Below are 55837 nucleotides of genomic sequence, written 5' to 3'. Positions count from 1 at the left end.
AAAGGGGCTGGACAAAAGTTCCCCCTTGTCCTGGGCGAAAATCAATGAGGGGATATTGAAAGCCACCGGGAGCAGATACTGTTTGCCGTCGATGTTTCCCAGATCAAGGAGCTGCCGGTAAAAGGAGTCTCCGGACACCCCGTCCTTCTTAAAAAGATTGTCCATGGGCCGGAAAAAGGTCCGGGTGGTGGCGCTTTTAAGCCAGCTTCCTGCCACAATATCAGGAAAATCCCCATCGTTATCGGTGAGTTTCCGGGACGGAGACTCGAAATAGCGGGTTTCGATTTTATAATCCCCCTGGCTGGCGTTAAAATATTCAGCATACAGGGCAAATTCCGGTCTATCGGTCCATAAAACAGCGGTATTGGATCTTTGGAAGGAGCAGGAGCCAAGGAACAGTACGGGAAACAGGGCTATAAATGCCCGCCAACGCTTGTCAATAATCATCATTGAAAGTATAATTATATATACGATGCAAATTCAAGATCCCCAGATAATCAGACTCATTGAACGCCTAGGTGAGCATTACCGTTCGAACATCGCCAACCGTTTTATACGGCCCGCATTGTTGCAGCTCGCCATAGATAACCAGACCTGGAGCCTGATTGAGGTTTTTATGGAAAGGGGGGATCAATTCCGCTACCAGGGCTATGAACTGGACGACCTCTACCGCCAGCTTGCCGCCGCTGCGGATCTGGTATTCGAGGCCCGCACAAACCTGATCCCGGGCATACGCAGCCGCCAGAGCATAGGCGCCATGACCGGCCCCGACAAGGTTCTGCGGGATATGGCGGTGAACAACTTCGCCTCCAACCTCCGTTTACTGGCGGATCTCCTAAACGAGCTTTTTGTACTGCTGGTGGAAGCGGATAAAGCCCAAGCCAGGGGCCACAAACCCCTCTACGCCCAGATGCCGGAAGTGACGGACCTGGGAAAGCGGCTTATTGAATAGATTAAGGTCAAGAGCTAAATCCCTTCAATCTCTTCCAGCGTAAGCCCGGTGGCAGTAGTGATTTGTGCGCTCGTCATCCCCATGGCTTTCATGTTCCGGGCTATTTCAACTTTACCTTCCCGTTTGCCTTCTGCCTTACCTTCCCGCTTTGCCTTGTTGATACCGCTGGTCCAGTCTGACATCGCCATTGCCCGCATCTGGTAGGCCCGTAACGCTTCCTTGTCTTGTGACACAAAGTCCATCTTATTTTCCGCTTTCTGTATCACCGTATCCATTTGTACTATCTCCTCTACCAGTTCAGGCGGACTATCTTGGTTAAAATAGGTCATCCACCGCTGTAAGGTATCGTTCCTAATGTCCTTTTCCCGGAGCCGCTTGAATTTCACCATGTCTATGAAGTGGATTTCCAGCGCCCCGGTTAAAATATAGTCCCGTTCGGTGTCTTCCCGCAAGTGGAAGCTGTAGGATTTGATAAATTGTGTGCCATATATATGGCATAACAACCAAACATACCCCACATATAGCGCATATTGATAAGTTATGACGCAAACCTCTTCCTGTTACCTTGGAAAAGGGGGCGCTGCATGTTATACTTACGGATATAGATGACACTCCATATCGATATTGATAAAAAGTTGTGTTTAGGGCGGATCGCGGATGAATAAGCTCCGGGTGATGGTGGGGATACTCATTTTCTGCGCCGGTGTTGCCTGGGGAGATACGTATACATGGAGTGGGTCCGCCGGCGATGCTTGGGATATTCCGGGGAATTGGACTCATGAGGTTGGTAGTGGGCCTGTGGTTAATGGGTTTCCTGGTTATAATTTAGGTAATCCTATAGGTACTTCTCCCGCGCGCAATGATGATATTGCTATATTCACAAGCTCTTCGATAGTAGCCTTACCTAGTTTTATTATTGCTACTGATATAGGTACTGTAACAATTCAATTTAATGGTACTGACACAGTTACGCTAAAAAATTCAGCATCAGGTCCAACTACATTAGATTTATCAATGTTGCAAGTAGGAAACGATAGTACAAACCCTTGGTTAACGGTAGTGGGGGAGTTAATATTTAGTAGTACATTTAGTGCTGTATTAAATAATGATTCAAAGAGCTTATTAATTACTTCTACTACCGGTACCGGGAATATGGTGATAAACGGGTCGATAGAAAGCGCCGGGACAATAGAGTTAGAAGCTGTCGGGGATATAACGATAAACGGATCGATAGAAAGCGATGGGACAATAGAGTTAGAAGCTGTCGGGGATATAACGATAAACGGATCGATAGAAAGCGATGGGACAATAGGGTTAGAAGCTACCGGGGATATGGCGATAAACGGGCCGATAGAAAGTACCGGGGATATCAGTTTAGCGACGACGGGGACCGGGGATATTACTGTAGCTGATGCCATTGAATCAAATGGCGGATCAATAGCTATAACTTCCGGTAGAGATTTTGAGCTTGGAATCGGAATAACAATTACAGGTAGCGGGCCAATAGAGGTAACAGTTGCCGGGGATATGGCGATAAACGGGCCGATAGAAAGTACCGGGGATATCAGTTTAACGACGACGGGGACCGGGGATATTACTGTAGCTGACGCCATTGAATCAAATGGCGGATCAATAGCTATAATTTCCGGTGGAGATTTTGAGCTTGGAAGCGTAGCAACGATTACGGGTAGCGGGCCAATAGGGGTAACAGCTGTCGGGGATATGGCGATAAACGGGCCGATAGAAAGCACGGGGACCGGAACTGCCGGGAATATCAGTTTAACGGCGGCGGGGATCGGGGGTATTACTGTAACTGACCAAATAAAGTCAGACGATGGGAATATTACCCTGATTGTAGATGATATTGCTATTACATCTTCAGGATTAATTGATGCTGGGGCCACCGGCACGGTAAAGATAGAGAACTTTTCGACTGGTGGTACTATTACTTTAGGTGGATCAGGCACGGGAATGAGTTTTACAAATTTCGAGTATCCCCTTATAAAGGCTTCGGTCGTGGAGTTGGGAAGTTTCGCAAAAACTAGTAGTATAGATATTAATAGTGCTATAACCCTGGATACAACGGTGACTAACTTGATTTTGCGGGCAAATAATGGAAGCAACGACAGTATTACTGGTCTTAATACTTATACAGTTCCTGTTCCCGGATTGGCAATCCAGGCGACGGGCGATGTTACCATCGGTTCTTTAGACTCCGCAAGCTTAGCGGTAGATACCACGGGAGATATAACGGTAACCAGCATCGCCGGGTTTACTATTGCGGAGATAGGCGGGATAGCGGGACTTAAAACGAATCCAAGTTCCGGCATAATAGATCTCACGACCAGCGGATGGATAAGCCAGACAACGGACGGAAAAATTACAGGACAGACCTTGACCATAGATTCCGTCGGCGAAGTGGATTTAGACAATGCTGCGAATGGCGTAAGCATATTGGAAGTGACAGACAGCGATGGATTTCAATTTAAGAACAGCGGAGCATTAGGGATCATCGGAATAAGCAGTACCAAGGCAATAGTGGTAGAAGCCGGAGGGGCGCTCGCCATAAGCGGGGCCGTAAGCGCCACCGGCACGGGCACAGATGGAAATATACGCCTGACTACGACCAGCGGTGGGAATATAAGCCAAACAACGGGTGTAATAATTACAGGACAGTTATTAACCATAGCTTCAGCAGGTGCAGTGGATTTAGGCGATGCTGCGCATGTCGTAAGTACACTAAGCGTGACTGGCAGCGCCGGGCTTCAATTCAAGAATGGCGGAGCATTAGGGATCACCGGAATAAGCAGTACCAAGGCAATAGCGGTAGAAGCCGGAGGGGCTATCGCCATAAGCGGGACCATAAGCACTACCGGCACGGGCACAGATGGGAATATAAGCCTGACCACGACCTTTGACGGAATAAGCCAAACAGCTGGAAATATACAGGGGCGGACCTTGACCATAGATTCCGATGGTGCAGTGGATTTAAGTGTTACAGCGAATGTCGTAAGCGCATTAAACGTGACAGACAGCGATGGATTTCAATTCAAGAACAGCGGAGCATTAGGGATCATCGGAATAAACAGTACCAAGGCAATAGCGGTAGAAGCCGGAGGGGCGCTCGCCATAAGCGGGGCCGTAAGCGCCACCAGCAGTACGGGCACAGATGGGGACATAAGCCTAATCACGACCAGCGGCGGGATAAGTCAGACTGGTACAGGGACCATCACCGGAGTAAATGTAACGGTACAGTCCGCCTTGGCGGTTGGACTTGGCCTGACAAACATGGTGGATACGCTGACAATAAGCGGGACAGGGTCTGTTGATTTTAAAAACGGTCAAGCACTTTCGATTGGAATCGGAACCGCTGGCATTACATCCAACGGTTTCCCGGTAACCGTAGAAACCGCCGCCGGGAATATCACGGTAAACAACGCCGTAAATTCAAGCGGCGGGGCTGTAACAATAACAGCCGCCGGGGATATAACCACAACGGCAAGCACAGGAACCATTACCAGTATTAATGGTACGATTACCTTAGTGAGCGATGCTTTCAACCTGGGTGCGGCTATTGACGCCGGTATTCCCACCGGTACAGGTACGGTGAAGATATGGACTAAAACGGATAATGCTCCTATGTCCATTGACGGATCGCCGGGTTCCGGGACAAGGTTGAGCCATATTTCAGCTTCGATTTTGGATATCGGAAACCATACTACTGCCCCTATTACGGGTAATATTACAATCAGCAATATTACTACCCCTTTATCGGTAGGTAATGTGATTTTTGAGTCCGGCGGAAATATTACAGTTGATACATCAGTATCACTATCAAAGATCGCAGCCGGTAATATTAGTTTTGAAGCCAATGGGGTAGTTACCATAAACGGATCGGTATCAAATACCGTATCCGGGTATGTGTCGGTGTCCGGCAGCGCTATTACGGTTGCAGGTGGTGGAATTAGCGCTGCATCCGGTGATGTAACACTGACAACGGCTTCCGGAGATATATTGGTAAACGGGCCAATTTCGGGGGATGACATAACCCTGGTTACGGCCGGAACGGTAACTCAGACTGGTATGGGTAGTATCATCACTGCTGCGACATTAACGGTAACGGCGGGTGGTGTAGTAACCCTGAATGGCGCAACAAACAGCGTGGGAACCCTAACGGTAAGCGCCGCCGGTGGGGATGTAGATTTCTTGAACGGGCCAAATCTGACCGTAGCCGGTATTTCCGCAAGTAACCACGCCGTTACGGTAACAACCACAACGGGACATCTCACCGTAAGCGGGGCAGTAAATTCAGGCGGCGGAGCCGTAACGGTAACAACGGCCACAACGGGAAATATTACGGTGAACGGGGCGGTAAATTCAGGCGGCGGAGCCGTAACGGTAACAACGGCCACAACGGGAAATATTACGGTAAGCGGGCCGATAAATTCAGGCGGCGGAGTCATAGCCATAACAGCCGCCGGGACCATTGCGGTGAATGGAGTTCTAACTGCGGGTACAGGATTGGTCAGCCTTAATTCGGCCGGGGCTATAGCCCAAAGTACAAGCGGGGCAATAACCGGGAATACGCTGGTGCTTACAGCGGGCGGCGGGGCAGCCCTGGACAGCGCAGCAAACAGTGTTGGAACCCTGACCGTAAACGGCGCCGGCGGGAATGTAGTTTTCAAGAACGGACAAGCCCTGATCATAGGCATAGGCGGTATTTCCGCAGCCGGCCACGCCGTAACGGTAACAACGACAGCCGGGGCCATTACGGTAAACGGGGCGGTTTTAGGGGCCGGTATAAGCCTTGGTGCGGCGGGACCGGTTATCATTAATAGCGGAATAACAAGCGGCACTTCTGCGCCGGATATCAGTATTACTGCCGGTGGATCAATCACCGTAAATGGGCCGGTCACCAGCGGCGATGCTTCGGTTCCGTCATCAGGCCCTGTGCTTTTAACAGCCTCCGGGGCTGTAATTCAAACCGCAGCGGGTGTAATAACGGGGATGGCGCTAACGGTTACAGCGGCAGACGCGGTAACCCTGAATAGCGTACCAAACGGTGTTGGAACCCTGGCGGTAACGGTAAGCGGGGCCGGCGGGGATGTAAGCTTCCTGAACGGATCAGCCCTGGCCATAGGCGGTATTTCCGCAGCCGGCCATGTCGTAACGGTAACTACGGCCACCGGCGCTTTAACGGTAGATGGGGCGGTTTCGGGGACCGCCATAACCCTGGAAACCCAGGACCCGACAGCAGGGGCCGGGACCATAGGTCAGAACCCAAGCGTGGCAATAACCGGGGATACCCTGGCGCTAACGGCAACAGCTGCGGTAACCTTGGACAGCGCAACAAACAGTGTTGGAACCCTGATCGTAACGGTAAACGGAACAGGCGAGAGTGTAAGTTTCGTGAACGGACCGGACCTGATCGTAGGCGGTATTTCCGCAGCCGGTAATGCCATAACGGTAACGGCGCTTGCCGGTGTTATAACGGAAGACGGACCGGTTTTGGTGGCCGCCCTTACCCTGGATGCGGCGGGAGATGTTGTCATTAATGGCGGTATAATAAGCAGCGATACTACGACTCTAAAAACTGCGGGAACCCTAAGCCAAACCGAGGCGGGGATCATCAACGCTGCGGTGTTGAAGGTAGAATCCGTAGGCGCCGTAAGTCTCAACGGCGCAGAGAATGTGATACACGCCTTGGTGGTAACCGGCCTTAGCGGGGTGGGGCCTAACGGACCGGTACAGCTTATAAATGCTCATGGTATACCCTTGCAAATCGGCGAAGCTCCGGCGCCGTCGCCGGGCATAGAAGCTCCGGACCAGGCTATTTTGTTGATAGCCGATGATATAGAAATAATTGCGGATATTAATGCAGGCCCTACCGGTACGGTTCAGATATGGAACAAGCCACCGGGGATACCCATATTTCTGGGGAATAGGCCGGTGACAACGCCGCCAACGCCAGGTATTGAACTAAGACCTGAGGAATTGGTTTGTATCACCGCTTCCATTTTGGAAATTGGGAACAGGATTGATACGCCCCTGGTTGAAGTTAACGCCAATACTACCCTTGCTCCGGCTCGCGTAAAAACCGTATTTCTGCGGGCTCTTACCATAAACATAAGTACCGAAAGCGACGGCAGCGTGTATACCCTTGGGGTGGAAGATTTAGCGCTTGATACTCAAGGCGATATAGCGGGCGTGCTGGCGGGCGGCGCGGACGGTGTAAAAAACATAGCCATAATAAGCCCCGGAGATATTTCCATTAGGCAAATCGAAGGTGACCTTACTATTGCCAGCATACCAGGAATAGGAGGAACGGAAATTACCGGGCTTACCGCGGGGGTTGGGAAAACGATAAGTATAGCCATTGATGGCGGATCGGCGGGTGGGAAACTAAAGGAATATTTGACCCCAGCCCCGGCTCCAGTTCCAGTCCCGGATCCAGTTCCGGTCCCCGCAGCAAAACTTTCGGCGGCTGTGCTGAAAGTATATGGAACGAACAATGTCCAAATAACGCTGGATCACCCGGAAAATGATGTTGGAACGGTGGCTGCCCTTTTAGAAGGGACCGGCGCCTTTGCGCTGGTTAATAATCATAACGGGGTAACCCTGGGGGCAGGCGAGGGGTGGAGTATTAAAAACAGTGACGAGCTGGTAACCATTACCCAGCTCCAAGGGGATATACTTATTGCAGAACCAATAGTTCCCGGAACCGGAAAGATGACAATAAAGGGGATTGGCAATGTAACGGTAGGCGCCGGTTTTTCCGGGGCTGCCTGGAATTCTACTATTGAAATGACCGGTGGGCCTTCCTATGATACGGCGACCCATTTAACGGTGAATGGCAGCATCGGCAGTCTCACCATCGATGCCCATGTTGCGCTGGATTCGGATGAACTCAGGCTTGCGGGAAGTATGGAGATTATCGGCAGCGGTTCAAGCCCCGGTAGGTTTTATGTGGGCAGGAAAGCAAATGGCGATCCCCGTGTAATGTATGTTGGAATTGACTGGACCACGAACCCCGGCGGCGCCTTTGAATACGAAAATAGTAATGTTGTATTTACCGGGGAGAATTCGTGGAACCTGCGGGGTGAGGATACAATAAAAATAAGCGGAAATACCACATGGTACGATTTTACCTGTGAAGCTCCGGGAAAAACCATAGAATTTTCAAACTATTCCGCCGGTTCCCCTGACGGCCATTACGTTTTGCATAGATTCTTTATAAGGGGAGGGGAAGGAAATCATGTTACCATGACCAGAATAACTGATAACGGCTTACCCCCTAATGATAAACCGGATTTGTTCGATCCTGCTTTTGCGGCGGAACGGGATAAGTTCTGGTATTTTTCGACGGAGCTTGATACTAACGTAGATATAGATTTTGTTACCATCAGGTACAGCTGGTCAAAACACCGGATGCCCATACCTTCACCAAAAAGCGGCAGATCCATCTTAGCCACCCCGTATTATGATACAGCGGATCCAAGCAACTCCTATTACAATATCAACTGGGTTGAGATTTTCAAGTTCTTCTACGCCTTTACCGAAGATTCGGATGGGAACGGCAGGGTTGACCGTCTCCGCGCCCAGACCGCCTTTGAGCTGAACGGAGATTTTAGTAACTTCCAAGTTGAGGTTGAAGGATTTGAACTCGATCCCCGGGGTCCCAATAACATACCCTACGCGTTAGTTACGGATAGCCTGGATCCTGATGCCGGAGACTCTATTTATATTTATCTGAAAGAGCATGATTATGCCGATGGGGATGCGGCGCCGATTCTAAAGGTTTTGACAGATGGTCCGGAAAATACCCTGAGGGACCTGGCTACGGGTTTGAACCCCATCACCGAAGGAGCGCCGGTCACCACCGATACGGTGTTCCCCCGGATTACCTATACGCTCATGCTGCCGAACAGCAATAAGGTGTTCGTACAATTTTCGGAACAGATCAATGACAGCCTTTTGCAATTCTCCTTTACCGGGCTGCCGGTCCAGGCTGCGGTGATAAGCCCCGGATTTGAATACGAGCTTACCCTTCCTTCCGAAGTGGGCGTCGCAGATTTAGCAGCCGGAGATAGGATGTTTATTGTCGAAGGCCTCAGGGATCTTGCGGTTCCTGCGGATGACGCCAGTTTGGCGGATCCCGATTGTCCCTTCCCCAAATACCCATTGGACTGGAAATATACCAATTATCGGACTTCGAGGACCAGCGCTTTGATTCCCCCCAACGGCCCCCCCGTGGATTCCACAGACGACGCCATGCCCCACCGCCTTACGGATATCCTGATATCCCTGCCGCCCACCGGCGCCCAGCCCCCTGAAAATGAGTCCTTCTTTGTTTGGCCGGTTTGGGCGATAAATCCCCAGGAATATATACAAAGCGAACAGGCGGATATCCATGCGGTCCGTAATTTTTCCGGGATGGAATACCTGGAGGAAAAGGATATTACCCTCCAGGTAAACATGAACGCCGCCTTTGTTCCGGGGGGCTATAAACCGGAACTGTTTTTCAGCGCCGCGGTCCCCGACAATGTCCGGATACCCCACGGGAATACCGGGCTGTGGCTCCCGAACTTTGACTCCCTTGGGTACAATAACGACAGAAACCCGGCGGTAAATATCTACACCTTTTCCAACATTGTTCCCATTCCCTATGCGGATGCAGGAAGAAACAGTTCTCCTGCTGCTATTAGTAATAATGTTTTTAATTTTAATCTTTCAAAAAGTAATTATACCAGTGTTTCTATGCTGGAATTTTTCTTCCGCCTTTCAGGCGGCGCCGATTCCGAGTCACCCCAGCGGAGGGACCTCTACATCGGGCGGCTGGCCAATAATTCGAAACCCTGGTACCACCGGGTGGAGCCCTTCAAACTTGAGATCCACAATATCACCCGCCAGCGGAGCGGAGCGACCGTCCTTAACAACGTCATTAAACCTTCCACCGGGGAAAAGGTCTACCTGGATTATAAGCTTACCCGGAACGGACCGGTCACTATCCAGGTCTTTACCCTGGACGGAACTTTAGTAAAAGTGCTGGTGCGGGAAAATAAAATTTCCGGGGAGTACCGTACAAGCTGGGACGGAAAGAATAACGGCGGCCGGGAAGTGGCCCGGGGTATGTACTTTATCCGGGTCGTTGCCCCGGACATCGATGAAATTCGTAAGGTAATGGTAGTAAAATAATGGAAAACAAATCGGCATTTGTGGCGGTGGTAGGCCGCCCTTCGGTGGGGAAGTCCACCCTGGTCAATCTGCTCTGCGGGCAGAAGGTAGCCATCGTCAGTGCGGTCCCCCAGACCACCCGGAACGCCATCCGGGGCATAGTCAACCGGCCCCAGGGTCAGCTTATCTTTGTGGATACCCCGGGCCGTCACGCTTCGGAAAAAAAACTCAACAAAAAACTCATGGAAGTATCGGATCGTGCGGTACAGGAAGCTGAACTGGTTCTCTACCTGCTGGACGCATCCCGCGCCCCCGGCGCCGAAGAAGAAGCCATCGCCCGCAGCCTGGCCCCCCTGGCAGGAGAAAAACTGATAGCAGCGGTAAACAAAATGGACGCCAAGGACGCCGATTTTGAAGCGGCCCGCAGTTTTCTTACGCTAAAGCTTCCGTCCCTTCCCGATTCCCGGATCTTCAAAATCTCCGCCCTAAAAAATGAAGGCGCCGAAGAACTGCTCCATTGCCTTTTCGACATGGCCGGTGAAGGGGAGCGCCTGTACCCCGGGGAATACTACACCGACCAGGACCTGGGTTTCCGCATTGCCGAAATCATCCGGGAAAAGGCCATAAACCGCCTGCGGGAGGAACTGCCCCATTCGCTCTACGTGGAGGTAGCGGACACGGAGCTGCGTAACGATGGTGAAGACCCGGCAAAAACCCGGCTCTGGATACGGGCCTTCATCATCACCGAGCGGGAATCACAAAAAGGTATGGTGGTAGGTAAGTCCGGTGAAATGATCAAGGCCATACGTCAGGCCGCCCAAAAAGATCTGAACCGCATCCTGGACTGGAAAGTAGACCTGGACCTCCGGGTCAAAAGTTCCCACGACTGGCGCCACAATGACAAAGTCCTGCGCCGCCTCATTTCACGGGAATAGAAACGTATCAATCTGTGCGAGAAGTTCCGCGTAGGTATCCACGCAGCTAATGTCGCTATGGCTTGTGCGTATGGATTCCGGCGCCCGGAAAAGGCAGCCCGCATCGGCTTCGCGGATCATAGCCAGGTCGTTAAAGGAATCCCCGGCGGCAAAGATTTCCAGGTTTATCGACTTAAAAGCAAGAACCGCATTTTTCTTGCCGTCCTTCTGGCGGAGTTTGTAGCCCGTGATAGAACCGTCCGCCCCAGTCACCAGGCTGTTACAGAACAGGGTAGGGTAGCCCAGTTTTGCCATCAGGGGCTTGGCGAACTGCTCGAAGGTATCGGAAAGGATGATCAGCTGGGTCCGTTCTTTCAGGGCAGCGGTAAATTCCGCCGCCCCCTCCAGGGGCTCCATGGTTCCGATAACCCGCTGGATGTCGGCCAGCTTGAGATGATGTTTAGCCAGAAGTTCCAGCCGGAACGCCATAAGTTTATCGTAGTCCGGTTCATCCCGGGTGGTACGCCGCAGCTCGGGAATCCCCGCCGCTTCAGAGAAGGCTATCCAGATTTCGGGGATTAATACCCCCTCAAGGTCAAGACACACAATACGCATAAGACAAATAGTATACCAAGAGAAAACGCCCGGGACAAGGGGCGCCATTTTACCGTCCCGAATTTGGAATTGCTACTATTCTCGCTTTATTATAAAATACTCTATAAAATAGTAATTAAATTATACAAATCCGGCGTTAACCGGTGTAGTCTTATGAAAAAAAGCTAAATTTTATTTACGAATGAAGGAAGGATTTTACAAAAAATTGTATTTAATGAAGAAAATCTCCGTGGATAATCCATTTTCCGCCCCGGTTTTTTATCTGGAAACCACGGCCAGTACCATGCTGGACGCCCGGACCCTTGCCTCCCAAAACGAACCCCATGGCACGGTAGTAGTGGCCGATGTCCAGGAAGCGGGCCGGGGCCGCATCGCAAACCGTCCCTGGAAAGCCGAAAAGGGACAAAATCTCCTCTTTACCATACTTCTTCGCTATTCCGGAATAGCGTCTATTCCCCCGGCCCTCACCCTCAGGACCGGGCTGGCCCTGTCGCTGGCCATTGAGGATTTCGCCCCCGCCCTCAAGGACCGCCTCCGGGTAAAGTGGCCCAATGATGTGATGATCCCCCCTTTGGGCAAGACCGCGGGGATACTCACCGAAGGGGACGGCAAAACTGTGTATATCGGTATTGGGGTAAATGTAGGCCAAAGGGAATTTCCCGAGGATATCCGGAACAAGGCGGCCAGTATTGCCCTGGCATTGGGCCGGACTGCCTCTCTTGAACCGGACAGCCGCTTCCGTCTGCTGGAAGCCTTCCTGAACCGCCTCCACGCTGAACTGGAAGAACCGTCTCAACAGAGCGGCAATTGGCGGGAACGGCTTGGGGAGCGGCTCTACATGAAAGGCCAACCGGTCCGGTTCATCCCCGGCGCCGCCGAATCAGGCCGGGTAGTGGAGGGCCTGCTCTGGGGCATAGGCCCCGGGGGAGAGCTGCTCCTCAAGGGCCAAGACGGGACTGAACCGGAATCCTTTATAACCGGGGAACTGGAAGTATACTGAGCTGCTAATTCGCTTCCCTATTGTTGCCCCGCGGCGGTTCTAAAGGCGGTCCAGATCCGTGAATGTTCTTCCTCCGCTTCCTCGCCGATGTTTTGGATCATCTCCATGTTCACGTTGAACCCCGCAGGCAGGGTAAGGAAGGATTTGTATTCATCGCTGATAAGGGGATCCGACGCAGTATAGGTGCTGTAGTACCCCAGGTATTCAAAGCACTCCGCTCCCCGCCGGGCATCCAGGATATAGTTAAGGAAGGCGTAGGCCGCTTCGGCGTTGGGAGCCTTGCTGGGGATAAAGCTCCCCATAATTCCAAAACCGATTCCCTCGGTGGGAAACACCACCTCCAGCTCGGGGTTTTCCAGCTTTGCCGCAGTTGCCTGGGATGTGTACATCACCGCCGCGGCAATTTCCCCGGAAAGAAGTTCTTCCTCCAGGAAATCGTCCCGGATCAGCCGGATATTCGGCGCCAGACCCAGGAGCCTTTCCCCCGCCTGCCGGATAACAGCGGTATCATTGGTGTTGTAACTCTGTTTCAGTACCTTGAGCGCCATGCCGTTGATAACCCGGTAGTTGCCAAGCAGTCCGACCTGACCTTTCAGGGAAGGATCCCAAAGATCGGCGTATCCCCGGATATTTACAGAAACCCTGCTGGGATCGTAGACCAGGGTCACCACCCCGGCGCCGTAGGGGACCGTATACTCATCCCGGGGATCGTAGAAGGGCCCCTGATAGAGGGGGTTTATATTCCTGTAGTTGGAAAGCTTGGACTTATCCAGTTTTTGAACCAAGCCCTCCGCAATGGCGGTTTCGATGATATAGTCATCGGCAATGATCAGATCGTAATCTCCCCCCTTGGCGGTTTGCAGTTTTGTTAACATGGTTTCATCTTCCTCAAAGTTAACATAATTGATGGCGATACCCGTATCCTTCTCAAACCCGTCGAGGATCTCCTGGGGGAACATTTCCGCCCAGGTATAGAGGGTAAGTTGTTTTTTTACCGTATCCTTTTTTGAACACCCGCTTATTACCATAAACGGAATAAGGAATATTGCTGCGGTCAATAGGACAACACTGTTTTTTTTCACGTTAGATCTCCTTTTGTTTCTTTCTTGCCAATTTATATACCACGGTTATTACTCCGCGATTTACCTAGTGCAGCCGATGCAAGACACAGTATTACTGTGGCGGCAAAGAGCAGGGTACAGAGGGCGTTCGTTTTTGGCGTTACCCCGGTTTTAATCTGGGAAAAAATTCTGATGGGCAGTGTGTTGGTATCGGGGCCCGTAACAAAGACGCTGACAATCACATCGTCAAAGCTCATGGCAAAGGCGATGAGCATTCCCGAAACAATAGCCGGCAGGATCAGGGGGAGGGTGATGTCGTAAAAAGCCCGCCAATCCCCGGCGCCCAGATCCTTCGCCGCCTCCACATAACTCTTATCAAGCCCGGCGAGGCGTGCCTTAACCACCATGTAAACATAGGGAATACAAAAACAGGTATGGGCGATAATCAGGGTGAACATTCCCAGGGGGAGGGCCAGAAGGGAAAAGAAAACCAGCAGTACCATGCCCAGGATAATTTCCGGAATCATGATGGGCAGGAGGGAAAGGTATTCCAGGATCTTGCCGGTCCTCGCCCGGAGGGATCGGGCGTCCGCTGTCCGCTCTGTCCCCACCGCGCCCAGGGTCCCGATGATCGCCGCCAAAGAGCTTGAGCTCAGGGACAGGACCAGGCTGTTCCGCAGGGCGTTGAACAGGGCCCGGTCCCGGAACAACTCCCCGTACCAGCGGAGGGAAAATCCGCTCCAGGCCGAACTCAAACGGCTCGTATTAAAAGAATAGATGATAACTATCAGTATAGGTACGTACATCAAAACCAGTATTACGGCGACATAGCCTTTTTTTAAGAACCCCTGCTTGTTCATACCAGCCCTTCCAATTCGCCGCTGCCCCCCAGGGTCCGGCTGAGCCTGCGGTACAGATAGATGAAAATACTGGTCATTACCATAAGAACCACGCTTAAGGCGGCGGCGAAGGGCCAGTCGTGGGCCTTCATCAACTGTTCATGGATCAGGTTCCCCACCAATACTACCTTGTTGCCCCCCAGGATGTCGGCGATAAAGAAGAGCCCCATGGAGGGGACAAAGGTAAGGACCACCCCGGAGAAAAGTCCCGGCATGGTCAGGGGAAGGCTCACGGTGAGGAAGGCCCGGATCGGCGAGGCCCCCAGGTCTCGGGCCGCTTCCACCAGTTCCCGGTCCAGCTTTTCCGCGCTGGCATAAACCGGGTAAATCATAAAGGGCAGGAGGGCGTAGATCATACCGGTAACCACCGCCGGGTAGCTGTAGAGCAGCCGCATGGGCTCCCGGGTAATATGGAGGCCCATCAGCAGGATGTCCAACGGCCCGTTGGCCCGGAACATGATTATCCAGCCGTAGAGCCGCATCAGGGAGCTCGTCCAGAAGGGGATGATCAGCAGCAGCATAACCCGGCTCCTCCAGCGTTTATCCAGGCGGGCCATAAAGTAACCAAAGGGATAGCCCAGGATGATCACCATGACGGTACTGATTAAGGACAGTAGTATAGATTGGACAAAGGTTCCCGCAAATTCCGGAATGCCTATACGCTGATAATTGCGCAGGGTAAATTCCGCAGCCACCCCCCAGGCGCCTTCCCGGTGCATAAAACTCAGGGCAAGCATATAGACAAGGGGCCCCAGCACAAAAACCAGGGTAAACAGGTACAGGGGAAGGGCCGGCGAAAGGCGGGGTAAAAAGGACCGCCGTAGAGATCCGGTCCGGCTCATACCGGTTCCTCCCGGTCTACGATAACCGCCTGCGCAGGGTTAGCCCAGTTTATCCGTATCCTATCCCCGGTATTGAGGGGCGTATCCATGCCGTGGCGGCTGGCCACAATCTCCTCACCCCCCGTAAGTACCGCGCTTATCCGGAGCTGCCCCCCGGCAAAACTTTTCCCCCTAACCTCAGCCTCCAGGCCTTCCGCGCCGTAGAGGGTTTTCTGGAAGGGCATTCCCAGGGTCAGATGCTCCGAGCGGATCGCCACGGTCAGTTTCTGTCCCGGGGCAATGGGCGCCCCAAGGTTTTGTATCCGGACCTGTCCCGCGGGATGGTCAAAAACAATGTTTCTCGCATTCCCGGCGTTCCCGGAAACAGCGGCGGTTCCATGGAGTATGTTGGCGCTCCCCACAAACTGGGCCACAAAACTCGTCTTAGGGTGAGCGTACACTTCAGGCGCGGAACCGATCTGTTCAAATCGGCCGTCCCGCATTACGGCAATACGGTCGCTCATGGTCAGCGCCTCTTCCTGATCGTGGGTTATATATATGAAGGTAATATCCAATTGTTTCTGCAGCCGTTTCAGTTCCAACTGCATTTGCCGGCGCAGTTGCAGGTCCAGCGCCCCCAGGGGCTCATCCAAAAGCAGCACCTTAGGCCGGTTCACCATGGCCCGGGCCACCGCCACCCGCTGGCGCTGTCCCCCGGAAAGGGATGTCGGCAGCCGCTCCTCAAACCCCGGTAACTGGACCATATCCAGGGCTTCGGCGACGATTTTTTTGATTTCCTCCCGGGGCCGGCCCTTCAGCTTAAGGCTGTAGCCGATGTTCGATGCCACGTTCATGTGGGGGAAGAGAGCATAATTCTGAAACACCATGTTTACATCCCGCTGGTTGGGCGCCAGATCGCTCACATCCTCCCCGGAAAGAAACACCCTGCCGGCGTCGGCCTTCTCCAGCCCCGCGATGATCCGCAGGGTAGTAGTCTTACCGCAGCCCGAGGCGCCCAAAAGGGTGATAAATTCCCCGGAATTTACAGAAAGATCGATACCCCGCAAAACCGGTGTCTTGGAACCAAGTCTCCCTACGAAACTTTTTTCAATACCTTCCAAACGTAACAATTCCTGTCCGTTCACGCTTTCCTTCACAGTATACTATTATCTGATAAACTATACAAAAATAGTAGGCTTTATCTTAAAAGTGTAGATTTCATGATTCATAATGTCAATATACAAAAAATTGGAACAATTTCTTCCAAACCCCTTGTACTTTTTTCCATATTCTGACATATTCTTATAAGCCTTTTGTCTCATAGGGCTTTTATCGCGGTTGGTAAAAAATTGCCAAAAACCGCTTGACTTTTTTTTATGTTTTTGATAGATTGGCTTACCTAATCGAAGGCCTTTTGAATTTAAGGGAGTTTTTAGTACATGCCAACAATTAACCAGCTGGTTCGCTTTGGACGGCAGCAAGTTACCTCCAAGACGAAGTCTCCTGCTCTCCAATCCTGTCCCCAGAAACGCGGGGTTTGTACCCGTGTAATGACGGTTACCCCCAAGAAGCCGAATTCCGCCCTGCGGAAGGTTGCCCGTGTGCGCCTTTCCCACGGTACGGAAGTGACCGCTTATATCCCTGGTATTGGACACAATCTTCAGGAACACTCGGTGGTTTTGGTCCGTGGGGGCCGTGTTAAGGACCTTCCCGGTGTCCGTTATCATATTATCCGGGGCGCCAAGGATACCCTCGGTGTGGAAGACCGCAAGCGCAGCCGTTCAAAGTACGGCGCCAAGCGGCCTAAGGCATAAGGGGGTAGTCATGGGACGTAAAAAGAAGACCCAGGATCGGGGTATTTTACCGGATCCTAAGTATAATAGTGTAGTGGTTTCTAAGTTTGTGAACCGTATGATGTGGCAGGGAAAGCGTTCGATATCCCTGCGGATAGTCCATGGTGCGTTGGCGACCCTTCAGTCCAAGGCCGATAAGGAGCCTCTGGAGGTTTTCCTTAAGGCCATAGAGAACGTCAAGCCAAATATCGAAGTTAAATCCCGGCGGGTTGGCGGCGCTACCTATCAGGTTCCGGTGGAAATCCGTGAATCCCGGCGGGAAGCCCTGGGAATGCGTTGGCTTATCAACGCCGCTCGGGCTCGTTCCGGCCATGGCATGGATGACCGGCTTGCGGCGGAACTGCTGGATGCGTATAATAATACCGGTACTGCCTTCAAGAAGAAGGAAGATACCCACAAGATGGCGGAGGCGAATAAGGCCTTTGCCCACTATAGATGGTAGGAAAAATCCTCTGGATTTTTCTCTGTATACTTGAAGGATTCGGGGTTCGCCCCGGAATGGTTATTTGAAATAAAAGTCCGGCGTTTTAAATTGCCGGATTATGATTACCGCGTTGTGCGGCTATCAGGGAGGCAGCAGAAAGATTTTATAGTATGAAGTATCAGTTGCCTACCTGTGGCAAATGGTTTGGTGAACGGCGCGGAAATCTTAAAAGTCCAAACCGATCATCGTGGTGGGATGTTGAAGAATACGGTTCTTTCAACAGCCCAATGATAAGGTTGTTAAAGATGAGAAAGGTGGACAGTGACGGTTTTTTTAGCGCCGTTCTCTTGTCATCCCTTCTTTTCTTTTAATAAACAACAATCTCTGTTTACTGGTTAGTCTTGCACTCTTTTGAGTGTTTAGTGAATGAATTAAATTATGTGCCCAAAAGCGTAAGGAGGACACGTTATGGCGAAGGATAAGTTCAATCGAACGAAAATTCACATGAATGTCGGGACCATTGGTCACGTTGACCATGGCAAAACCACCCTTTCCGCCGCTATTACCATGCATTGTGGTAAGAAATACGGTGATAAGGTCATGAAGTACGACGAAATCGACAATGCCCCGGAAGAAAAAGCCCGGGGTATTACCATCAATACCCGGCACCTGGAGTATCAGTCCGAAAAGAGGCACTATGCCCACATCGACTGTCCCGGACATGCCGACTATATCAAGAACATGATCACCGGCGCCGCCCAGATGGACGGAGCTATCCTGGTCGTGTCCGCCCCGGACTCGGTTATGCCCCAGACCCGGGAACACATCATCCTGGCTCGTCAGGTCGGTGTGCCTAATATGATCGTATTCCTCAATAAGGTCGACCTCGTGGACGATCCTGAGTTGATCGAATTGGTTGAAGAAGAGGTTAAGGAAGTTCTTACCGCCAACGGGTTCCCCGGCGATAAGATTCCCATCATCAAAGGTTCCGCTTTTAAGGCCATGACTGAACCGGATAATCCGGAGGCCACAAAGTGCGTGGATGAGCTCCTGGAAGCTATGGATACCTACTTCCCCGACCCGGTCCGGGAAGATGCAAAACCCTTCCTGATGCCCATCGAAGACGTGTTCACCATTCCCGGCCGTGGTACGGTAGTAACCGGCAAGGTGGAACGGGGTCTGCTCAAGCTGAATGAAGAAATTGAAATCGTCGGTATCCGGCCCACCAAGAAGACCGTTGTTACCGGTATTGAAATGTTCAATAAGCTCCTGGACGATGCCCAGGCCGGCGATAACGTCGGCGCCTTGCTCCGGGGTGTTGAAAAGAAGGAAGTTGAGCGCGGACAGGTTTTGGCTAAGCCCGGCAGTATCACTCCCCATAGCAAATTCAAGGGACAGATTTATTGTCTTTCGAAGGACGAAGGCGGACGGCACCGGCCCTTCCTTTCCGGTTATCGGCCCCAGTTCTATTTCAGGACCACCGATATCACCGGTACGGTCAATCTCCCCGAGGGGAAAGAAATGGTAATGCCCGGGGATAATGCCGAGATTATCGGTGACCTGATCCACCCCATTGCGATGGAGAAAGGATTGCGTTTTGCTATCCGTGAGGGCGGTAAAACCGTTGCTTCCGGGCAGGTTACGGAAATCATCGAATAACACCGATTGAAATGATTGATAGCGTAGTTTAGTTTTCGGTTTAGCCGGAAATTAAACTACGAGTCATCGGAGGAATAATGGCTAAGGAACGAATTCGCGTTCGATTACGCGGTTTCGATGTGGAGTTGATTGATCAGAGCGCGAAATCCATCGTTCAGACGGTTCAGAAGGCGGGCGCCAAGGTCACCGGACCCATCCCCCTTCCGACCCGGATTAACAAGGTGACGGTGCTTCGTTCTCCCCATGTGAATAAAAAAGCGCGGGAACAGTTCGAAATGCGTACCCATAAGCGTTTAATCGATATTATTAATCCCTCCGCAGAGGTGATGGATTCTTTGATGAAGTTGGAACTTCCCGCGGGTGTGGATGTTGAGATAAAGCAGTAAGCGGACTCAAGTCCGAGGGATGCGGTTAAAAACCGCTTTGGAGTTTACTATGTTGGGGCTGATGGCCAAGAAAGTGGGCATGACTCAGGTTTTTGACGAAGAGGGTAATCTTGTTCCGGTAACGGTACTGAGGATTGATCCTAATACTGTCGTTGCCCGGAAAACCGCGGATAAGGACGGCTATTCCGCCGTGCTCCTCGGGGTTGATGATATGAAGCAGAGCAGGGTGAGCAAACCCTATGCCGGGCAGTTTTCGGAAAATATCAAACCGAAAAAGCGTATCAGGGAATTTCGGGACTTTGAAAAAGAAGTAGCCGATGGTGATGAGCTTGGTATAGAAGTGTTTGAAGGGGTCCGGTATGTAGATGTCACCGGAGTTTCCAAGGGTAAGGGTATGCAGGGCGTTATAAAGCGCTGGGGCTTTAGCGGCGGTCGTGCTTCCCACGGTTCCAAGTTCCACCGGGAACCTGGTTCAACCGGGCAGTCAACCTATCCCGGCCGTACCTTTAAGAACATGAAACTTCCTGGCCGTATGGGACGGGAGCAGAAAACAGTTCTTAGTCTGCGGCTCATCAAGGTTGATACGGAAAATAAGCTTATCATGGTTCGCGGCGCGGTCCCCGGAATTAACAAGGGACTCGTGGTGGTCAGAGCCGCGGTGAAGAAGTAGGCGGGGAAACAATGAATCGGACAGTGTATTCCACAGATGGTAAGGAACTTCGCAGCATAGACCTGGATGACGCCGTATTCGGCCTTCCGGTGAACGAAGATCTTATCTGGTATGCCATTAACAATGAGCTTGCCAATAAACGGCTGGGTACCGCCAGTACCAAGGACCGGGGCGAAGTTCACGGCTCCAATGCCAAGCCCTATAAGCAGAAAGGCACCGGCCGTGCCCGGCGGGGTGATAAAAAATCTCCCATCATGGTTGGCGGCGGTATTGTTTTCGGCCCCCGGCCCCGGGATTTTTCTTATACCATTCCGAAGAAGGCCAAGCGTCTTGCGCTGAAAACTATTTTAAGTCTGAAAGCCCAGAGCGATACCCTGAAGGTGGTGGAGGATTTCTCCATCGAATCCGGGAAAACCAAGGAGCTGGCAAGTCTGCTGAAGAACTTCGGTGATAAGCAGCGGACCGTGATTATCCTCAAGGATGACGATGCCAAGATCAAGAAGGCCGGGGCCAACATCCCCTGGCTCAGTTTTCTTTCCTATAACCGTCTGCGGGCTCATGATATTTTCTACGGCCGCCGGGTTATTCTTCTGGAAACTGCTGCTAAAAGTCTGAGTGCTTTTTATAACGCCGAGGAGCAAGCAGGGGAGGCAGCTGAATGATCATCTACGAAAAAGTACTTATCGAGCCGGTGCTTTCCGAAAAAGCCAACAACCTTAGGGAAGAGGGCAAGTATGTGTTTAGGGTCGATCCTTCGGCCACGAAGATTCAGATAAAAGAAGCGGTTCGCAGGCTTTTTAATGTCCATCCCATTTCCTGTTCGGTCATGGTTGTTGGCGGCAAGCCCAAGCGGCAGCGGAACCGGTCGGGGTATACCTCCAACTGGAAGAAGGCGATCATCCGTCTCCCTAAGGACGAGAAGATCAGCCTCTTCGAAGGCGTATAGGATAAGGACGTAGGGGAAATATATGGGAATTAAAACGTATAGGCCGATAACACCGGGAATGCGCCAATGGCAAAGCCTGGATTATTCGGATCTTACCAAACACACCGCGCCGGAAAAATCCCTTACCACGGGCCGTCCGGAAAAAGCGGGTCGTGACTCTCACGGGCGTATCAGCGTCTGGCATAAGGGTGGCGGCCATAAGCGGCTGTACCGGACTATCGACTTTAAGCGAGACAAGATCGGCATACCTGGAAAGGTTGTCACCCTTGAATATGATCCCAACCGGAGCGCCAATATTGCTCTGATTAACTATGTTGACGGCGAAAAGCGTTATATCCTTGCCCCCAAGGGCTTGGTGATCGGCGCAGCAATCCTGAGCGGCCCCGAAGCGCCCATCGAAGCCGGTAACGCGCTGCCCCTGGAGAATATTCCCCTGGGCTTTACGGTACACAACATTGAGCTCACCCTGGGCCGGGGCGGCCAGATGGCCCGTTCCGCCGGTTCCAGCGCGCTTATTGCCGCTAAGGAAGGGGATTACGTTACTCTCAAGCTGCCTTCCGGGGAGATGCGCATGGTCTTCAAGAAGTGCTATGCCACCGTTGGTACCGTGGGCAACGAGGATCACATGAATGTGCAGCTCGGTAAAGCGGGCCGCAAACGCTGGCTGGGTGTGCGTCCCACGGTTCGTGGTATGGCCATGAACCCGGTAGATCACCCCCACGGAGGCGGTGAAGGAAAGAACAAGGGTATTCATCCGGTCAGTCCCTGGGGACAACCCACCAAGGGATTCAAGACCCGGAATAAACATAAGCCTTCATCCCGGTTTATCGTAAGCCGTGGTAAAAAGAAATAGGAGAAACGGGTGTCAAGATCGATCAAGAAAGGCCCTTTTATAGAGAAGAGCCTCTATAAAAAAGTGCTGGATATGAGTAAAGCCGGGGACCGGAGAATGATTAAAACCTATTCCCGCTGTTCCACCATCATCCCTGAAATGGTCGGGGGGACTATTTCGGTGTATAACGGCAAGACCTGGGTTCCCGTGTATATCACGGAAAACTTGGTTGGTCATAAGTTAGGTGAATTCTCCCCCACCCGGATTTTCCGGGGTCATGCGGGTTCGGATAAGAAAGCCTCCAAGGGGTAGATGATATTATGGAAACAAAGCAAGCAAAGTCCGGTTACCGGGCCATATCAAGGTTCCTTCTCGCATCTCCCTTTAAGGTGCGGCCCGTGGCGGATCTGATTCGCCGCAAACCCTACCCCGAGGCCATGTCGGTGTTGGAGAATATACCCCACAAAGGCGCCCGTCTGCTCCGCAAGACCGTAAAGTCCGCGGCGTCGAACGCCCTGAGCGCCAACAAGCAGCTTGACGAGGATATGCTCTATATTAAGGAAGTGTTGATCAACGAAGGTCCCCGGATGAAGCGGATTTGGTTCCGTGCACGGGGCCGGGCGGATATGCTTCTGAAGAGGATGTGCCACATAACGGTGGTAATTGATGAGACAAATAAGGCGGGGAAATAAATGGGACAAAAAGTTAATCCTATCGGATTGCGGATTGGCATCAATAGAACGTGGTCTTCCCGGTGGTATGTGGATCCGAAGGAATACGCCGACACCCTGCATGAAGACCTCCGGCTCCGCAAATTTATTGTCAATATGAACGAAACCAAGGGTTCGGATATTGCGGAACTGGAAATTATACGGCATCCTCAGCGTATCACCATTGTGATACACACCGCCCGGCCGGGGGTTATTATTGGTATAAAGGGCGCCAATATCGAAAAGATCGGCGCGGAACTCCAGAAACATGTTAACAAGAAGATTCAGATAAAGATCAAGGAAGTCCGGAATGCGGATAACAATGCCCAGATCGTGGCCCAGAATATTGCCCGTCAGCTTTTAGCCCGGGGCAGTTTCCGCCGGACCATGAAGCAGGCCATCAGCAATGCTATCAAGAAGGGTAATGCTCAGGGCGTAAAGGTCCGGCTTTCTGGCCGTCTCGGCGGCGCGGAAATGTCCCGTACCGAAGAGTCTAAGGAAGGGCGTATCCCCCTGCACACCCTGCGGGCGGACATCGACTATGGTTTTGCGGAAGCCCACACCACCTTTGGCGCCATCGGCGTGAAGGTCTGGGTGTATAACGGTATGAAATACGGCAAGGAACAGAAAGAAGACGCGGGTGTCCTTGTCCGGAAGCGGCAGCGCGACCGCGCCCCTGCGAGGAGCTAGTATGTTAAGTCCTAAGCGTGTTAAACACCGAAAGGTGCAGCGTGGTAATATGCCCGGGAACGCTACCCGGGGGAACACCGTGGCTTTTGGGGAATTTGCCCTGGTTGCCATGGATCGTATGTGGATCACCAACCGGCAGATTGAAGCTGCCCGTATCGCCATGAACCGGCACGTAAAGCGGGGCGGAAAGCTGTGGATCCGGATTTACCCGGATAAGCCCTATTCCAAGAAACCTGCGGAAACCCGCATGGGTAAGGGAAAGGGAGCTCCGGAATATTGGGTCGCGGTTGTAAAACCCGGGACTGTTATGTTCGAGCTTGGGGGCATTGAAAGGAGTCTGGCGGAAGAAGCCATGAACCTGGCGGGAGCTAAGCTTCCGATTAAAACTAAGTTTGTTGCTCGCTCGGATCTTGAGCTGGGCGCCTAGGAAGTAGGGAACAGGGTATGAAAAATTCTTTTAAGAATTTAAGTTTCGCCGAGCTTAAGGCTAAGCGGGATGAACTTAATAGAAAGTATATGGAACTCCGGTTCCAGGTGGTTATCGGCCATGTGGAAAATCCGCTTCAGAAACGCACCATGAGGCGGCAGATCGCCCGGCTCAACACGATAATTCGGGTGCAGGAAATTGCGCAGGCAAAGGCTACGCTGAAAGAAGCGGTGGCGGCAAAGGCCTAAGGAGTAGATGATGTCAGATCAGGAACTTACGGCACCGGCGGAGCCTAAGGCCGAGAGTGGAAAAAAAGAGTTTGTGGGGGTCGTTAAGAGCGACAAGATGGATAAAACCATCGTTGTTGCGGTGGTTACCAAGACTCTGCATCCGCTGTACAAAAAGTATATTACCCGGACCAAGAAAGTTAAGGCCCATGATGAAACTAATGATGCTAAAATTGGGGACCGGGTGCGGGTTATTGAATGTCGTCCTGTCAGCAAGGAAAAATGCTGGAAACTTGCGGCGGTTCTGGAACGGGCGCGCTAAGGGAGTATGAGAAATGATCCAGGTGGAGTCTTACCTGAATGTGGCCGACAATTCAGGCGCCAAGGTTGTGCAGTGTATTAAGGTACTTGGCGGTTCCAAACGGAAGTACGCAAGTATCGGTGATACAATAGTAGTTGCGGTAAAGGATGCCCTGCCGACATCGACTATAAAGAAGGGTTCTGTTGAAAAGGCAGTGGTGGTACGTACACACAAAGAGTACCGCCGGCCCGATGGTACCTATATCCGGTTCGACGATAATGCCTGTGTCATTATTGATGCGAATCTGAATCCCAAGGGCAAACGTATTTTCGGGCCCGTGGCACGGGAACTGCGGGAGAAGGACTACATGAAAATTGTGTCCCTCGCTCCCGAGGTACTTTAGGAGTTAGGTATGGCTGAAGCAGCGCATAAATTCAAGCTGAAGAAAGAGGATACGGTCCAGATCATTGCCGGTAAAGACAAGGGCAAGCGAGGACGGATTCTCAAGATCCTCCGGGCCAAGGACCGGATCGTCGTGGAAGGAGCCAACATTGTCAAGAAGGCCCAGAAGCGGCGGAACCAGCAGGATCGGGGGGGGATTGTGGAAATAGAAGCGGCGATCCACAGTAGTAATGTGCAGATCGTCTGTAAAAAATGCGGACCTACCCGGATAGGGTACAAGATCGACGGGGATACAAAAACCCGGGTCTGCAGAAAGTGCGGAGAGGCGTTATAATGAAGAACTACGTACCGCGGCTTAAAAAGATTTACCAAGATCAGATTGCCCCGGAACTTTTCAAAGAGTTCGGCTATAAGTCGCCCATGCAAACACCGAAGCTTGACAAGATCATTGTCAGCATGGGAGTAGGCGTGGCTCTTCAGAATAAGAAGTTCCTGGATGCGGCCATAGACGACCTTACCCTCATCACCGGCCAGAAGGCGGTGAAGACCAAGGCTCGTAAGAGTATTGCTAACTTCAAAATCCGGGAAGGCCAGGAAATCGGCGCCAAGGTAACCCTGCGGGGGGCCATGATGTACGAGTTTCTGGACCGGCTGGTGAATGTAGCTCTCCCCCGGGTTAAGGACTTCCGGGGTGTGAATCAGAATGCATTTGATGGTCATGGAAATTATTCCCTCGGCATCACCGAGCAGATTATTTTTCCGGAGATCGATTTTGATAAAATAGAACGGGTATCGGGACTGAACATCGCCATCGTCACCACGGCGAAGACTGACGCGGAGGCTAAGGCCTTCCTCGCCAAGTTCGGCATGCCCTTTAGGAAGTGAGGTATACATGGCAAGAAAAGCGATGATTATAAAGGCGTTGCGGACGCCTAAGTATAAGACGAGAAAAGTTAATAGATGCCGTATCTGCGGAAGAGCCAGGGGCTATCTGCGGAAATACGAAATGTGCCGCCTTTGCTTCCGCAAGTTAGCAAGCGAAGGGCTCATCCCCGGCGTCACCAAATCCAGTTGGTAAGGTAGGAGAAAAGGATGAGCGTTTCTGATCCCGTTGCGGATATGCTGACCAAAATCCGGAATGCCGGAATGGCAAAGCATGAAAAGGTTGATATCCCTACCTCAAAGCTAAAACTTGAAATCGTCAAGATTTTAAAAACAGAAGGGTATATCAAAAATTTTAAGAAGGTTAACCAGGAGGGTGCTAACACCATCCGGGTATTCCTTAAGTATGATGATCTAACCAGTCCGGTTATTCATGGTATCGAGAAGGTCTCTAAACCAGGCCGCCGGGTGTATACCGGTTACAAGGGCATGCCCCGGGTATACAACGGTTACGGAATCCTCATTGTTTCAACATCCATGGGGGTAACCACCGGCAAGAAGGCCGCCGAGAAGAAAGTCGGCGGAGAAATCATCTGTACCGTTTGGTAAGAGGAAAAATATGTCGCGTATCGGAAGAATACCGGTTACGGTTCCTGCGGGGGTAAAGGTTAGTTTCCAGGATGAACAAATCACCGTGGAAGGCCCTAAAGGAAAATTAACCCAGAAGTACCACCCGGAGATCACCTTTGAAACAAAGGGCAATGCTATTCAGGTGGAGAGGACTAATGAAGAAAAGCAGACCAAGTCTTTTCATGGCCTGTACCGCAATTTGCTGAACAACATGGTCATAGGAGTGTCTACGGGCTTTACCCGCTCCCTGATCATCACCGGGGTTGGGTACCGTGCCGAAGTTCAGGGAGGTTTGCTTACCATGAACCTGGGTTACTCCAACGAGGTACTGGTGGGCATACCCGAAGGGCTTTCGGTGGTATCGGAACCTAACGGGAAGCTTACGATAAGCGGTATCGATAAACAGCGGGTGGGCGAGTTTGCCTCTCAGATTCGGAAGCTCCGGCTCCCTGAACCCTATAAGGGCAAGGGTATCCGGTATGAGGATGAGCAGATCAGAAGGAAAGTCGGTAAGTCCGGCGTTAAGTAAGAGGAATAGGCAATGCTGCGAAAAATGGGCGAGAAAGACAGAAAACGGATTAAGCGGAAGGTTCATATCCGCAAGCGAATCGCCGGCACCGCCGAGCGGCCGCGGATGAGCGTAAGCCGGAGCAATAGGTCCCTGTCCATCCAGATTATTGATGACGTTAAGGGACATACCCTGGTTTCCGCTTCTACCTTGGAAAAGGAACTGCGGAGCATTAAGGCCAACGTGGAAGGCGCTGCGCAGCTGGGGGAATTGATGGGAAAACGGCTTCTTGAGAAAAATATCAAGGCTGTTGTTTTTGATAGAAATGGCTATCTATATCATGGCTTGGTAAAAGCCATGGCCGATGGCGCCCGGAAAGCCGGGATAGAATTTTAGGGGGCGGAATGGAACATTCACGGGACAGGGATCGGAACCGGGACCGGGATCCTGCGGACAAGGAATTTATCGAAAAGCTGGTAAAGCTGAATCGTACCGCCAAGGTTGTGAAGGGTGGACGTCGGTTTTCTTTTTCCGCCCTTTCGGTGGTCGGCGATAGAAAAGGTAACGTGGGTTACGGTTTTGGTAAGGCCAACGATGTGTCCGAAGCTATCCGCAAGAGTATTGATAAGGCTAAAAGGAACATGGTCAAGCTGCCCATTAAGAACGGAACCATCCCCCATGAGATCCAGGGCCTGTTTAAGGCTTCCCGGGTCTTGTTAAAGCCCGCTTGTTCCGGAACCGGTATTATCGCCGGTGGTCCGGTACGGGCCATCATGGAAGCCGGCGGGGTTACGGATGTGCTCAGCAAGTCTATCGGCGCTTCCAGCCAGTACAACGTGGTAAAGGCTACTTTTAACTGTATTAGCCGTATGATGGATGCCAAAGCGGTGTCCAAGAATCGGGGTAAGTCCCTGAATGAGCTGTGGGGTTAAGGTATGGCAAAAAAGATTAGAATCCGCCTGGCGCGTAGTGTCATTGGCTCCCTTCCCAAACAGCGGGCTACGGTTCGTTCTCTGGGACTGCGGAAGATAGGTTCCGTTTCCGAGCAGGAAGCAAGCCCCGTAATTTTGGGAATGGTGAAAGTCGTTTCCCATCTAATTACGGTGGAGGAGATTAAGTAATGCACGATTTTGATTTACACGCCCCGAAGGCGCTAATAAAAAGAAACGCATCATCGGCAGGGGCCAAGGTTCCGGAAGGGGAACTACCGCCGGTAAGGGTAATAAGGGACAGCAGTCCCGTTCCGGCGGAAAGACTTATCTGGGCTTTGAAGGCGGCCAGATGCCCCTGTATCGGCGCTTAGCACATCGGGGTTTTTCTAACTATCCTTTTAAGAAGACCGTTCAGGTGGTAAACCTGGTGGAAATTGAAAAGCGGTACGAGAACGGAGAAACCGTTGAGCCCGGTACTTTGCTTGTCAAAGGCTTGGTTAAAGGCGCCAATCCGGTGAAGATCCTCGGTGATGGAGATCTTACTAAGAAACTCAGCTTCAAGCTTGTAGCTATCTCCGCTTCTGCAAAAGAGAAGATAGAGAAGGCCGGGGGGACCGTAGTTTCCACCGGAAACGTTGAAACTACGGGGAATGATTAATGGCTAATCCACTGGTAGGAATTTTCAGGGTAAAAGAACTTCGGGAACGTATTTTCTTTACCCTGGTGATATTGGTCGTGTTCCGCCTTGGGGCGGTGCTTCCCATACCGGGGATCAATGTCCGGGAATTAAACGCCTATTTCCTTTCTCAACAGAATTCGGGTAACGCCATTATAGATTACCTCGACTTCTTTGCCGGTGGCGCCTTCTCTAATTTCTCGGTGTTCATGCTGGGGATCATGCCCTATATCTCCATGTCCATCATCATGCAGCTCCTCCTTATCGTCTTCCCCAGGCTGAAGAAGATCTCCCAGGAAGAGGGGGGGAAGAAGAAAATACAGTCCTACCAGCGTCTTGGAACGGTGGTGGTTTGTCTTATCCAGTCCTTTGCGGTTACCCAGTATGCCCAGAGCATTTCCCGGACCGTGGAGAATCTCCTTAGTCTCAGTATGCTGCCCTTTACTCTTTTGGCCATGCTTACCGTTACTACGGGGACTATGTTTCTTATGTGGATGGGGGAGCAGATCACCAAGCGGGGTATCGGGAACGGCATTTCCCTGTTGATCTTTGCCGGTATCGTGGCCCGGCTCCCCAACGCATTGTGGGAGCTTTTTGGCCGGGTACGGAACGGAGACCTTAACCTGGTTTTTGTAATCGTGGTCTTTGTGATGTTTGTAGCCGTGGTAGCCTTGGTCATCTTTGAGCAGCAGGGCCAGCGGAAAATACCGGTTCATTACGCCAAGCGGGTGGTAGGCCGGAGGATGTACGGCGCTCAGAATACCTACATTCCCTTTAAGATTAACCCTTCCGGAGTTATTCCGGTAATCTTTGCCTCCTCGATCCTCACCTTCCCCCTCCAGATAGCTTCTACTATTGGGGGCAACGTGGCCTGGCTTGCGGCGGTTTCTCGGGCATTAAGCCCCCGGGGTACCTTGTACAATATATTGTATGTATTGCTCATCATCTTTTTCGCCTATTTCTATACCCAGGTAAGCTTGAATCCCATAGAGATTGCCAAGAATATCCGGGAAAATGGTGGTTCCATACCGGGAATCCGGACCGATAAAATTGAGGAGTATCTTACCAAGATATTGAACCGGATTGTGCTTCCCGGTTCTCTGTACCTGGCGATAATCGCGGTGCTTCCCACTATTATACAGCATTTGTTCAATTTCCCCTCATCGATTTCATACCTGATGGGGGGTACTTCCTTGTTAATCCTGGTGGGGGTTGATTTGGATACCATGAGCCAGGTGGAGGCGCTCTTAAAGATGCACCACCACGAGGGTTTGACCAAGCGGGGCCGCTTACGGGGCCGGAATTTGTAGTTAGGTTGACGAATTATAACAAATTCGTTTTAATGGATTTTACCCTACGGTTAGACCCTGGGGTTTTAAGGGAGAATGAGGGATGAAAGTCCGAACTAGTGTTAAACCGATTTGCGATAAATGCAAGGTGATTAAGCGGAATGGTATTGTTCGTATCATTTGTCAGAACCCCAAGCATAAACAAAAACAAGGCTAGGAGCAGTTATGGCACGTATAGCGGGGGTTGACCTCCCGAATAAGCATGTTAACATCGCGTTGACCTATATCTTTGGTATTGGTCGGTCCAGCGCCGATGATATCTGCACCAAGGCGAAAATCGATCCCCTGCGGCTGATTAACGACCTGTCCCAGGAAGAATTGAACGAACTGCGGCAGTTTATTGAAAATGACTATAAGGTAGAGGGCCGGCTGCGTACCGAAATTGCCCTTAATATCAAGCGGCTTATGGATATTGGCTGTTACCGGGGCCTGCGGCACCGCAAGGGTCTGCCCCTGCGTGGACAGCGGACCCGGACTAATGCCCGTACCCGGAAGGGTAAGAAGAAGACCGTGGCCGGGAAGAAGAAGTAATGTTCAAATATAGCGGAGGAAAGAGTGGCTGCTAATACTACGAAGAAGCGGAAAGAAAAAAAGTCCGTCTATGAGGGAAACGTATATATCCAGGCTACGTTTAACAATACTATTGTGACCATCACCGACCTGATGGGTAACGCTATTTCCTGGGCGAGTTCCGGTGGTTTAGGCTTCCGGGGCGCAAAGAAATCTACCCCCTTTGCCGCGCAGACCGTTACGGAAACTGCGGCCTCGAAGGCTCTCCAGGTGGGCCTGCGGGAAGTGCATGTGTACGTTAAGGGACCCGGTATTGGACGGGAATCGGCGATTCGTCAACTCGGCGCGCTGGGTATTAAAGTAAAGTCTATCAACGACGTTACTCCAATTCCGCATAACGGCTGCCGGCCGCGGAAAACACGGCGCATTTGAGGGAGGTTTAGGAAACATGGCAAGATATACCGGGCCGGTTTGTCGGCTCTGTCGGGCGGAACAGAAAAAATTGATGCTTAAGGGGGATCGCTGCAAGAGCGATAGATGCCCTATCAATAAAAAAAGACCCGCTCCGGGGAAGGATCCGAAAGCCAGGGCGGGGAAACGTTCTGATTATGGAGTTCAGCTTCGGGAAAAACAGAAGCTTAAGAGAATTTACGGTATGCAGGAAAGGCAGTTCAGCCTTTTCTTTGAGCGGGCGCTTCGTATGCCCGGTATTACCGGTGAGAATTTGTTTGTATTACTGGAACGCAGGCTGGACAACGTGGTGTACCGGTTGCGCTTTGCGGTAAGCCGTAGCCAGGCCCGTCAGTTCGTTCTGCACGGACATGTGGCGGTTAACGGTAAACGGGTTAACGTCCCATCATTTTTGGTACGTCCCGAGGATGTGGTTGAGATTAAGGAACCCAGCAGAAACCTGGTGGTTATAAAGGAAGCCCTTAAGGAATTTGGCAAAGCCGGGGTGATGCCCTGGTTGCAGCTTGATCCGGACGAAATGAAGGGAAAATTCCTTGCTTCTCCGCGCCGCAGTGATATTACCGATTTGGCGGACATCAAAGAACAGATGATCGTCGAATTGTATTCAAAATAAGGAGTTCCCATGGCCCGTAAGAACCTGCTTAAAGGATTCAAACGCCCGAAAGGTATCACCTTTGAGCATGGTGAGCTTAAACCGAATTACGGAAAGTTCATCGCCGCTCCTTTCGAACCGGGATTCGGTACGACTGTGGGCAATACCCTGCGAAGAGTTCTCCTTTCTTCAATTCAGGGTTACGCAATCACGGCGGTTAAGATTACTTCTTATGACGCCGAAGGGGTTGCCCATAGTGTTTCCAGTGAATTTGAGACCATTCCAAATATTGTTGAGGATACCCTTGAGGTTATCAATAACCTCAAGCAGATTCGGCTCAAGCTTCCCCAGGATATTGAGCAGGATATACTCCTCTACGAATGGTCCGGAAAGGGCGAAATAAAAAGTGACGATTTTGAGCGTACCGGTCAGGTAGAAGTACTGAGCACAGGGCAGCATATTATGACCCTTATGGACGATGCCCGTCTTGAGTTTGAGGTGCAGATCGACCTTGGCCGGGGTTACATTCCCTCGGAGGTGAATGAGCGCTATGTGGATGTGATTGGTACTATTCCCATGGATGCGATTTTCTCGCCGGTAAAGAAAGTAAAGTTTGCGGTAGAGCCCACCCGGGTGGGGCAGCGCAGTGATTATGACAAACTGGTTCTTGAGATATGGACCTATGGAACTATCAAACCCGATGATGCCCTGGCGGAAGCCGCCAAGATAGCCAAGGATCATTTTTCTGTTTTTATTAACTTTGATGAAAACAACCTGGGGCTTGATGAGGATTTGGACGAGGATGACGAGCGGATCCGGCAGATTCTTAATACCCCGGTGGAGGAACTGGAACTTTCGGTCCGGTCTTCCAACTGTCTTAAGAACGCGAACATTAAAACTATTGGGGAATTAACCCGGAAAACCGAGGATGATATCGCCAAGACCCGTAACTTCGGGAAAAAGTCCCTCCAGGAGATTAAAGAGAAGCTCAAGGAGTGGAATCTGAATTTCGGTATAACCGATATCAACGTGCTGAAGAATGCGGTTAAAATAGCCCCCCATAAGGAAGAAGAAGATGAATCATAGAAGCGGATTTAATCCCCTTGAACGGATGGCGGCCAGCCGGAAGGCGCTGCACCGCAGTATGGTAACCTCTCTTTTCCGCTACGAGCGGATTAGGACCACCAAGGCCAAGGCTCTGGAAATCCGCCGGAGTGCGGAGAAACTTATTACCCGGGCTAAGGTTGATTCGGTTCATAACCGACGCCTTGTTTCTGCACGGCTGTACGACGAAGGCATTGTGGCTAAGCTCTTTACCGATATTGCTCTGCGCATGAAGGAAAGGCCCGGTGGGTATACCCGGATCATCAAGCTGGGGGAACGCCTGGGGGATGCTGCGGATGTGGTTATCCTTGAACTGGTAGACTATAAGCTGGATATCGAGGGCACCACGGATAAAAAGGCCAAAAAGGCTGATGCGAAGAAAGCTGACACCGCTGACGCCAAGGAAAAGAAGACCGACGGAAAGAAGGACAGCGCAAAGGGCGCCGCTAAGACTGCTGCCGCTAAGGGCAAAGCTAAGGCGCCGAGAAAAACCGCTCCGGCGGCTAAGTAAGGGAGAAGTACATGTCTAAAGCACATAGAGGTAAGGGCATTCGGGAGCTTGCTGCCCGCGGCCGGGGAACCTGTCCGGTTTGTTCCAGGGAAAACACAAAGATTCTCTACGAACAGGAAGTTGGAGAGGGTGATACTAAAACGAAGATCAAAATCTGTAAGACCTGTAAAGCCGCTTTAAAACACGGTAAGAAAACAGTGCCCCAGGCGTAACTAATCCTATCCATAAGAGAAAAATAAAACCGCAAAAGTGAATAATTCTATTCGCCTTTGCGGTTTAACTTTTTTAAATAGTACTTATGCCCGAAGGGCTAATTCTTCTTCCGTTTCATCGTTTAATAAAGTGTTCACGTCAGCTTCGTAGTCCACGCCCGCAACATCGAAGCCGTGGATTTCCATGAAGTCGTGTTTGAAACCGGCGAGGTCCGTGGTTTCAAAAATATTTTCTTCCGTGACCTTGGCCATCTGATCTGAAGTTTCCTTCTGGACATCATCACGCATCTCCCAGTCATCAATTCTGATCCGGCCCTCGCTGTCCACCGGGACCTTCCCGGGATTTTGGGCTGTTTCCGGGGTATAGAGCCGGTCCCGATAGAGCCGGACTATCTGTTCAATGCAGCCTTCGTGGAGGCCCTTTGCTTTCATCATCTTAAAGAGACAGGCGATATAGAAGGGGATGATGGGGATAACCGCGCTGGACCGGGTTACCAGGGCTTTGTTTACGGATATCCATGCCGCACCGCCGGAAGCTGCGAGCTTTTGATTGATAACGCGGCCGGCCCGTTCCAGGTCTTCCTTGGCCCGGCCTATGGTACCGTTTTTGTAGATATCCCAGGAGAGTTCCGGCCCGAGGTAGGTATAAGCCACGGTTCGTACTGTAGAGGAGAGAACACCCTCTTTTCCCAGAGCTTCGATCCAGAGTTCCCAGTCTTCGCCGCCCATAACCTTTACGGTATCGGCAATTTCTGCTTCGGTGGCGGGTTCGGCGCTGACTTCCCGAATCTCGGCGGTGAGCATGTTGATAGTTTTTCCCGAATAGGCTTTGCCCGTAGGTTTGATCACCGAGCGGTGCATGATACCGGTTTTGGGATCCACCCGGACCGGGGAAGCCAGGGAATAGATGATAAGGTCAACCTTTGGAGCAATCCCTGCCCGGCGGGCTGCTTCCCGGATTGCATCGGCGGTATCCGCCTTCATAGAGTCCGAGAAGGCATCCCCATCCAGGGTGATGGCGACCAGATCAGCCTTATCTGCTTCCGCTTCGAAAACCCGGTTGTTGTACCAGCCCGGGGTACCGGGTTTGGTTGCGGAGGCGGCCTTTTCGAAGGAGACCCCCACGGTAGCGGCGCCATACCCGAAGGCGGCGGAGATCCGGCTGGCCAAGCCATAACCGGTGGAACAGCCAACTACTAAAACCAATTTCGGCGCTCCCTGGGGAGCATCTATTTCTTCCGGTTCCCTGCCTCCGGCAAGAGTGTTTTTTACAAACTCAATTTGGTTTCGTACTGCCTGGGCGCATCCTGTGGGATGGCTGTTGATACAGATGTTTTCTCTGATTAGGGGCTTAATAACCATTTTTTTCTCCTGGAACTAGTTTGCATGACAATATTCAATATTTTGTCATAATTAAAGGATAGCGATGTGGAGAGAAATGTCAATAGATTAGATGACAAAAAATTGAAATTTGTCGTGAAATGTGTTTTTTTCTGTAGTTTATCGGCAAAGACGGGCGGAGGGAGGGGTGTGCCCGGCTTCATGTGCATGTAGAGCCTGTCTCCGCAGCCCCACTACGTGGGTCTACTACGACAGAGAATTCCATATACATGAAGCCGGGCACACCCCTCCCTCCGTCCGCCATTGTCACTTAGACAATGCGACTACACTAAATTGGGCAGCTTCTCCCCCCAGGGAAATGCGCTCAAACACAGTTTAATCGTACAGGCGCCGGTGGGGGCGGTGGAGCCACGCTGCGGGATATTCTGGAATTCCCTGCTGGAGGAGACCTACTGGGCTCCGCAAGCAGACTCTACAGGCATCCTGCAGTGGGGATTCACCGCCCCCACCGGCGTTTTTCCGATCCGCCTGGCTCGATGTCTCGAGCGTATTTCCCGGGAGGGCTAGTCCTTGGGCCGGGTGTAGAAGCGGCCGTTAAGCTGCTCAGTCCGTATCACGTTGATAAAAGCGCCCTCGTCTACCTTCTTTATGGCGGTAATCAGGGAGGGGGTCTCGTAGGCGGATACCACGGAATAGAGGAGGGTGCGTTCGGTCTGGTCAAAATAGCCAAAGCCCTTAAAGGAGGTGGCGGCGTGGTTAGTCCGCTCCTTGATCAGGGTGTATACCTCGTCGGGCTTGCTCGTAATGATGAGCAGGGTTTTCTGCTGGTAGCCGTGGTAGAGGGAGGATAGGCCCATGGTGGTGGCAAACTGGAAAATAATCGAATAGAGGGCCTTGTCTATGCTGAAAAGCCAGGCCGCTATGGCTAGAATGACGCAGTTTCCCGCGAAAATGTAGTTCCAGGTTTCCTTGTGATACTTTTCGGATATGAATATGGCGATAAAGTCGGTGCCTCCGCTGGTGGCGTCCGCATAGAGGCAGAGGCTGATACCTACGGCGTTAAGAATACCCCCAAACACGGCGGACAGCAGGATGTCGTGGAGCTGCAGGAAATCGATGAACATCCTGGGCATCCAGTCGGTGAGGAAACCGCTTACCACAATTACCAGTACCGAATACAGGGCGAACTTCTTTCCCACATACTTAAAACAAATGGCCGCGGGTATGGCGTTGAGCCCGATGTAGACAAAACTAAAGGGTATCTCCACACCCCAGAAACGGCTGCCGACCTGTTGGACCAGGATGGTGATGCCGGTAAAGCCTCCGGGGATAAGGCCCCCGGCGTGGACAAAGGTGTTAATGTTAAGGGCCATTAGAATAGAACCCAGGAGCAGAAGGAGGATGCGTTTCACGGTGTAGCGGGCACTTTCGCCTGAGATCATATACCTATACTATCGGTATACCGGCCTCTTTCGCAAGGGAATCCAGGAATTCAGCGGTGGCATCGTCAATAAAAATACCTTCTTTTAAGGATTTTGTCCGGGCTTCCGCTTCCTTTTCCCCGTGGATGTAGATGCGCTCCTGGCCGGCGGCTTTTTCGCCCACACGGATATCCCGGAGTATATCCCCCACATGGTCCTTCAGATCTCCGCTCCGGCCGAACAGGTCCAGCCGCATGGCGCCGAAGAAGTGGGTAATCCCCGAACCCTTTCCCGGTTGGAAGGTATTGAGGCTGCTCATCCCCAGGGAAAGGCCGGAACAGAGGATCTCCACCAACAGCGCCAGGCCGAAGCCTTTGTGGCCGCCGTTCTCTTCCCCTTCACCCCCTAAATAAAGATGGCCGCCGTACTGGGGGTTTGCATAGAAGAGCTTTTCAAAGGCGGTGGCGTCGGTGGTGCCCACGCCGTTTTCGTCCACCGCCCAACCCTGGGGCATGGGCTTTTTCCGCCGGTCGTAGACTTCAACTTTGCCGTGGGCCACCGTGGAGGTAGCCATGTCCAGCAGGAAGATCCGGTCTTCCCGCTCGGGGATGGCCACCGCGATGGGATTGGTCCCCAGGACCCGCTCCCGCCCGTAGGTGGGGATACCGCAGGTCCGGGTATTGGTAAAGGCCATGCCGATCATATCCTGCCGGGCAATCTTTTCCGCCCAGAGTCCGGCTATACCGTAGTGGTTGGAATCCCGTACCGCACAGAAGGCGGTCCCGGACTGTTTAGCTTTCTCAATGGTTTTATCCACACTCCATTCGGCGATGTAGGAGCCGATACCGTCGTGGCCATCCACCACCAGAGATACGGGGGTCTGCCAGACAATTTCCGGCTCGGCGCCGGGTTTGGCAAAACCGCCCTGGATGTTCTTCCGGTAAAAATCCAGCCGGGATACCCCGTGGGAGGGGATGTTCCGGGCGTCCGCTTCCACCAGGACCCGGGATGTAACATCCGCCTCCCTTTCGGAGTAACCGTAACAACGCAGTAAAACTGTTTTCGTAAATTTGATTAAATTGTCGAATGCTACGGTCCTGCTCATTATTTTTCTACCTGGGGTACCAGCCGGTTCGCCGGCTCCTTGGCAAAGATGGCAAAGAGGATAAAGAGAGCGCCGCAGCCTACCCATTCCATGTAGATCAGCGCCGGCCCTATGCGGAACTGGGGCAGATAGGTCCAGACCACCCAGAGCAGGAGGGAGAGCAGGACGATCCAGAAACCGCTGGCCTTTCGGTTGAGTTTATGGAAATAGATATCCGACAGAATTAGCAGGGTGAAGGAGGTGGTAATTGCCAGAGCCGTGGTAATGGTCCGCAGAATACCTACCACCGTCAGGGCGAGGAGGAAGGAGAGGAGGCTTACCCCCAGCACCGTAAGGCGGGAAACCAGGAGTTCATGCTCCTTTTTAATAGGCTTGGTGTAGACCTTCTTAACGATATCCTCCAGGACCAGGGTGGAACATCCCATAAGCAGGGCCACCGCGGTGGAGATATCCGCAGCCCAGAGGGAGGCCAGGAAGATCCCACCCACAAAGGGTGAAAGCTGGGCCGCAATAGTGGGCAGGGCCATGGCCGCGTTTTCCAGGTTGGGAAACTGGGACCGGGCGATGATTCCGAAAAAGGCGCAGAGAAAACCCGCGGGAAGGATGATTAAGCCGCCGGCGAGGAAACCCCACTTGGCGGTTTTTTCATCCTTAGCGGCAAAGCTAATCTGGGCCACCGCCTGGGTAGTGATGGCCATGGTCACCATAACCGCCACATAGCCTGCCACAACGGCTATCCCCAGGCCGGAAATGGGATGAAACCAGGCCGCGCTTGGGGGAGGCAGGGTAAGCTTGATAACTTCCATTCCGCCGAAGACGCCGAGGGTATTAATCAGCGCCGCAATGATGCCAATGTAAATCATAACCACATTGATGATATTGGTAAGTCCGCTGGCCCAATAACCGCCCACAACGGTAATGAATATGAAAATAAGCGCGGTGGTAATGAGCCCGCCCTGGAAGGTAAAGATATCCGGCAGCAGGGCCTTAAGGATCGAACCCCCGGCCACATACTGCAGGGCGGTAATACTAATCATTACCAGAAGCTGGTTAACCACGCTGAGAAACCGGGTCTTTGGCCCGAACATGAGGCCCATCATTTCGGGGATGGTCTTGACGCTCATCTTGCGGAAGAATTTCGCCACGAAGAGTCCCACGGCGATGCCCCCCATACCCCAGGCGGCGTTGTACCACCCGGCGGAAAACCCGGCGTTATAGGCTGTTTCAGCCACACCGACCGTGGAAGCGCCGCCCACCGCCAGCCCTACCAGCATGACACAGATGACCACCGCCGGCATATTCCGGCCCGCCAGCAAATAACTCAACATTTTACTGCCGCTGGCTTTTTTCTGCAGCTTGGTGGACCACCAGGAAATACCGATCAACACCACCACATACACAATAAGGATCCCTAACTGAATACTCAAGATTTTCTCCTAATTAAGATGTTTTAAAACGATGTTTCTATATAGCGATATAGTATGCAGAAAAACCGTAGGTGTCAATCTTGCGCTTTAAGAAATCAAGTTCCAAGAAAAAAGACGCTGTCCGGCTGAACAGCGTCTTTTTTGGGCGATAATGGACTTGAACCATCGACCCCCTGCGTGTCGAGCAGGTGCTCTAACCAAACTGAGCTAACCGCCCGGGTACTCATCATATATAACAGAAAAATACGGCCCCTGTCAACAGAAATGACAGGGGCTTAGAAGCGAAGGACGCTGGTTTTAAGCCCGTTCCCGGACGGCGACGTTGATCTCGATCTTGCCGATGGGGCCCAGTTCCATGGGGACGATGAGGGCTTCCACTTCGCGGTTGGAGATTTCCATATTTTCACCGGTAAAGAGGGCCGGCGGGGTAAGGTCGAACTTAAAGCCCAGGTCATGGAGCTTGGTTACCGCCTGGGCGGTGATCATGTTGGCAAGCTCCTGGATGGTAGCCTTGGCAAGCTCATCCATGGTGGTGAAGGTTTCGCCGTTCATGGCGCCCGCAACACCCAGGGCGGTCTGCTTGGTCATGTCGAAGACCACCCGGCCTTCCACATCCCCCGCAAGACCTACCAGGGCGGCGACTCCCATGATGGACATGGTGGTGGATTTAAGGTACAGATCCCCCCGCTTTACATCCGTATTAAGGACTTCCTTTAAAACACTAAAAGCGGCTTCAACAAAGGGATTGATATATTCGACTCTCATGACATACTCCTTCTTAGTTTAACTATTATGTTCGCATAAATGCGGAAACACTGCCTTTCCCAATGGGAAGCCATTGGTTTTCCGGTAATGTCTCATTGGTTCCCAGAACAATTACCCCCCGGGTCTTTAATTTTTCGGAAAAATCACCCATGACTTTTCCCTGCTGCTGCTCATTAAAGAAGGAAAGTAAATCCCGGGCAACGATAATATCCAATTCAGGAAGGGGGTTGTCGTTCAACACGTCATGGTATTCGAAGAGTATCGAATCCTTTATAGCGGGGTTGAAGCTATACCCGTTCTTTCCCTTGGTCATAAAAGCCCGGCAATATTCCGGTACATCCTCTAGGTCAAAGGTCATATTCGGCGCCGATGATATGGACATGATGTCGCTATCGTTGGCCCAAATCTTGACGTGCCCGTCCGGATACCGTGATTTGAGTATACACGCTAATGAATAAGTTTCATAGCCCTTTCCGCAGCCTAGGTTCCAAACCTGGATGCTGTTGGAGGGCAGATCCGGCAGAACCGATTTAAGGGTATAGGCGAAGTCATCGCTCCAGAAGGTCCCCGTACCGGGGGAGCTAAAGGTCTGGAGGAATTCATCGGCGTCATTGGCGTTCTTAAGCTGGATATCGCTGCCGCCGTGGGTGGTGGTCCATTCGGTAAAGCGCTTGCGGATCCACATTTCGTTGAGGGCGCCGGCGCTAAAATGCCTGAGGGCGCCCAGGCTTTCCTTGATAAACTCCAGGTCTGAATCCCGGGGAGCTGAAACCGGTGCGGCAGCTGCGACGCCGCCGGCCTGGGGGGGCGGGAAAAAATTGTCCGGCGCTGCGGGGGCAATACCTTCCTGTATGGCCTGGCCACGGGGCTTGGCCTTGTCTTCTTCGCTTTGGGTAAAGATCCGGATCACGTCCAGGATGACAAAGAGTTCCCCCTGCTTTTCCACCACACCGCTGATGTATTTGATGTTAATATCGCCAAAAATGGGATGCGGCGGCTGGATGGATTCGGAATTGATCCCCACCACCCGGTCTATCTTATCCACGATGGTCCCGTATACCCGATCCTCAATGCGAAGGATCAGCATATTTTCAAGACCGTCCTGTTTTTTATCCACCGGAAGGTGGAAAAAGGCCCTGAGGTCTACGATGGGTATGATATCACCCCGGAGATTGTACACCCCCCGGACAAAGGATGCGGCGTTGGGAACGTAGGTGAACTTATCCGCCTTGGCGATTTCCTTGACGTTCATGATGTCCACCGCGTAGTCCTTACCGCCCAAGGAGAAGGTGATCATCTTGAAATCAACCGTATCCGCCCGTTCTTTCTGGGCTTGTAGCTCGGCGTTAACCTCCGCCAAATCTCTTATCACTGCCATTTTTTTCCTCGCTGTGCCGGGCTACCGGGAATAGTTTTCGCGGACACGCCGCGCTTCCATCTCCTGGTGAAGTCCCAGTTCCAAAAGCTGGCTTACGTCGATGATCAGGGAAACTGAACCGTCTCCCAGTATGGACGCTCCGGCAATTCCCGGAGAATTGGTGAACTGATCCCGCAGGGGTTTGATGACCACGTCTTCCTCACCGATGAGGCTGTCTACCATGAAGCCCATCTTCTTCTCCGCCGTGCCAACGATGACGATAAAGTTGTAATCCTGGTGGTCTTCGGTACGTATGCCAAAGAGCCGGTTAAGCCGGAGCAGGGAGACCACATCGTTCCGTATATTAAAGACTTCGTAGTTGTCGATCATCCTGATTTCTTCGGGCTTGATCCGCAGACTTTCGATAACCGAGGTAATGGGGATGGAGTAGATTTCCTCGCCCACCCGGACCAGAAGGCCCTGGATAATTGCCAGGGTGAGGGGCAGTTTGATGAGGAACTTGGTGCCCTTGCCCCTTTCGGAGGTAACCGTAACGGTTCCGTTGAGCTTTTCGATGGACCGGCGGACCACGTCCAAACCGACCCCGCGGCCGGATATGGAGGTAATGGTCTTGGCGGTGGAGAAGCCCGGCTCAAAGATGAGGTTGAAGGCTTCCACGTCGGTGAGCAGCTTGTTGGGGCTGATAAGTCCCCGCTCAACCGCTTTTGCCTTGACCCCTTCCACGTCTATGCCCTTGCCGTCGTCGGATATTTCGATGACGATCATGTTCCCTTCGTTGGTTGCTTTAAGGAGGACCATCCCTTCTTCAGGCTTACCTGCGGCCTTCCGGTCTTCCTGGGATTCAATACCGTGGTCAATGGAATTCCGCACCGAGTGCATGATCGGGTCCAGGAGGTCCTCGATGACCGACTTGTCCAACTCGGTTTCCTCGCCTTCGATAACCAGGTTGATCTTTTTGTTCAGACTCTTGGACAGGTCCCGGACTAAGCGCGGGAAACGGCTGAAGATCTGGCTGATGGGCACCATGCGGATCCGCATGACCCCTTCCTGGAGTTCCCCGGTGATCCGTCCCAGGTTCTGGGAGGTGGACCGGAATTTGCCCATATTGTTCTTTAGGGACGCTTCAAAGCCATCAAAGAGGGTAAAGATATCCCCGTATTCTTCGTTGATTTCCTTACGGACATCCTTTATGGAACGCCCTTCCTGAATACCATCCAGGTAATCCGGCAGGCTGTCGAACAGGCCCTTAATTTTTTCCCGGTAGGACGCCTCTATGCTGTGGAGGTCGTTAACCAGATCACTAAACTGGTTGCTTATCTGGTTGAAGGTGGCCTTGGTGATAACCGTTTCGGATACTAGGTTGAGGAGGTCGTCGATACGCTTGGAATCGACCCGGAGTATGGATCCGGCCTCTTTCCCCGCCTTCTTAGCATCTTCGCCGGCGGCGGCGGTGGCTGCGGCGGATTTGGCCGGAGCGGCGGCGGGCTCGGGAGCGGCGGCCACCACAGGAGCAGCCGGTTTGGGCGCTTCGACCGGAGCGGCTGCTGCCGGAGCAGGGGCAGCGTCGGCGGCGGGCTTGCTTACATCAACCACTTCTGCGGAAAGGGATACATCGGGGATGAGGACCTTTCTTTTAAGGTCCTCCACCGACCTATTGCTGGCGGTATAGTACTCTACCTTGGGGTAGAAATTATCTTCGTAGAGCTGTTCAAAATCCGGTACGGTCCGGAGAACGGTGCTGTCCCCCTTGAGGGCAGCATATACCTGGATACCGCCTACGGTATTCATCAGGCTGTTTTCGTCAAAAGCAACGGTGATCCGGTAAATCGGCATACCGCCGTCCACGGATTCTCGCAGTTCCTGGAGATCCTCTTCCGAAAGACCGCCCGCACTTACTGCGGGGGCAGGAGCAGGAGCGGCTGCGGGCACCGGGGCAGCGGCGGGTTTAGCCTTAGCGGAGGAGCCTTTTTTGCCCTTGGCACTTTCGGGGATAAGCGCTTCCAGGCGACCTTCCATTTCGGAGGTGTTCTCCTGATAGATAGCCCCTTCCATGCGCTGACCAAGCATTGCTTTAATGATATCAATGGCCGCCAGGAGGGTATCCACCACATCCTCGTTGACCACAAGCTTATCCGAACGGATGGCATCCAAAACATCCTCTACCATGTGGGTAAAATGGGATAGTTCCATCATCTCCACGGTTGCAGACCCGCCTTTCAGGGTATGGGCCGCACGGAATATTTCATCTACCGCGTCTTTATTACCGCTTTCGTTCTCAAGAACCAGGATGTTCTGCTCCAGGGTGTCGACCTGCATTTGGGCTTCGCTGAAAAAGTCCTTGAGAAGTTCTTCATTATTAGGATCCAGATAATCACTCATATAAAGCTAATGTTATACTAAAATCAGCTTACGTCAAGAGAGTAGAGCCAAAAACCGCTTCTGATTCGGGAATTTTGACCGAAGAGAGGCTCAGGGTAAGGATATCGTTCGGGGCGGTATCGCCCTTTGGAACAAGCTGGGTTTCCAGCGCCAGGGCAGGGATCATCACCACCGCCTGGCTGCCTTTTTTTTCCATTACGATGCCCTCCCATTGGGAATCCTTCTTGTCCATGAGGTACACCGCAGTCCAGTGGGCCCGGGATGTTCGCTCGGCCTGAACTGTGGCTGCCGCCGCCGCTTCTCCGGCGGCCAGGGCGACCAGGATTTCCTCTTCCACCCGGGGAGCGCAATCCCCGTAGGCGCCGGTTTTGAGAAAAGCCCGTATCTGCTGGTGAGCCAGGAGGTCGGTGTAACGCCGCAGGGGGCTGGTTACCTGGGTGTACTGCTCAAGACCAAGTCCCCAATGGAGACCCGGTTTGGTCGAGAGGGTCCGGGGCCGCATACAGCGGCGCAGCTGGTAAGAACCGGCCATACCGGGGAGGGGCGCAGTGGGAAGCTCCCCCGTCTCCTGACTTACAAAGGGAAAGGGAAGATGCCGTTGGAGCGCCCACCGGGCGGCCCCTTCCCCCGCCAGGAGCATACACTCCCGGACAGTCTCTGCGGATTTATAGGTTTCTATAAGATTTATGGCTACTTTTTCTTCGTGTACGGAGATATGGGCCTCCGGAAGGTCTATCATCACCGCCCCAGCGGCAATCCGGCGCTGCTTGTTGCGCTCCGCTACCCGGGAAAGCCCCGCCAGGACGGTTTCGGCGCCGGCCGTAACGTCAGCCTGGGCGTAACTGAGTCGGGTAATGCGGACCAGGGAGGGGAAGATATCCGTTTCCAGGATAGAACCATCTTCCCCGAGGATCAACTTGAAGGTGAGGGCCGGACAGGCTTGCCCTGTCCGAGGACAGACTTGCCCTGTCCGAGGGGTTGGACCGTCGGACAGGCCCAGGGCAAAAAGCGAGAGGGCTTCGTCGGTGAGCATACGAACGGCGCCTTCGGGGAGGTAGAGGGTGGCCCCCCTGCCCCGGGCTTCGATATCCGCAGGGCTGCCGGGAAGTATGGACGCTGCCGGATCGGCGATATGGACGTAGAGGGTATCCCCCGAGGGGTGTTTCTCCAGGGAAATAGCGTCATCCGGATCGTTGCTCCAGGGGCTGTCTATGGCATAGGCTTCAAGGTGGGTCAGGTCGGTACGGGGCTCATCCGCCGGGGGAGGAGCCGGGGCAAACCTGGCCGGACTAAGGCTGAGCCCGAACCGCTGGGGATGGGGGTTTACCCAGGGCGTCCAAACCCCGGCGGAGAGCAGGAGCCGGTGGGCTTCCTGGGGGATCTCCTGCCTGCCCAGATCCCGCAGGGTGCGGCTTTTTTCGGTACGGCCATAGGCCAGGGCTTCCACATCCTGCAGAAAATGGCTATCCGCAGGAAGGTCCAGGGCTAAGGACTTGAGCCGATCCAGGAAAGCCCCCCGATCCGCCTGATCCCGCTGTTTCAAGTTCCGCCGTTCCGCGTCCGCCGCTACCGCAGCCGCATCCCGGCTGGTCAGGGCCTTAATATCGCCGGTAAAGTACAGCCCCTCCTTAAGGAGCCCGTAGGCGGTCCAGGCGGACTGTACCGTATACGCTCCGTAGGCCAGCTCCGCCAGATCACGGAGGGGAACCGTATTTCCCTGCAGCAAGTCCCAGGCGCCCCGTATATCGATATCCGCAGTTTCCCCGCCGTTAGTTCCTATGGAAAAAAGCGCCTCAATATCCGCCTGGCTGCAGGGGCCGTGGTGGAGGAATTCGATATCCTTCTCACGGACCTTGAGTTTTTCGCCCCCGGCGAGGGAAATGGTTATTTTTTCATTGGCTTCGATAACCAAGGCGGGTTTGTTTTTGTAGGCAACCAGGCTTTTTTCTGAAATCATATGAAAGAGTTTAGTACAATTTCTGAGATTTTGTAAGCGCTCGGGGTTGAGGGTAGTCTGGGGATGGTCTTTTTTTCGGATTAATCGGCAAAACGGGCGGAGGGAGGGGCATCCCCGGCGCTCACACGCAAGTAGAATTCGCTTACGGAGCCCCTTCGGGTCTCCTCCAGCGAGGAATTCCTTATGTGTTCGGCCGGGGATGCCCCTCCCTCCGCCTGCCTTTGTCACATAATATGGGAAAGGACCTTCCCGGGAGGCTGCATGCCTGTGCCACACAATATGGTAAGAGACGCTACGCAGAGGAGTGGCGGATATTGTATTACACTTTGTATTACATACCGGTAAGTGAATGGCGTTTGAAACTATGCTAAGGGGAAGGGTCCTAGTCTATAACGCTACCCAGCCTGCCACTCAGGTATGTGAATCCAACCGGGGAAGCTCCTTCTTCGTACTTTGTGACAACGGCGGACGTGGGGAGGGGTGCGCCTGGCTTCATGTATATGGAATTCTCTGTCGTAGTAGACCCACGTAGTGGGGCTGCGGAGACAGGCTCTACATGCACATGAAGACGGGTGCACCCCTCCCCACGTCCGTTTTGCCGACAAAGTACAAATTTGACTAAAGCAAAATAGATGCCAGCACCCTGTATATGGAGACGAATATAACCAAACGGAGCGGGTGGTCATCATTGTAATCTGTGGCGGCATGTTGATTCCGGAGGAAAAGGGATATTATAATAGGTATAGCATTCGAAACAGCCAGTCCGGGGCAGAATTTACGGATCTGATAGCGATCAATGTCCTGGAACTGTGTAAACTGCCCAAAGAGTCGGATGGCGGACGCTTATTTAACTGGGGGCAATTTTTTAAGGCCCAAAATCCGGAGGAGATGGCCATGGTAGCGGAAAAAGACCCTGCGATTAAGCAGGCGGTTGCGTTGGTGATGGAGCTAAACGATGACGAGCGGGCCAGGCTGATAGCCGATGCCCAGTGGAAACAGCGTATGGACCAGGCAGGCCGGGAACGGCAAAGCTATAGGGAAGGCCAAAACCAGGTTATTGAGCTTATGGAACAAGGCTATACTCTGGAACAGATAAAGGCAAAATTGGCCGACGCCATTTTCTAGGGAAGAAAAAGGTGCCTTACTGGCGGAAAAGGACCGGGAAAACCAAGAGCTTAGACGGAAGTTGCTGGAAGCCGGGATAGATAGCTAAAACTACCAAATTGTGGGTCAAGTTTAGGTGGGGATCGTGAACAGTAGCCCATATCAACCTACCGCTCTGATTATTTCCAGTTCCCGGATGGCATCGGGTTTCTTTTCAAGAATTTGTAAAAGCCGGCATAAAGCGCCTAGCCTTGTATTACATATCAGTAGTCCATAACACTACCCAGCCTGCCACTCCGGTATGTGAATCCAAGCGTGGAATATCCCTCTTCGTACTATGTGACAAAGGCGGACGTGGGGAGGGGTACGCCTGGCTTTATGTATATGGAATTCTCTGTCGTAGTAGACCCACGTAGTGGGGCTGCGGAGAGCAGTTTCCTCACTATTACTTCCTATGGGAAAAAGCGCCTCAATGTCCGCCTGGCTGCAGGGGCCGTGGTGGAGGAATTCGATATCCTTCTCACGGACCTTGAGTTTTTCGCCACCGGCGAGGGAAATAGTTATTTTTTCATTGGTTTCGGCGGACTTTAGTCCGATAACCAGGGCGGGCTTGTTTTTGTAGGCAACCAGGCTTTTTTCTGAAATCATATGAAAGAGTTTAGTACAATTTCTGAGATTTTGTAAGCGCTCGCTTGGTAGTAGTCTTGCAAATACCATTACTAATACCTCTGCACCTCCTTTTACCCACTCCCCCCAGTCTGTGTTGGGGCGGAAGGGCGCCAGGTAGTGTCCCTCGCATGAGGGACACTACCTGGCGCCTGGCACCGTTTTCCTCCCTAAGGGCTTCAGTTTGAAGCCCTTGGACAAGGTCCTGCCGTCTTGCCCTTAGGGCGTTGTTACATCATCCACATACGCCAAAAAGTCCGTCCAGCCGGCAGTCGCATAGGCTTCTTCCGTCCCGGTGGGGATATGCAGGGTGATTTTGCCCTGCTGGGTAAAGCCCCATTGGTTTAAGTTGGCCGCTGATTTAGGCGGGGTTGCCCAGCGCGCGGTAATCTCCGTCAGGTTGGGGGTGTAACTAGCCGGGCCGATGAAGTTGGTCTGGATAGTGGTGACCGACGCGGGGAAGTCGATGGCACTGAGACGGATATTGTTAAAGCTGCCAAAGTTAAGCACTGTTACCCCGTCGGGGATTATGAATGGGCCGGTTTTCGCCTGGGGCATTTTATGCAGGGTGGTCCCGTCTTTGCTGTAGAGCACACCGTCTATGCTTTTGTAGACAGTGTTGCCCCCATCCACGGTAATGGCGGTAAGGGCGCTGCAGTCCTCAAATGTTTGATAGGGGCCGAGACCTCCGCCAATGGCCGTAACCGACGCGGGTATGACGATTGCTTCGAGAGCCGACATGTTGGTAAAAGCGCCAGAGCCAATGGTGAGGAGCCCGTCGGGGAGGGTCACTGTGGTGGCGGCGGAATCGGAAAAGGCGACGTTTCCCACCCGGGTAATGCCAGAGCTTACTACAATGCTGGTAATGGTTGCGCGGTCCGCGTACCAGGGTGTGGCACTAGCGAAGGCAAAGTCGGGCATGGGGCCTGTGCCGGTAATGGTGAGCACGCCCCCTACCAGGGTATGGTCAATGCCGCCCCCCATGCTGCCGCCGCCTACCTCCTGCACTGTAAGGATAAGGTAGCTGGTGTGCTGGGTCTTGCCGGTCTCGATAGCCGCGATACAGTATGGGCCTGCCGCCAGGGCGCCACCGCTTTTGGTAATGGTGATGGCATTCCCCAGGTTGGTAACCGTAAGCCCCGCTGTCGAACCGGCAAGCTGGCCAGAGCCGTTAACGCCTCCGCTGGGGTGCTGCACTACCCATCGGGTGCCGTTGGCGGGGGTAACCGGGTCGCTATCGGCGTAGGCCGGGCTATTGGTCAGGGTAAAGGTAATGCTGGTGTCCTCGGCGGCGTCTTTTACTGCGATGGTAACCGAGGCGGTGGGCAGGCGGCTTACTGGCAGGGCTGTCCACTTGGCGTAGAGGGTAATGTTGCCGGTTACGGGGGTGGCAAAGTTGTACAGGGTGCTTGATTCCGCTGTTGGATACCAGCCGTCAAAGGTGTAGCCGCTTCTGGTGGGGTCTGTCGGCTTGGTTACGGGGTCGCCGTCTGTAACGGTTTTCGGGGCTACGGCACTGCCGCCGTTGCTGTTAAATGTTACGGTGTGGGTAAGGACGCTCACGGTTACCGTAAAGGTGGCGGTAAAGCCCTCTATGGTGATGGTAACGGTTTTGCCCGCCCCGGCGCTTGTTTTGACGCTGTCCCAATTGGTGTTCGCAAGGGTTACGGGGATAACGCCTGTGGTGCTGTCGTCATAGGTAGCGGTTACCACAAGACCTGCAAGGTCGAGGGCTTCTTTCACGTAGTAGGTGGTTTTATCGGGCGGCGTGGTTACGGCAATGCCCGTAACGGTGCGGGTGTTTTGGGTGTAGGCCGCGGTGGTCAATACGCCGCTATTGTTGTAGCCGCTTTTGACAGCGATGGCTTTTACCATGCCCCAATCAGGCAGGGTAAAGGGTGCGCTGTAGAGGCTGGTCGATCCCCCTGCGGCGCTTGCCGGGGCAGTGCCGTCGGTGGTGTAGTAAATGGCTGCCCCGCCGGTTGTGCTTGCAAGAGTTACCAGAGGCAGGCTAAAGAAGGCGCCGCCATTGGGGCTTGCGGTGGGGGTTGCCGTGTCGGGGAGGCTGGAGACGTCGGTCCACTTGGCGTACAGGGTAGTGTCGGCGGTAACGGTGTCGGTGGCAAAGTCCCACAGGGTCGTGAGGCCCGCTTCCTTGTGCCAGCCGTCAAAGGTTTTGTCGGCCAGGACGGGCTTGGCGGGGACGGTGGCTTTTTCGCCATGGGCAACGTATTGCGTGGCAGGAACCGGAGTGCCGCCATTGGCGGTAAAGTTTACCGCGTAGGTCACCACCAAGTCATCATTAGTAAAGGTGTAAGCAGGCGCGGTGGTGGTTAGATTGGGGTAGATGTGGAGCCCCACGGTTTTGCCCGCCGAAAGGGCGCCCCCTGCCTTGAGCAGCTTGATGTTCAGCAGGTACTGCCCCGCAGGCAGGGACAGCGCGGTATCCTCCAGGGTTCCGGCGGCGAGCTGCTCGCCGCTTGCGGCGATAACTCCGCCGGTAACCGCCCCGCCCGTGGTGGTGGTGATGGTTACCGTGACGGAATCAAGTCCCGCAGGGAAGCTCACCGAATAGGAAAAGGCGCCGTTTTCCGCGCCTTCCCCGGTAATGGGGGCCAGGGTGAGGGGCAGGGTATTGCCGTCCCCGCTCTCGATAGTTTTCGTGGCGCTCGCCCGGGCGGAGGCCTTTTCAGCCTCCCCGGTCCCGGCATAGGCCGTCACGGTAATAGTCCATTCTCTGGTCTTCAAGGTGATGGGCGCGCCGAGGGTATAATCGGCATTCGACCCATCCGGCTCCGTGGCATGGCCGGACCAGGCCACCTCGTACCGGTTAAAAGCGCCTGAATCCAGCCCCGCCGGGACTAAGGTCCGGGCGGCGTTTGGCGCCAAAGCGATGCTCTCCGCCGGAACCCCCTCTCCGATGGTGATGGTTAATCGGCCCTGATCCGGCCCGATTCCCCCGGTATTCGCCGGCGCAAGGGGATTGCTGCACCCCAGCAGGGCTGACCCCAGACCGAGGAGGGCGGTCACAAAAACGGCTCCCCGCAGTATCCGCCCCAGGGAACGGCCTGGGGTGTGTATCAAAGTCTTCATGGTAATTGTTTTCATACTTGCTCCTTATCCTTAGTTCTGCACCGAAAAGTCGATGGGGTCCGAGGTGTAGAAGGTCGCGCCCTTCCACCCGGTAAAGGTGATGGAATGCTTCTTCACGGCATATCCGCTTGCGTTAATAGTGATACTGCCCTCCGTACCGATGGGCGTGGCGGTGTCTCCGTCCAGCAGCCACGTACTGTCCGTAAAGCCCGTGGCGCTCAGGGTCAGGGTATTGGGTGTCCCGCCCTTGGAGAGCACGATAGGCGTCTCAGCCCCGTCGCTCCGCCCGATGGTAACCACGCCCTGGTCCACCCCCACGGTGATGGTGAGGTCGGCGGGAACAGGGATACTAACCGCGCCGTAGGCCACGGTGATGCTTGCAGTCGCCGCAGGGGTGGCGCTGTCGGTTACGGTAATAGTAAAGCTACCGGCGGCTTCTTCGGCTGCCGGACGTGTCCCGGAAATTTCCCGGGTGGTGGCATTAAAGCTAATCCAGGCGGGGTTTCCCGAAACAGCATAGCTGTAGGGTGCGGTTCCGCCGGTGGCCGCCCCAATGGTTACGGGGCTAATCCCCGCGCTTACCGTTCCTGCGGGAATGTCGTAGCTTGCGTTATCGGCAAGGTCGAGGGGGGCGGTAGTAACGGTGATGTCAAAGTCCTGGGTGTATGCCGTGGTCGCCGTTAAGCCGTTGGCGATGATGGCGGTTACCGTGGCGGTACCTGCGGAGCTGGCGCTCAGCACGCCGCTCGAGATGGATGCACCGGTGGTTCCCGCCGCCTTTACCGACCAAACGATGGTCTTGTTGGTGGCGTCGGTGGGCGTAACCGTGGCGGCCAGGGTCAGGGGCGTGCCGACCACGGCGGTAGTGCTGGTAAGCGTAAGGCCGGTAACGGGCACATGGCCGGTAACGGTAATGGTAAATTGCTGTGTCTTACCATCCACCGTCACGGTGATGGTCTGCTCCCCGGTTCCGGCGGGGTTGTACCCGGAAACGGTTACCGTGACGCTACCCACCTTTGTGGTGAGGGAGCCCGCCGCATCAAGGGCGATGACGGTTCCCGCGGGCAGCTCGATGGGGGTGGTTGACGCATCGGAATAGGTCAGGGTTACTACGAGCCCGCCCAGGTTCAGGGCGGCGCCCGTGGCATAGGTGGTCGGCGCTCCCGTTATGGCAATAGATACCAGGGATGGCGCTTTGCCGCCGCCGTCACTGCCTCCGCACCCTGCCAGGGCTAATGCCCCGAACAGTGCGAACAAAGCCACAAGACTAATACTTACCAGTAATGTCTTTTTCATACAAAAATCCTCGCTTTCTTGCGGGTGAATGCCCGCAGTATACAAATTGAACGAACCCGACGGGTTCGGAATCTCCTTTTTGGTGCAGGTGTTGAGCCTCTGGGCAAAAAAGAAAGCCCGTACCTCCACGCATGAGGGTACGGGCTTTTTTTTGCCAGGGTGTGAGGAAATGGCGGTTTGGGTTACCGGGAACGTAGGGGGAGGAAACGGCTGTCCGAAAATGCGCTGGTTTTTATATCCTAGTAAGCCTATCGGGGGGGGGGGGTAGTGTTAGTTATTTTAGTTACTATAAAAGCAACGTGTTCATGCGCTGTATCCGGCGAATTGGCCATGTCATACCCCCTTTTCGGAATGGGTGCCAGGCACCGTTTTGACATATATTGCAGTGTATCGTGTTTTTGGTGGAAAACCCGTATCTTTTGTCCAGACTTGGAGGGGCTGTTCTAAACTTTTAGCTATAATTAAGGGTATATTTCTAGACTTTTTTCCAGTTTCTACCGATTATTTGGGTTTTATCGCCCTTGGCCCTCCATTACCCAGCCTGCCACTCCGGTATGTGAATCCAAGCGTGGAATATCCCTCTTCGTACTATGTGACAAAGGCGGACGTGGGGAGGGGTACGCCTGGCTTTATGTATATGGAATTCTCTGTCGTAGTAGACCCACGTAGTGGGGCTGCGGAGACAGGCTCTACATGCACATGAAGACGGGTGTACCCCTCCCCACGTCCGGTTTGCCGATATGCTACGCTAAAGGGGGCTTTCCAAAGTAAAAAGTCTTGCGGAATTTTCATATAAAAGGTATTATGTAACGAATCTTTTCAGGCGTTATGCGAAACTTTGTTTCGCTTCGATTGGACTTGTATAGGAGTTATACATGGGTTTGAATATCATCGTTTTGGTTAAACAGGTTCCGGATACCCAAAATATCACCGGTCAGGCTATGAAGGAAGACGGTACGGTTAACCGCGCCGCCCTGCCGGCGATTTTTAATCCCGAGGATCTCTACGGGCTTGAGGCGGCGCTGCTGCTCAAGGATCAATTCCCGGGGTCGAAGGTGAACGTGATTTCCATGGGGCCTCCGGCGGCGTCGACGGTCCTGAAGGAATGTCTTTACCGGGGAGCGGATTTTACCGCCCTGGTGTCGGACCGGGGCTTTGCCGGGGCGGATACCCTGGCTACGTCCTACGCCCTGAAATGCGCTATCGAGAAAATTGGAAACTACGATCTGGTGCTCTGCGGCAGGCAGGCCATAGACGGGGATACCGCCCAGGTGGGACCGCAAACTGCGGAAAAGCTTGGGATCAACCAGATTACCTGCGTTTCCAAGGTCGAGACGGTGGATCCCGCTAAGAAGGAAATCATTGCCCTGCGCTCCATTGAAGGAGGCTGGGAAAAGGTGAAGGCCAAATTCCCGGTGCTGATTACCTTTACCGATGAAGGGGAGGCGCCCCGGCCTGCTTCGGCCAAGCGGCTGATGACCCACAAACAGGCTGCTCCGGCGGCGGATAGTTCAGCCCTGGCGCTCTGGGATATTCCGGCGATCAAAGCGGATCCCAATCAGTGCGGCCTGGCCGGTTCCCCTACGAAGGTGAAGAACATCAATTCGGTGGTCCTTACCGCAGGGGAAATCAAATTTATCGATCCCGGCGAGCAGGGGATTACGGAACTGGTCCACGAGCTTATCGCGGATCATACCCTGGGTTAAGTAAACCCGCTTAACAGGAGCAATAGAGATGAGTAATGATTTAAGCGTGATGGTATATATCCAGCAGGACAGCGGAAACCTGGCGGAGGTGAGCCTGGAACTGGTTTCCAAAGCCCGGGAGCTGGCGGATACACTGGGGGTTAGCGTTAGTGCGGCCCTCTTTGGGGAGAAGGTTTCCCAGGAGGTCCCCCGCCTGGCGAGTCTTGGGGCGGATACGGTCTATCTCTACGAGGAGCCTAAACTCAAACACTACACCCCCATCCCCTACACAAAACTGATGATTCAGGTGATCACGGACTACAAGCCCCAGATAGTCCTCTACGGCGCTACCACTACCGGCCGGGACCTGGCCCCGCGGGTGGCTTCCTACCTCAAGGTTGGACTTACTGCGGACTGTACGGATCTGCAAATCGGCGACCACAAGCAGGGGGAGACGGATTACAAGAACATCCTCTACCAGATCCGGCCCGCCTTTGGGGGCAACATAATTGCTACCATTGTGTGCCCGGAAAAGAAGCCCCAGATGTCCACGGTCCGGGAAGGGGTGATGCGGATGAACACGCCGGATACTTCCCGGAAGGCCAATATTGTTAAGGTTCCTGCAAATCTCGGCGCCGCAGATTTCCCCTCGGAGATCATCGACCGGGTACTGCAGGAAAAGACCGTCAACCTCAAGGGCGCCAACATCATTGTGTCCGGCGGCTTCGGCGTGGGGAATAAGCAAAATTTCAAGCTCATTCGGGAACTGGCGGAAACCATAGGCGCCGAAGTGGGGGCCTCCCGGGCAGCGGTGGACGCGGGCTTTATCAGCAAGGACCACCAGGTAGGGCAGACGGGCACCACGGTGCGGCCGAAGCTCTACGTGGCCTGCGGTATTTCCGGGGCCATCCAGCACCGGGCGGGTATGGACGGTTCGGCGCGGATCATCGCCATCAACACGGATCCTGAGGCGCCGATTTTCGGCATTGCCCAGTACGGCATAGTGGGGGATCTTTTTGACGTGATCCCCCGGATGATCAAGGCCTATAAGGCCCGGGTATAAGGAGCAGCAAGTGGAAAACTTTTTAAACGATAACGAAGATATTTTATTTCACCTGGAACACCTGGACCTGGACCGGATTATCCGCTTCAAGGAAGAGGAATTTACCCAGGCTGAACAATTTTCCTACGCGCCCAAGGATGCTGCGGATGCCAGGGATTCCTACAAACGGGTTCTGAGCATCATCGGGGAAATGTGCGGCGAGTTTATCGCCCCCAACGCCCCAAAGGTTGACGAGGAGGGCCCTCTTTTGGACCTGGCGACAAACCAGGTAACCCTGAACCCCGCCACCCAAAAGGCGATGGACATGTTCGCCCAGGCGGATCTCATGGGCTTCTGCATCCCCCGGCGTTACGGCGGTCTCAACATGCCTTCAACGATACTGTGCATCGCCTCGGAGCTCCTCTCCCGCGCCGACGCTTCGGCCCTTAACTTCGGTCTCCAGCAGGATATCGCCGAGACCATCAACAAGTTTGCTTCCGAGGAACAGAAACAGGCGGTACTGCCCCGGCTCTGTTCCGGCGAGTGGGGTTCATCAATGATACTCACCGAACCCGATGCGGGGAGCGATCTTCAGGCGGTAAACCTCAAGGCGGTTCAGGGCGAGGATGGCAAGTGGTACCTCAGCGGGGTTAAGCGCTTTATCACCAACGGCTGCGGAACCATCGGCCTGGTCCTGGCCCGCAGCGAAGAAAAGGGCAAGGGCGCCCGGGGCTTATCGTTCTTCCTCTACGAGCGGGACGATAAGATGATTATCCGCCGGCTGGAACACAAGCTGGGCATCCACGGTTCCCCCACCTGCGAGCTGCAGTTTAACAAGGCTCCCGCAGAATTAGTGGGCGAGCGCCAACGGGGACTCACCAAGTATACCATGTGGCTCATGAATAACGCCCGGCTCGGTATTGCCGCCCAGGCGGTGGGCATAGCCGAAGCGGCCTACCGGGAGGCGGATCTTTACGCCGCCAAGCGCATCCAGTTCAACGTGTCGGTACGGACCCTGCCGCCGGTGTTCGAGATGCTCACCGAGATGAAGGTTGCGGTGGAAGCGGGCCGTACGCTGCTCTACGAAACCGCCCGTTTTGTGGATCTCAAGGAAGTGCTGGAAGACTTTTCCGATGCGCACCCGGATCAGAAAGGCGATATTGTGGAGGACAAGAAGCGGTACGCCAAACTCGCGGGCTTCTTTACCCCCTTGGTCAAGGCCTACGCCACGGAGATGGCCAACAAGGTTGCCTACGACGCCATCCAGATCCACGGCGGCACAGGATATATGAAGGAGTTCAACGCCGAACGCCACTACCGTGACGCCCGGATTACCAACATCTATGAGGGGACCACCCAGCTCCAAGTGGTGGCCGCCATCGGCCCGGTCACCTCCGGTATAGCCCAGTCCATCCTGGACGAATACGATCAGGCGGACTTTACCTACGCCGCGGATCTTATAGCCAAGGTCCGCGCTGCCCGGAAGATCTTTGACGCCACCCTGGACTACGTGAAAGCCTACAAGGGCGAAGGGCACGAGCAGTTTCTCAGCTACCATTCCAGGCGGCTTGTGGAAATGACTACGGACCTGGTGATAAGTTACCTTCTCCTGCGGGATGCGGTGCACAGCGAGCGGAAGCTCAAGGTGGCGGCGATATTTATTGCCAAGGCGCCTTCCAGGATTGAGGCTAGCCACAGTTTTATTACCGGGGATAATGGGACTTTGCTGCGGTGTTATGCGGAGGTCATCGGGGCGGGGGAATAGTGATGTCAGGTCTTTTCTCGGACTTATCGGCAAAACCGGGAGGGGGAGGGGCATCCCGGGCGCTCATGCGCAT

The 55837-nt window shown here is 53.3% G+C and carries 58 protein-coding genes, 1 tRNA gene and 1 pseudogene (1 of these 60 cut by a window edge); 42 read left to right on the top strand and 18 right to left on the bottom strand.

Annotation, left to right across the window (positions count from 1 at the left end):
* Nucleotides 1–450, bottom strand: partial view of an ABC transporter substrate-binding protein gene (locus tag TPRIMZ1_RS0111080; RefSeq protein ID WP_010259416.1) — the 5' end (the start) only. It extends 813 nt beyond the left edge of the window; only the first 450 of its 1263 coding nucleotides appear in the window; it begins with the start codon at nt 448–450; the stop codon falls past the left edge of the window.
* A 22-nt stretch (nt 451–472) separates the two neighbouring features.
* Here TPRIMZ1_RS0111080 and TPRIMZ1_RS0111075 point away from each other — a divergent pair, with 22 nt between their 5' ends.
* Entirely contained in the window at nt 473–952 is a 480-nt protein-coding gene (locus TPRIMZ1_RS0111075; RefSeq protein WP_010259413.1) for a hypothetical protein, read from the top strand.
* Nucleotides 953–966: 14 nt separating this feature from the next.
* Here the strand turns inward: TPRIMZ1_RS0111075 and TPRIMZ1_RS18845 are convergent, their stop codons facing one another.
* Nucleotides 967–1404 (bottom strand): Rpn family recombination-promoting nuclease/putative transposase, encoded by a 438-nt coding sequence (locus TPRIMZ1_RS18845; RefSeq protein ID WP_232616816.1) that lies wholly within the window; start codon nt 1402–1404, stop codon nt 967–969.
* A 700-nt stretch (nt 1405–2104) separates the two neighbouring features.
* On the opposite strand from TPRIMZ1_RS18845, the gene TPRIMZ1_RS0111065 reads away from it, so the two are divergent.
* Both TPRIMZ1_RS0111065 and era read left to right on the top strand, forming a co-directional pair.
* A complete protein-coding gene (locus tag TPRIMZ1_RS0111065; protein WP_010259409.1) occupies nt 2105–10147 on the top strand; it encodes a hypothetical protein in 8043 nt (2680 codons plus the stop codon).
* Complete coding sequence (era, locus tag TPRIMZ1_RS0111060; protein ID WP_010259408.1) at nt 10147–11061, top strand: GTPase Era; 915 nt, start codon at nt 10147–10149, stop codon at nt 11059–11061. Before TPRIMZ1_RS0111065 ends, era begins: the two co-directional genes overlap by 1 nt.
* Here era and thrH read toward each other — a convergent pair.
* Nucleotides 11050–11655: a bifunctional phosphoserine phosphatase/homoserine phosphotransferase ThrH gene (gene thrH, locus TPRIMZ1_RS0111055; protein ID WP_026043676.1), complete on the bottom strand. Its 606-nt coding sequence runs from the start codon at nt 11653–11655 to the stop codon at nt 11050–11052. The two genes, era and thrH, sit on opposite strands and share 12 nt — an antisense overlap.
* 229 nt (nt 11656–11884) lie before the next feature.
* On the opposite strand from thrH, the gene TPRIMZ1_RS0111050 reads away from it, so the two are divergent.
* The gene (locus TPRIMZ1_RS0111050; protein ID WP_232616815.1) at nt 11885–12655 is read left to right on the top strand and encodes a biotin--[acetyl-CoA-carboxylase] ligase; all 771 of its coding nucleotides are present in this window, start codon (nt 11885–11887) and stop codon (nt 12653–12655) included.
* A gap of 17 nt (nt 12656–12672) precedes the next feature.
* On the opposite strand, the gene TPRIMZ1_RS0111045 is transcribed toward TPRIMZ1_RS0111050, so the two are convergent.
* Genes TPRIMZ1_RS0111045 through TPRIMZ1_RS0111030 form a run of 4 tightly spaced genes read right to left on the bottom strand, consistent with a single transcriptional unit; the run spans nt 12673 to nt 16581 of the window.
* Nucleotides 12673–13737, bottom strand: a complete 1065-nt coding sequence (locus tag TPRIMZ1_RS0111045) for a polyamine ABC transporter substrate-binding protein (protein ID WP_010259401.1) — start codon at nt 13735–13737, stop codon at nt 12673–12675.
* A 32-nt stretch (nt 13738–13769) separates the two neighbouring features.
* Complete coding sequence (locus tag TPRIMZ1_RS0111040; RefSeq protein WP_010259397.1) at nt 13770–14576, bottom strand: ABC transporter permease; 807 nt, start codon at nt 14574–14576, stop codon at nt 13770–13772.
* Nucleotides 14573–15457 (bottom strand): ABC transporter permease, encoded by an 885-nt coding sequence (locus TPRIMZ1_RS0111035; RefSeq protein ID WP_010259394.1) that lies wholly within the window; start codon nt 15455–15457, stop codon nt 14573–14575. Before TPRIMZ1_RS0111035 ends, TPRIMZ1_RS0111040 begins: the two co-directional genes overlap by 4 nt.
* On the bottom strand, nt 15454–16581 hold the full coding sequence (locus TPRIMZ1_RS0111030; protein WP_026043675.1) for an ABC transporter ATP-binding protein: 1128 nt from the start codon (nt 16579–16581) through the stop codon (nt 15454–15456). Before TPRIMZ1_RS0111030 ends, TPRIMZ1_RS0111035 begins: the two co-directional genes overlap by 4 nt.
* Before the next feature lie 294 nt (nt 16582–16875).
* On the opposite strand from TPRIMZ1_RS0111030, the gene rpsL reads away from it, so the two are divergent.
* The 32 genes from rpsL to TPRIMZ1_RS0110865 all read left to right on the top strand — a co-directional run bounded on the left by rpsL (nt 16876) and on the right by TPRIMZ1_RS0110865 (nt 33340).
* Nucleotides 16876–17250, top strand: a complete 375-nt coding sequence (gene rpsL, locus TPRIMZ1_RS0111020) for a 30S ribosomal protein S12 (RefSeq protein ID WP_010259388.1) — start codon at nt 16876–16878, stop codon at nt 17248–17250.
* A 10-nt stretch (nt 17251–17260) separates the two neighbouring features.
* Complete coding sequence (gene rpsG, locus TPRIMZ1_RS0111015; protein ID WP_010259386.1) at nt 17261–17731, top strand: 30S ribosomal protein S7; 471 nt, start codon at nt 17261–17263, stop codon at nt 17729–17731.
* A gap of 450 nt (nt 17732–18181) precedes the next feature.
* Complete coding sequence (gene tuf, locus TPRIMZ1_RS0111005; RefSeq protein WP_010259384.1) at nt 18182–19372, top strand: elongation factor Tu; 1191 nt, start codon at nt 18182–18184, stop codon at nt 19370–19372.
* 77 nt (nt 19373–19449) lie between these two features.
* Nucleotides 19450–19758: a 30S ribosomal protein S10 gene (gene rpsJ, locus TPRIMZ1_RS0111000; RefSeq protein WP_010259381.1), complete on the top strand. Its 309-nt coding sequence runs from the start codon at nt 19450–19452 to the stop codon at nt 19756–19758.
* A gap of 49 nt (nt 19759–19807) precedes the next feature.
* The gene (gene rplC / locus TPRIMZ1_RS0110995) at nt 19808–20428 is read left to right on the top strand and encodes a 50S ribosomal protein L3 (RefSeq protein WP_010259378.1); all 621 of its coding nucleotides are present in this window, start codon (nt 19808–19810) and stop codon (nt 20426–20428) included.
* Nucleotides 20429–20439: 11 nt separating this feature from the next.
* On the top strand, nt 20440–21090 hold the full coding sequence (rplD, locus tag TPRIMZ1_RS0110990; protein ID WP_010259375.1) for a 50S ribosomal protein L4: 651 nt from the start codon (nt 20440–20442) through the stop codon (nt 21088–21090).
* A complete protein-coding gene (locus tag TPRIMZ1_RS0110985) occupies nt 21087–21374 on the top strand; it encodes a 50S ribosomal protein L23 (RefSeq protein WP_010259373.1) in 288 nt (95 codons plus the stop codon). The genes rplD and TPRIMZ1_RS0110985 overlap by 4 nt, the downstream gene beginning before the upstream one ends.
* 22 nt (nt 21375–21396) lie before the next feature.
* Nucleotides 21397–22227, top strand: a complete 831-nt coding sequence (rplB, locus tag TPRIMZ1_RS0110980) for a 50S ribosomal protein L2 (RefSeq protein WP_010259372.1) — start codon at nt 21397–21399, stop codon at nt 22225–22227.
* 9 nt (nt 22228–22236) lie between these two features.
* Nucleotides 22237–22518, top strand: a complete 282-nt coding sequence (gene rpsS / locus TPRIMZ1_RS0110975; protein WP_010259370.1) for a 30S ribosomal protein S19 — start codon at nt 22237–22239, stop codon at nt 22516–22518.
* Between the two features lie 8 nt (nt 22519–22526).
* A complete protein-coding gene (gene rplV, locus TPRIMZ1_RS0110970) occupies nt 22527–22898 on the top strand; it encodes a 50S ribosomal protein L22 (RefSeq protein WP_010259368.1) in 372 nt (123 codons plus the stop codon).
* Entirely contained in the window at nt 22899–23606 is a 708-nt protein-coding gene (gene rpsC / locus TPRIMZ1_RS0110965) for a 30S ribosomal protein S3 (protein ID WP_010259365.1), read from the top strand.
* A 1-nt stretch (nt 23607) separates the two neighbouring features.
* Nucleotides 23608–24033 (top strand): 50S ribosomal protein L16, encoded by a 426-nt coding sequence (rplP, locus tag TPRIMZ1_RS0110960; protein ID WP_010259362.1) that lies wholly within the window; start codon nt 23608–23610, stop codon nt 24031–24033.
* 17 nt (nt 24034–24050) lie between these two features.
* Nucleotides 24051–24281 (top strand): 50S ribosomal protein L29, encoded by a 231-nt coding sequence (rpmC, locus tag TPRIMZ1_RS0110955; protein ID WP_010259359.1) that lies wholly within the window; start codon nt 24051–24053, stop codon nt 24279–24281.
* 10 nt (nt 24282–24291) lie between these two features.
* Nucleotides 24292–24582, top strand: coding sequence for a 30S ribosomal protein S17 (gene rpsQ / locus TPRIMZ1_RS0110950; RefSeq protein ID WP_010259357.1), 291 nt, complete (start codon nt 24292–24294; stop codon nt 24580–24582).
* Between the two features lie 13 nt (nt 24583–24595).
* Nucleotides 24596–24964, top strand: coding sequence for a 50S ribosomal protein L14 (rplN, locus tag TPRIMZ1_RS0110945; RefSeq protein ID WP_010259355.1), 369 nt, complete (start codon nt 24596–24598; stop codon nt 24962–24964).
* A 9-nt stretch (nt 24965–24973) separates the two neighbouring features.
* Nucleotides 24974–25297, top strand: a complete 324-nt coding sequence (gene rplX, locus TPRIMZ1_RS0110940; protein WP_010259353.1) for a 50S ribosomal protein L24 — start codon at nt 24974–24976, stop codon at nt 25295–25297.
* Nucleotides 25297–25848: a 50S ribosomal protein L5 gene (gene rplE / locus TPRIMZ1_RS0110935; RefSeq protein ID WP_010259351.1), complete on the top strand. Its 552-nt coding sequence runs from the start codon at nt 25297–25299 to the stop codon at nt 25846–25848. The genes rplX and rplE overlap by 1 nt, the downstream gene beginning before the upstream one ends.
* Before the next feature lie 7 nt (nt 25849–25855).
* Nucleotides 25856–26041 carry a type Z 30S ribosomal protein S14 gene (locus TPRIMZ1_RS20065; protein ID WP_010259349.1) on the top strand — a complete coding sequence of 62 codons (186 nt, stop codon included), beginning with the start codon at nt 25856–25858 and terminating at the stop codon, nt 26039–26041.
* A gap of 14 nt (nt 26042–26055) precedes the next feature.
* Complete coding sequence (rpsH, locus tag TPRIMZ1_RS0110930) at nt 26056–26454, top strand: 30S ribosomal protein S8 (RefSeq protein WP_010259343.1); 399 nt, start codon at nt 26056–26058, stop codon at nt 26452–26454.
* Nucleotides 26455–26464: 10 nt separating this feature from the next.
* A complete protein-coding gene (gene rplF / locus TPRIMZ1_RS0110925; protein WP_010259341.1) occupies nt 26465–27004 on the top strand; it encodes a 50S ribosomal protein L6 in 540 nt (179 codons plus the stop codon).
* A 12-nt stretch (nt 27005–27016) separates the two neighbouring features.
* Nucleotides 27017–27379, top strand: a complete 363-nt coding sequence (rplR, locus tag TPRIMZ1_RS0110920) for a 50S ribosomal protein L18 (RefSeq protein ID WP_010259339.1) — start codon at nt 27017–27019, stop codon at nt 27377–27379.
* Between the two features lie 8 nt (nt 27380–27387).
* Nucleotides 27388–27915, top strand: a complete 528-nt coding sequence (gene rpsE / locus TPRIMZ1_RS0110915) for a 30S ribosomal protein S5 (RefSeq protein WP_010259337.1) — start codon at nt 27388–27390, stop codon at nt 27913–27915.
* A gap of 3 nt (nt 27916–27918) precedes the next feature.
* The gene (gene rpmD / locus TPRIMZ1_RS0110910; protein ID WP_010259335.1) at nt 27919–28104 is read left to right on the top strand and encodes a 50S ribosomal protein L30; all 186 of its coding nucleotides are present in this window, start codon (nt 27919–27921) and stop codon (nt 28102–28104) included.
* Nucleotides 28105–28153: 49 nt separating this feature from the next.
* Complete coding sequence (gene rplO / locus TPRIMZ1_RS18840; protein ID WP_051004311.1) at nt 28154–28573, top strand: 50S ribosomal protein L15; 420 nt, start codon at nt 28154–28156, stop codon at nt 28571–28573.
* Entirely contained in the window at nt 28573–29901 is a 1329-nt protein-coding gene (secY, locus tag TPRIMZ1_RS0110895) for a preprotein translocase subunit SecY (protein ID WP_010259327.1), read from the top strand. The genes rplO and secY overlap by 1 nt, the downstream gene beginning before the upstream one ends.
* Nucleotides 29902–29983: 82 nt before the next feature.
* Nucleotides 29984–30097: a 50S ribosomal protein L36 gene (gene rpmJ, locus TPRIMZ1_RS20060; RefSeq protein ID WP_010259325.1), complete on the top strand. Its 114-nt coding sequence runs from the start codon at nt 29984–29986 to the stop codon at nt 30095–30097.
* 8 nt (nt 30098–30105) lie between these two features.
* The gene (gene rpsM, locus TPRIMZ1_RS0110890) at nt 30106–30471 is read left to right on the top strand and encodes a 30S ribosomal protein S13 (RefSeq protein ID WP_010259323.1); all 366 of its coding nucleotides are present in this window, start codon (nt 30106–30108) and stop codon (nt 30469–30471) included.
* A 24-nt stretch (nt 30472–30495) separates the two neighbouring features.
* On the top strand, nt 30496–30882 hold the full coding sequence (rpsK, locus tag TPRIMZ1_RS0110885) for a 30S ribosomal protein S11 (RefSeq protein WP_010259321.1): 387 nt from the start codon (nt 30496–30498) through the stop codon (nt 30880–30882).
* A 16-nt stretch (nt 30883–30898) separates the two neighbouring features.
* Entirely contained in the window at nt 30899–31534 is a 636-nt protein-coding gene (rpsD, locus tag TPRIMZ1_RS0110880) for a 30S ribosomal protein S4 (RefSeq protein WP_010259319.1), read from the top strand.
* A 9-nt stretch (nt 31535–31543) separates the two neighbouring features.
* On the top strand, nt 31544–32599 hold the full coding sequence (locus TPRIMZ1_RS0110875; protein ID WP_010259317.1) for a DNA-directed RNA polymerase subunit alpha: 1056 nt from the start codon (nt 31544–31546) through the stop codon (nt 32597–32599).
* On the top strand, nt 32589–33128 hold the full coding sequence (rplQ, locus tag TPRIMZ1_RS0110870) for a 50S ribosomal protein L17 (RefSeq protein WP_010259314.1): 540 nt from the start codon (nt 32589–32591) through the stop codon (nt 33126–33128). Before TPRIMZ1_RS0110875 ends, rplQ begins: the two co-directional genes overlap by 11 nt.
* 11 nt (nt 33129–33139) lie before the next feature.
* Nucleotides 33140–33340: a hypothetical protein gene (locus TPRIMZ1_RS0110865; protein WP_010259311.1), complete on the top strand. Its 201-nt coding sequence runs from the start codon at nt 33140–33142 to the stop codon at nt 33338–33340.
* An 84-nt stretch (nt 33341–33424) separates the two neighbouring features.
* On the opposite strand, the gene fabV is transcribed toward TPRIMZ1_RS0110865, so the two are convergent.
* Complete coding sequence (gene fabV / locus TPRIMZ1_RS0110860) at nt 33425–34702, bottom strand: enoyl-ACP reductase FabV (RefSeq protein WP_010259308.1); 1278 nt, start codon at nt 34700–34702, stop codon at nt 33425–33427.
* A 312-nt stretch (nt 34703–35014) separates the two neighbouring features.
* On the opposite strand from fabV, the gene TPRIMZ1_RS0110855 reads away from it, so the two are divergent.
* Entirely contained in the window at nt 35015–35248 is a 234-nt protein-coding gene (locus TPRIMZ1_RS0110855) for a hypothetical protein (protein ID WP_010259306.1), read from the top strand.
* On the opposite strand, the gene TPRIMZ1_RS0110850 is transcribed toward TPRIMZ1_RS0110855, so the two are convergent.
* The 8 genes from TPRIMZ1_RS0110850 to TPRIMZ1_RS0110815 all read right to left on the bottom strand — a co-directional run bounded on the left by TPRIMZ1_RS0110850 (nt 35245) and on the right by TPRIMZ1_RS0110815 (nt 45113).
* Nucleotides 35245–36123 carry a YitT family protein gene (locus TPRIMZ1_RS0110850; RefSeq protein ID WP_010259304.1) on the bottom strand — a complete coding sequence of 293 codons (879 nt, stop codon included), beginning with the start codon at nt 36121–36123 and terminating at the stop codon, nt 35245–35247. The genes TPRIMZ1_RS0110855 and TPRIMZ1_RS0110850 overlap by 4 nt on opposite strands.
* 4 nt (nt 36124–36127) lie before the next feature.
* Nucleotides 36128–37207, bottom strand: coding sequence for an Ldh family oxidoreductase (locus tag TPRIMZ1_RS0110845; RefSeq protein WP_010259301.1), 1080 nt, complete (start codon nt 37205–37207; stop codon nt 36128–36130).
* Nucleotides 37207–38634 carry a sodium:solute symporter family protein gene (locus tag TPRIMZ1_RS0110840; protein ID WP_010259299.1) on the bottom strand — a complete coding sequence of 476 codons (1428 nt, stop codon included), beginning with the start codon at nt 38632–38634 and terminating at the stop codon, nt 37207–37209. The genes TPRIMZ1_RS0110845 and TPRIMZ1_RS0110840 overlap by 1 nt, the downstream gene beginning before the upstream one ends.
* Nucleotides 38635–38776: 142 nt before the next feature.
* Nucleotides 38777–38851: transfer RNA gene (locus tag TPRIMZ1_RS0110835), tRNA-Val, on the bottom strand.
* An 80-nt stretch (nt 38852–38931) separates the two neighbouring features.
* Nucleotides 38932–39399, bottom strand: coding sequence for a chemotaxis protein CheX (locus tag TPRIMZ1_RS0110830; protein WP_010259296.1), 468 nt, complete (start codon nt 39397–39399; stop codon nt 38932–38934).
* Nucleotides 39400–39424: 25 nt separating this feature from the next.
* The gene (locus TPRIMZ1_RS0110825; RefSeq protein ID WP_010259294.1) at nt 39425–40777 is read right to left on the bottom strand and encodes a CheR family methyltransferase; all 1353 of its coding nucleotides are present in this window, start codon (nt 40775–40777) and stop codon (nt 39425–39427) included.
* A gap of 21 nt (nt 40778–40798) precedes the next feature.
* Nucleotides 40799–43156, bottom strand: coding sequence for a chemotaxis protein CheA (locus TPRIMZ1_RS0110820; RefSeq protein ID WP_010259291.1), 2358 nt, complete (start codon nt 43154–43156; stop codon nt 40799–40801).
* A 28-nt stretch (nt 43157–43184) separates the two neighbouring features.
* Nucleotides 43185–45113, bottom strand: a complete 1929-nt coding sequence (locus tag TPRIMZ1_RS0110815; protein ID WP_010259289.1) for a ribonuclease catalytic domain-containing protein — start codon at nt 45111–45113, stop codon at nt 43185–43187.
* A 663-nt stretch (nt 45114–45776) separates the two neighbouring features.
* On the opposite strand from TPRIMZ1_RS0110815, the pseudogene TPRIMZ1_RS0110810 reads away from it, so the two are divergent.
* Together TPRIMZ1_RS0110810 and TPRIMZ1_RS20710 are read left to right on the top strand one after the other, a co-directional pair.
* Nucleotides 45777–46238: pseudogene (locus TPRIMZ1_RS0110810) on the top strand (PD-(D/E)XK nuclease family transposase); the annotation flags it as partial.
* A 357-nt stretch (nt 46239–46595) separates the two neighbouring features.
* On the top strand, nt 46596–46808 hold the full coding sequence (locus tag TPRIMZ1_RS20710; RefSeq protein ID WP_198429928.1) for a hypothetical protein: 213 nt from the start codon (nt 46596–46598) through the stop codon (nt 46806–46808).
* A 294-nt stretch (nt 46809–47102) separates the two neighbouring features.
* Here the strand turns inward: TPRIMZ1_RS20710 and TPRIMZ1_RS19765 are convergent, their stop codons facing one another.
* Nucleotides 47103–49991 (bottom strand): InlB B-repeat-containing protein, encoded by a 2889-nt coding sequence (locus TPRIMZ1_RS19765; protein ID WP_010259284.1) that lies wholly within the window; start codon nt 49989–49991, stop codon nt 47103–47105.
* A gap of 15 nt (nt 49992–50006) precedes the next feature.
* Entirely contained in the window at nt 50007–51272 is a 1266-nt protein-coding gene (locus tag TPRIMZ1_RS19760; RefSeq protein ID WP_010259281.1) for a putative Ig domain-containing protein, read from the bottom strand.
* An 875-nt stretch (nt 51273–52147) separates the two neighbouring features.
* On the opposite strand from TPRIMZ1_RS19760, the gene TPRIMZ1_RS0110785 reads away from it, so the two are divergent.
* Genes TPRIMZ1_RS0110785 through TPRIMZ1_RS0110775 form a run of 3 tightly spaced genes read left to right on the top strand, consistent with a single transcriptional unit; the run spans nt 52148 to nt 55764 of the window.
* A complete protein-coding gene (locus TPRIMZ1_RS0110785; RefSeq protein WP_010259276.1) occupies nt 52148–52978 on the top strand; it encodes an electron transfer flavoprotein subunit beta/FixA family protein in 831 nt (276 codons plus the stop codon).
* Nucleotides 52979–53006: 28 nt separating this feature from the next.
* Complete coding sequence (locus tag TPRIMZ1_RS0110780) at nt 53007–54020, top strand: electron transfer flavoprotein subunit alpha/FixB family protein (RefSeq protein WP_010259274.1); 1014 nt, start codon at nt 53007–53009, stop codon at nt 54018–54020.
* A 10-nt stretch (nt 54021–54030) separates the two neighbouring features.
* Nucleotides 54031–55764: an acyl-CoA dehydrogenase family protein gene (locus tag TPRIMZ1_RS0110775; protein WP_010259271.1), complete on the top strand. Its 1734-nt coding sequence runs from the start codon at nt 54031–54033 to the stop codon at nt 55762–55764.
* The last annotated feature ends 73 nt before the right edge of the window (nt 55765–55837 follow it).

Source organism: Treponema primitia ZAS-1, assembly GCF_000297095.1.
GTDB lineage: Bacteria > Spirochaetota > Spirochaetia > Treponematales > Breznakiellaceae > Termitinema > Termitinema primitia_A.
Note: the sequence above shows the minus strand (reverse complement) of the source record. Positions and strands in the feature narration are given on the sequence as shown.

Excerpts from the sequence above, each read along its gene's own strand:
- TPRIMZ1_RS0111075 (WP_010259413.1), top strand. The coding sequence starts at position 473 with ATGCAAATTCAAGATCCCCAGATAATCAGACTCATTGAACGCCTAGGT.
- TPRIMZ1_RS0111065 (WP_010259409.1), top strand. The coding sequence starts at position 2,105 with ATGGTGATAAACGGGTCGATAGAAAGCGCCGGGACAATAGAGTTAGAA.
- era (WP_010259408.1), top strand. The coding sequence starts at position 10,147 with ATGGAAAACAAATCGGCATTTGTGGCGGTGGTAGGCCGCCCTTCGGTG.
- thrH (WP_026043676.1), bottom strand. The coding sequence starts at position 11,655 with ATGCGTATTGTGTGTCTTGACCTTGAGGGGGTATTAATCCCCGAAATC.
- TPRIMZ1_RS0111040 (WP_010259397.1), bottom strand. The coding sequence starts at position 14,576 with ATGAACAAGCAGGGGTTCTTAAAAAAAGGCTATGTCGCCGTAATACTG.
- TPRIMZ1_RS0111035 (WP_010259394.1), bottom strand. The coding sequence starts at position 15,457 with ATGAGCCGGACCGGATCTCTACGGCGGTCCTTTTTACCCCGCCTTTCG.
- rpsL (WP_010259388.1), top strand. The coding sequence starts at position 16,876 with ATGCCAACAATTAACCAGCTGGTTCGCTTTGGACGGCAGCAAGTTACC.
- rpsG (WP_010259386.1), top strand. The coding sequence starts at position 17,261 with ATGGGACGTAAAAAGAAGACCCAGGATCGGGGTATTTTACCGGATCCT.
- tuf (WP_010259384.1), top strand. The coding sequence starts at position 18,182 with ATGGCGAAGGATAAGTTCAATCGAACGAAAATTCACATGAATGTCGGG.
- rpsJ (WP_010259381.1), top strand. The coding sequence starts at position 19,450 with ATGGCTAAGGAACGAATTCGCGTTCGATTACGCGGTTTCGATGTGGAG.
- rplC (WP_010259378.1), top strand. The coding sequence starts at position 19,808 with ATGTTGGGGCTGATGGCCAAGAAAGTGGGCATGACTCAGGTTTTTGAC.
- rplD (WP_010259375.1), top strand. The coding sequence starts at position 20,440 with ATGAATCGGACAGTGTATTCCACAGATGGTAAGGAACTTCGCAGCATA.
- TPRIMZ1_RS0110985 (WP_010259373.1), top strand. The coding sequence starts at position 21,087 with ATGATCATCTACGAAAAAGTACTTATCGAGCCGGTGCTTTCCGAAAAA.
- rplB (WP_010259372.1), top strand. The coding sequence starts at position 21,397 with ATGGGAATTAAAACGTATAGGCCGATAACACCGGGAATGCGCCAATGG.
- rplV (WP_010259368.1), top strand. The coding sequence starts at position 22,527 with ATGGAAACAAAGCAAGCAAAGTCCGGTTACCGGGCCATATCAAGGTTC.
- rpsC (WP_010259365.1), top strand. The coding sequence starts at position 22,899 with ATGGGACAAAAAGTTAATCCTATCGGATTGCGGATTGGCATCAATAGA.
- rplP (WP_010259362.1), top strand. The coding sequence starts at position 23,608 with ATGTTAAGTCCTAAGCGTGTTAAACACCGAAAGGTGCAGCGTGGTAAT.
- rpmC (WP_010259359.1), top strand. The coding sequence starts at position 24,051 with ATGAAAAATTCTTTTAAGAATTTAAGTTTCGCCGAGCTTAAGGCTAAG.
- rpsQ (WP_010259357.1), top strand. The coding sequence starts at position 24,292 with ATGTCAGATCAGGAACTTACGGCACCGGCGGAGCCTAAGGCCGAGAGT.
- rplN (WP_010259355.1), top strand. The coding sequence starts at position 24,596 with ATGATCCAGGTGGAGTCTTACCTGAATGTGGCCGACAATTCAGGCGCC.
- rplX (WP_010259353.1), top strand. The coding sequence starts at position 24,974 with ATGGCTGAAGCAGCGCATAAATTCAAGCTGAAGAAAGAGGATACGGTC.
- rplE (WP_010259351.1), top strand. The coding sequence starts at position 25,297 with ATGAAGAACTACGTACCGCGGCTTAAAAAGATTTACCAAGATCAGATT.
- TPRIMZ1_RS20065 (WP_010259349.1), top strand. The coding sequence starts at position 25,856 with ATGGCAAGAAAAGCGATGATTATAAAGGCGTTGCGGACGCCTAAGTAT.
- rpsH (WP_010259343.1), top strand. The coding sequence starts at position 26,056 with ATGAGCGTTTCTGATCCCGTTGCGGATATGCTGACCAAAATCCGGAAT.
- rplF (WP_010259341.1), top strand. The coding sequence starts at position 26,465 with ATGTCGCGTATCGGAAGAATACCGGTTACGGTTCCTGCGGGGGTAAAG.
- rplR (WP_010259339.1), top strand. The coding sequence starts at position 27,017 with ATGCTGCGAAAAATGGGCGAGAAAGACAGAAAACGGATTAAGCGGAAG.
- rpsE (WP_010259337.1), top strand. The coding sequence starts at position 27,388 with ATGGAACATTCACGGGACAGGGATCGGAACCGGGACCGGGATCCTGCG.
- rpmD (WP_010259335.1), top strand. The coding sequence starts at position 27,919 with ATGGCAAAAAAGATTAGAATCCGCCTGGCGCGTAGTGTCATTGGCTCC.
- secY (WP_010259327.1), top strand. The coding sequence starts at position 28,573 with ATGGCTAATCCACTGGTAGGAATTTTCAGGGTAAAAGAACTTCGGGAA.
- rpmJ (WP_010259325.1), top strand. The coding sequence starts at position 29,984 with ATGAAAGTCCGAACTAGTGTTAAACCGATTTGCGATAAATGCAAGGTG.
- rpsM (WP_010259323.1), top strand. The coding sequence starts at position 30,106 with ATGGCACGTATAGCGGGGGTTGACCTCCCGAATAAGCATGTTAACATC.
- rpsD (WP_010259319.1), top strand. The coding sequence starts at position 30,899 with ATGGCAAGATATACCGGGCCGGTTTGTCGGCTCTGTCGGGCGGAACAG.
- TPRIMZ1_RS0110875 (WP_010259317.1), top strand. The coding sequence starts at position 31,544 with ATGGCCCGTAAGAACCTGCTTAAAGGATTCAAACGCCCGAAAGGTATC.
- rplQ (WP_010259314.1), top strand. The coding sequence starts at position 32,589 with ATGAATCATAGAAGCGGATTTAATCCCCTTGAACGGATGGCGGCCAGC.
- TPRIMZ1_RS0110865 (WP_010259311.1), top strand. The coding sequence starts at position 33,140 with ATGTCTAAAGCACATAGAGGTAAGGGCATTCGGGAGCTTGCTGCCCGC.
- fabV (WP_010259308.1), bottom strand. The coding sequence starts at position 34,702 with ATGGTTATTAAGCCCCTAATCAGAGAAAACATCTGTATCAACAGCCAT.
- TPRIMZ1_RS0110850 (WP_010259304.1), bottom strand. The coding sequence starts at position 36,123 with ATGATCTCAGGCGAAAGTGCCCGCTACACCGTGAAACGCATCCTCCTT.
- TPRIMZ1_RS0110845 (WP_010259301.1), bottom strand. The coding sequence starts at position 37,207 with ATGAGCAGGACCGTAGCATTCGACAATTTAATCAAATTTACGAAAACA.
- TPRIMZ1_RS0110830 (WP_010259296.1), bottom strand. The coding sequence starts at position 39,399 with ATGAGAGTCGAATATATCAATCCCTTTGTTGAAGCCGCTTTTAGTGTT.
- TPRIMZ1_RS0110825 (WP_010259294.1), bottom strand. The coding sequence starts at position 40,777 with ATGGCAGTGATAAGAGATTTGGCGGAGGTTAACGCCGAGCTACAAGCC.
- TPRIMZ1_RS0110820 (WP_010259291.1), bottom strand. The coding sequence starts at position 43,156 with ATGAGTGATTATCTGGATCCTAATAATGAAGAACTTCTCAAGGACTTT.
- TPRIMZ1_RS0110815 (WP_010259289.1), bottom strand. The coding sequence starts at position 45,113 with ATGATTTCAGAAAAAAGCCTGGTTGCCTACAAAAACAAACCCGCCTTG.
- TPRIMZ1_RS20710 (WP_198429928.1), top strand. The coding sequence starts at position 46,596 with ATGTATATGGAATTCTCTGTCGTAGTAGACCCACGTAGTGGGGCTGCG.
- TPRIMZ1_RS19765 (WP_010259284.1), bottom strand. The coding sequence starts at position 49,991 with ATGAAAACAATTACCATGAAGACTTTGATACACACCCCAGGCCGTTCC.
- TPRIMZ1_RS19760 (WP_010259281.1), bottom strand. The coding sequence starts at position 51,272 with ATGAAAAAGACATTACTGGTAAGTATTAGTCTTGTGGCTTTGTTCGCA.
- TPRIMZ1_RS0110785 (WP_010259276.1), top strand. The coding sequence starts at position 52,148 with ATGGGTTTGAATATCATCGTTTTGGTTAAACAGGTTCCGGATACCCAA.
- TPRIMZ1_RS0110780 (WP_010259274.1), top strand. The coding sequence starts at position 53,007 with ATGAGTAATGATTTAAGCGTGATGGTATATATCCAGCAGGACAGCGGA.